At 69.0% G+C, this 55,619-nt stretch carries 57 protein-coding genes and 3 pseudogenes (1 of these 60 cut by a window edge); 28 read left to right on the forward strand and 32 right to left on the reverse strand.

Features of this window, described 5'->3' with window-relative positions:
- The 8 genes from OHS59_RS00725 to OHS59_RS00760 all read left to right on the forward strand — a co-directional run.
- A protein-coding gene (locus OHS59_RS00725; protein ID WP_328491420.1) for a class II 3-deoxy-7-phosphoheptulonate synthase crosses the window boundary here: on the forward strand, positions 1-583 show its 3' end. The gene continues 809 nt to the left of window position 1, outside the view; the window shows 583 of its 1,392 coding nt (coding positions 810-1,392); the start codon falls outside the window, past its left edge; its stop codon occupies positions 581-583.
- Positions 584-624: 41 nt separating this feature from the next.
- Positions 625-1,809 carry a chorismate synthase gene (gene aroC, locus OHS59_RS00730; protein WP_328491421.1) on the forward strand — a complete coding sequence of 395 codons (1,185 nt, stop codon included), beginning with the start codon at positions 625-627 and terminating at the stop codon, positions 1,807-1,809.
- Positions 1,810-1,850: 41 nt separating this feature from the next.
- Positions 1,851-2,342: a shikimate kinase gene (locus OHS59_RS00735; RefSeq protein WP_328498992.1), complete on the forward strand. Its 492-nt coding sequence runs from the start codon at positions 1,851-1,853 to the stop codon at positions 2,340-2,342.
- A gap of 95 nt (positions 2,343-2,437) precedes the next feature.
- On the forward strand, positions 2,438-3,475 hold the full coding sequence (locus OHS59_RS00740; RefSeq protein WP_328491422.1) for a ketoacyl-ACP synthase III family protein: 1,038 nt from the start codon (positions 2,438-2,440) through the stop codon (positions 3,473-3,475).
- 102 nt (positions 3,476-3,577) lie between these two features.
- Positions 3,578-5,278 (forward strand): (2,3-dihydroxybenzoyl)adenylate synthase, encoded by a 1,701-nt coding sequence (locus OHS59_RS00745; protein WP_328491423.1) that lies wholly within the window; start codon positions 3,578-3,580, stop codon positions 5,276-5,278.
- Between the two features lie 34 nt (positions 5,279-5,312).
- Positions 5,313-5,564: a phosphopantetheine-binding protein gene (locus tag OHS59_RS00750; RefSeq protein WP_328491424.1), complete on the forward strand. Its 252-nt coding sequence runs from the start codon at positions 5,313-5,315 to the stop codon at positions 5,562-5,564.
- Between the two features lie 25 nt (positions 5,565-5,589).
- The gene (locus OHS59_RS00755) at positions 5,590-6,258 is read left to right on the forward strand and encodes an isochorismatase family protein (RefSeq protein ID WP_328491425.1); all 669 of its coding nucleotides are present in this window, start codon (positions 5,590-5,592) and stop codon (positions 6,256-6,258) included.
- Complete coding sequence (locus OHS59_RS00760) at positions 6,255-8,183, forward strand: anthranilate synthase family protein (protein WP_328491426.1); 1,929 nt, start codon at positions 6,255-6,257, stop codon at positions 8,181-8,183. Before OHS59_RS00755 ends, OHS59_RS00760 begins: the two co-directional genes overlap by 4 nt.
- Before the next feature lie 114 nt (positions 8,184-8,297).
- On the opposite strand, the gene OHS59_RS00765 is transcribed toward OHS59_RS00760, so the two are convergent.
- Complete coding sequence (locus OHS59_RS00765; RefSeq protein WP_328491427.1) at positions 8,298-11,108, reverse strand: helix-turn-helix transcriptional regulator; 2,811 nt, start codon at positions 11,106-11,108, stop codon at positions 8,298-8,300.
- Positions 11,109-11,167: 59 nt separating this feature from the next.
- Positions 11,168-12,004 (reverse strand): PhzF family phenazine biosynthesis protein, encoded by an 837-nt coding sequence (locus OHS59_RS00770; protein ID WP_328491428.1) that lies wholly within the window; start codon positions 12,002-12,004, stop codon positions 11,168-11,170.
- Between the two features lie 281 nt (positions 12,005-12,285).
- Between OHS59_RS00770 and OHS59_RS00775 the strand changes: the two genes are divergently transcribed.
- The 3 genes from OHS59_RS00775 to OHS59_RS00785 are packed head-to-tail and all read left to right on the forward strand — an operon-like array spanning position 12,286 to position 15,770.
- Positions 12,286-13,278: a ParB N-terminal domain-containing protein gene (locus OHS59_RS00775; RefSeq protein WP_328491429.1), complete on the forward strand. Its 993-nt coding sequence runs from the start codon at positions 12,286-12,288 to the stop codon at positions 13,276-13,278.
- A 12-nt stretch (positions 13,279-13,290) separates the two neighbouring features.
- Positions 13,291-14,391, forward strand: a complete 1,101-nt coding sequence (locus tag OHS59_RS00780) for a phenazine antibiotic biosynthesis protein (protein WP_328491430.1) — start codon at positions 13,291-13,293, stop codon at positions 14,389-14,391.
- Entirely contained in the window at positions 14,391-15,770 is a 1,380-nt protein-coding gene (locus OHS59_RS00785) for an aldehyde dehydrogenase family protein (RefSeq protein WP_328491431.1), read from the forward strand. The genes OHS59_RS00780 and OHS59_RS00785 overlap by 1 nt, the downstream gene beginning before the upstream one ends.
- 80 nt (positions 15,771-15,850) lie before the next feature.
- Here the strand turns inward: OHS59_RS00785 and phzG are convergent, their stop codons facing one another.
- The 5 genes from phzG to OHS59_RS00810 all read right to left on the reverse strand — a co-directional run bounded on the left by phzG (position 15,851) and on the right by OHS59_RS00810 (position 19,274).
- Positions 15,851-16,486 (reverse strand): phenazine biosynthesis FMN-dependent oxidase PhzG, encoded by a 636-nt coding sequence (phzG, locus tag OHS59_RS00790; RefSeq protein WP_328491432.1) that lies wholly within the window; start codon positions 16,484-16,486, stop codon positions 15,851-15,853.
- 24 nt (positions 16,487-16,510) lie between these two features.
- The gene (locus tag OHS59_RS00795; protein ID WP_328491433.1) at positions 16,511-16,834 is read right to left on the reverse strand and encodes a hypothetical protein; all 324 of its coding nucleotides are present in this window, start codon (positions 16,832-16,834) and stop codon (positions 16,511-16,513) included.
- A 57-nt stretch (positions 16,835-16,891) separates the two neighbouring features.
- Complete coding sequence (locus OHS59_RS00800; protein WP_328491434.1) at positions 16,892-17,377, reverse strand: PhzA/PhzB family protein; 486 nt, start codon at positions 17,375-17,377, stop codon at positions 16,892-16,894.
- 270 nt (positions 17,378-17,647) lie between these two features.
- Positions 17,648-17,854, reverse strand: coding sequence for a hypothetical protein (locus OHS59_RS00805; RefSeq protein WP_328491435.1), 207 nt, complete (start codon positions 17,852-17,854; stop codon positions 17,648-17,650).
- Positions 17,855-17,984: 130 nt separating this feature from the next.
- Positions 17,985-19,274 (reverse strand): FAD-dependent monooxygenase, encoded by a 1,290-nt coding sequence (locus OHS59_RS00810; protein WP_328491436.1) that lies wholly within the window; start codon positions 19,272-19,274, stop codon positions 17,985-17,987.
- A 314-nt stretch (positions 19,275-19,588) separates the two neighbouring features.
- Here OHS59_RS00810 and OHS59_RS00815 point away from each other — a divergent pair, with 314 nt between their 5' ends.
- The 3 genes from OHS59_RS00815 to OHS59_RS00825 all read left to right on the forward strand — a co-directional run bounded on the left by OHS59_RS00815 (position 19,589) and on the right by OHS59_RS00825 (position 21,359).
- Positions 19,589-19,918, forward strand: coding sequence for a DUF6207 family protein (locus OHS59_RS00815; RefSeq protein ID WP_443061359.1), 330 nt, complete (start codon positions 19,589-19,591; stop codon positions 19,916-19,918).
- A 65-nt stretch (positions 19,919-19,983) separates the two neighbouring features.
- Positions 19,984-20,586: a PadR family transcriptional regulator gene (locus tag OHS59_RS00820; RefSeq protein WP_328491437.1), complete on the forward strand. Its 603-nt coding sequence runs from the start codon at positions 19,984-19,986 to the stop codon at positions 20,584-20,586.
- A 47-nt stretch (positions 20,587-20,633) separates the two neighbouring features.
- Positions 20,634-21,359 (forward strand): VOC family protein, encoded by a 726-nt coding sequence (locus OHS59_RS00825; protein WP_328491438.1) that lies wholly within the window; start codon positions 20,634-20,636, stop codon positions 21,357-21,359.
- Here the strand turns inward: OHS59_RS00825 and OHS59_RS00830 are convergent.
- On the reverse strand, positions 21,349-21,741 hold the full coding sequence (locus OHS59_RS00830) for a hypothetical protein (RefSeq protein WP_328491439.1): 393 nt from the start codon (positions 21,739-21,741) through the stop codon (positions 21,349-21,351). The two genes, OHS59_RS00825 and OHS59_RS00830, sit on opposite strands and share 11 nt — an antisense overlap.
- A 261-nt stretch (positions 21,742-22,002) precedes the next feature.
- Here OHS59_RS00830 and OHS59_RS00835 point away from each other — a divergent pair, with 261 nt between their 5' ends.
- The 5 genes and pseudogenes from OHS59_RS00835 to OHS59_RS00855 all read left to right on the forward strand — a co-directional run.
- A complete protein-coding gene (locus OHS59_RS00835; protein WP_328491440.1) occupies positions 22,003-22,395 on the forward strand; it encodes a hypothetical protein in 393 nt (130 codons plus the stop codon).
- A gap of 750 nt (positions 22,396-23,145) precedes the next feature.
- Complete coding sequence (locus tag OHS59_RS00840; protein WP_328491441.1) at positions 23,146-23,721, forward strand: PadR family transcriptional regulator; 576 nt, start codon at positions 23,146-23,148, stop codon at positions 23,719-23,721.
- A gap of 78 nt (positions 23,722-23,799) precedes the next feature.
- Positions 23,800-24,957: an epoxide hydrolase family protein gene (locus OHS59_RS00845; RefSeq protein ID WP_328491442.1), complete on the forward strand. Its 1,158-nt coding sequence runs from the start codon at positions 23,800-23,802 to the stop codon at positions 24,955-24,957.
- A 56-nt stretch (positions 24,958-25,013) separates the two neighbouring features.
- Positions 25,014-25,415, forward strand: a complete 402-nt coding sequence (locus OHS59_RS00850) for a PPOX class F420-dependent oxidoreductase (RefSeq protein ID WP_328491443.1) — start codon at positions 25,014-25,016, stop codon at positions 25,413-25,415.
- A gap of 34 nt (positions 25,416-25,449) precedes the next feature.
- A pseudogene (locus tag OHS59_RS00855) lies at positions 25,450-25,659 on the forward strand (transposase); the annotation flags it as partial.
- A 77-nt stretch (positions 25,660-25,736) separates the two neighbouring features.
- Here the strand turns inward: OHS59_RS00855 and OHS59_RS00860 are convergent.
- On the reverse strand, positions 25,737-25,937 hold the full coding sequence (locus OHS59_RS00860; protein ID WP_328491444.1) for a hypothetical protein: 201 nt from the start codon (positions 25,935-25,937) through the stop codon (positions 25,737-25,739).
- Between the two features lie 641 nt (positions 25,938-26,578).
- On the opposite strand from OHS59_RS00860, the gene OHS59_RS00865 reads away from it, so the two are divergent.
- A complete protein-coding gene (locus OHS59_RS00865) occupies positions 26,579-27,010 on the forward strand; it encodes a cupin domain-containing protein (protein ID WP_328491445.1) in 432 nt (143 codons plus the stop codon).
- Positions 27,011-27,250: 240 nt separating this feature from the next.
- Here the strand turns inward: OHS59_RS00865 and OHS59_RS00870 are convergent.
- From OHS59_RS00870 to OHS59_RS00880, 3 genes and pseudogenes are all read right to left on the reverse strand, one after another.
- Positions 27,251-27,610, reverse strand: a pseudogene (locus OHS59_RS00870) (DinB/UmuC family translesion DNA polymerase); the annotation flags it as partial.
- Positions 27,611-27,846: 236 nt separating this feature from the next.
- Positions 27,847-29,847 (reverse strand): alpha/beta fold hydrolase, encoded by a 2,001-nt coding sequence (locus OHS59_RS00875; protein ID WP_328491446.1) that lies wholly within the window; start codon positions 29,845-29,847, stop codon positions 27,847-27,849.
- Positions 29,848-29,954: 107 nt separating this feature from the next.
- Positions 29,955-30,410, reverse strand: a complete 456-nt coding sequence (locus tag OHS59_RS00880; protein WP_328498994.1) for a YybH family protein — start codon at positions 30,408-30,410, stop codon at positions 29,955-29,957.
- A gap of 113 nt (positions 30,411-30,523) precedes the next feature.
- Here OHS59_RS00880 and OHS59_RS00885 point away from each other — a divergent pair, with 113 nt between their 5' ends.
- The gene (locus OHS59_RS00885) at positions 30,524-31,189 is read left to right on the forward strand and encodes a TetR/AcrR family transcriptional regulator (protein WP_328491447.1); all 666 of its coding nucleotides are present in this window, start codon (positions 30,524-30,526) and stop codon (positions 31,187-31,189) included.
- A gap of 570 nt (positions 31,190-31,759) precedes the next feature.
- Here the strand turns inward: OHS59_RS00885 and OHS59_RS00890 are convergent.
- The 14 genes from OHS59_RS00890 to OHS59_RS00955 all read right to left on the reverse strand — a co-directional run bounded on the left by OHS59_RS00890 (position 31,760) and on the right by OHS59_RS00955 (position 46,883).
- A complete protein-coding gene (locus tag OHS59_RS00890; protein WP_328491448.1) occupies positions 31,760-32,440 on the reverse strand; it encodes a response regulator transcription factor in 681 nt (226 codons plus the stop codon).
- On the reverse strand, positions 32,437-33,492 hold the full coding sequence (locus tag OHS59_RS00895; RefSeq protein ID WP_328491449.1) for a sensor histidine kinase: 1,056 nt from the start codon (positions 33,490-33,492) through the stop codon (positions 32,437-32,439). Before OHS59_RS00895 ends, OHS59_RS00890 begins: the two co-directional genes overlap by 4 nt.
- Before the next feature lie 35 nt (positions 33,493-33,527).
- Positions 33,528-34,124, reverse strand: a complete 597-nt coding sequence (locus tag OHS59_RS00900) for a hypothetical protein (RefSeq protein WP_328491450.1) — start codon at positions 34,122-34,124, stop codon at positions 33,528-33,530.
- Positions 34,121-35,101: a hypothetical protein gene (locus OHS59_RS00905; protein ID WP_328491451.1), complete on the reverse strand. Its 981-nt coding sequence runs from the start codon at positions 35,099-35,101 to the stop codon at positions 34,121-34,123. Before OHS59_RS00905 ends, OHS59_RS00900 begins: the two co-directional genes overlap by 4 nt.
- A 46-nt stretch (positions 35,102-35,147) precedes the next feature.
- Complete coding sequence (locus tag OHS59_RS00910; protein ID WP_328491452.1) at positions 35,148-35,537, reverse strand: hypothetical protein; 390 nt, start codon at positions 35,535-35,537, stop codon at positions 35,148-35,150.
- 20 nt (positions 35,538-35,557) lie between these two features.
- Positions 35,558-36,862 (reverse strand): hypothetical protein, encoded by a 1,305-nt coding sequence (locus OHS59_RS00915; RefSeq protein ID WP_328491453.1) that lies wholly within the window; start codon positions 36,860-36,862, stop codon positions 35,558-35,560.
- A gap of 344 nt (positions 36,863-37,206) precedes the next feature.
- Entirely contained in the window at positions 37,207-38,139 is a 933-nt protein-coding gene (locus OHS59_RS00920) for an SGNH/GDSL hydrolase family protein (protein WP_328491454.1), read from the reverse strand.
- A 188-nt stretch (positions 38,140-38,327) separates the two neighbouring features.
- On the reverse strand, positions 38,328-38,999 hold the full coding sequence (locus OHS59_RS00925) for a response regulator transcription factor (RefSeq protein ID WP_328491455.1): 672 nt from the start codon (positions 38,997-38,999) through the stop codon (positions 38,328-38,330).
- 16 nt (positions 39,000-39,015) lie between these two features.
- The gene (locus tag OHS59_RS00930; protein WP_328491456.1) at positions 39,016-40,179 is read right to left on the reverse strand and encodes a sensor histidine kinase; all 1,164 of its coding nucleotides are present in this window, start codon (positions 40,177-40,179) and stop codon (positions 39,016-39,018) included.
- Between the two features lie 106 nt (positions 40,180-40,285).
- Positions 40,286-42,538, reverse strand: a complete 2,253-nt coding sequence (locus tag OHS59_RS00935) for an MMPL family transporter (protein ID WP_328491457.1) — start codon at positions 42,536-42,538, stop codon at positions 40,286-40,288.
- 285 nt (positions 42,539-42,823) lie between these two features.
- Positions 42,824-44,341, reverse strand: coding sequence for an ATP-binding protein (locus tag OHS59_RS00940; protein WP_443061360.1), 1,518 nt, complete (start codon positions 44,339-44,341; stop codon positions 42,824-42,826).
- Complete coding sequence (locus OHS59_RS00945; RefSeq protein WP_328491459.1) at positions 44,338-45,042, reverse strand: response regulator transcription factor; 705 nt, start codon at positions 45,040-45,042, stop codon at positions 44,338-44,340. Before OHS59_RS00945 ends, OHS59_RS00940 begins: the two co-directional genes overlap by 4 nt.
- Positions 45,043-45,090: 48 nt before the next feature.
- Positions 45,091-45,867 (reverse strand): ABC transporter permease, encoded by a 777-nt coding sequence (locus OHS59_RS00950; RefSeq protein ID WP_328491460.1) that lies wholly within the window; start codon positions 45,865-45,867, stop codon positions 45,091-45,093.
- A 101-nt stretch (positions 45,868-45,968) separates the two neighbouring features.
- Positions 45,969-46,883 (reverse strand): ABC transporter ATP-binding protein, encoded by a 915-nt coding sequence (locus OHS59_RS00955; protein WP_328491461.1) that lies wholly within the window; start codon positions 46,881-46,883, stop codon positions 45,969-45,971.
- A gap of 269 nt (positions 46,884-47,152) precedes the next feature.
- Here OHS59_RS00955 and OHS59_RS00960 point away from each other — a divergent pair, with 269 nt between their 5' ends.
- Positions 47,153-47,470 carry a hypothetical protein gene (locus OHS59_RS00960; protein WP_443061361.1) on the forward strand — a complete coding sequence of 106 codons (318 nt, stop codon included), beginning with the start codon at positions 47,153-47,155 and terminating at the stop codon, positions 47,468-47,470.
- Between the two features lie 41 nt (positions 47,471-47,511).
- Here OHS59_RS00960 and OHS59_RS00965 read toward each other — a convergent pair whose 3' ends face one another.
- On the reverse strand, positions 47,512-48,411 hold the full coding sequence (locus tag OHS59_RS00965; RefSeq protein ID WP_328491462.1) for an alpha/beta fold hydrolase: 900 nt from the start codon (positions 48,409-48,411) through the stop codon (positions 47,512-47,514).
- A 57-nt stretch (positions 48,412-48,468) separates the two neighbouring features.
- Between OHS59_RS00965 and OHS59_RS00970 the strand changes: the two genes are divergently transcribed.
- Together OHS59_RS00970 and OHS59_RS00975 are read left to right on the forward strand one after the other, a co-directional pair.
- Complete coding sequence (locus tag OHS59_RS00970) at positions 48,469-49,074, forward strand: TetR/AcrR family transcriptional regulator (protein WP_328491463.1); 606 nt, start codon at positions 48,469-48,471, stop codon at positions 49,072-49,074.
- Between the two features lie 915 nt (positions 49,075-49,989).
- A complete protein-coding gene (locus OHS59_RS00975) occupies positions 49,990-50,535 on the forward strand; it encodes a GrpB family protein (protein WP_328491464.1) in 546 nt (181 codons plus the stop codon).
- A 63-nt stretch (positions 50,536-50,598) separates the two neighbouring features.
- Here the strand turns inward: OHS59_RS00975 and OHS59_RS00980 are convergent.
- The 3 genes and pseudogenes from OHS59_RS00980 to OHS59_RS00990 form a co-directional block, all read right to left on the reverse strand.
- A pseudogene (locus OHS59_RS00980) lies at positions 50,599-50,888 on the reverse strand (transposase); the annotation flags it as partial.
- 184 nt (positions 50,889-51,072) lie between these two features.
- Positions 51,073-51,975, reverse strand: a complete 903-nt coding sequence (locus tag OHS59_RS00985; RefSeq protein WP_328491465.1) for an SDR family oxidoreductase — start codon at positions 51,973-51,975, stop codon at positions 51,073-51,075.
- A gap of 28 nt (positions 51,976-52,003) precedes the next feature.
- Positions 52,004-52,408, reverse strand: a complete 405-nt coding sequence (locus OHS59_RS00990) for a Dabb family protein (RefSeq protein ID WP_328491466.1) — start codon at positions 52,406-52,408, stop codon at positions 52,004-52,006.
- Between the two features lie 122 nt (positions 52,409-52,530).
- On the opposite strand from OHS59_RS00990, the gene OHS59_RS00995 reads away from it, so the two are divergent.
- Both OHS59_RS00995 and OHS59_RS01000 read left to right on the forward strand, forming a co-directional pair.
- Entirely contained in the window at positions 52,531-53,157 is a 627-nt protein-coding gene (locus tag OHS59_RS00995; RefSeq protein ID WP_328491467.1) for a TetR/AcrR family transcriptional regulator, read from the forward strand.
- A gap of 35 nt (positions 53,158-53,192) precedes the next feature.
- Positions 53,193-53,417, forward strand: coding sequence for a hypothetical protein (locus OHS59_RS01000; protein WP_328491468.1), 225 nt, complete (start codon positions 53,193-53,195; stop codon positions 53,415-53,417).
- Between the two features lie 41 nt (positions 53,418-53,458).
- Here OHS59_RS01000 and OHS59_RS01005 read toward each other — a convergent pair whose 3' ends face one another.
- Positions 53,459-54,130 (reverse strand): hypothetical protein, encoded by a 672-nt coding sequence (locus OHS59_RS01005; RefSeq protein WP_328491469.1) that lies wholly within the window; start codon positions 54,128-54,130, stop codon positions 53,459-53,461.
- A gap of 249 nt (positions 54,131-54,379) precedes the next feature.
- On the opposite strand from OHS59_RS01005, the gene OHS59_RS01010 reads away from it, so the two are divergent.
- Together OHS59_RS01010 and OHS59_RS01015 are read left to right on the forward strand one after the other, a co-directional pair.
- Positions 54,380-54,751, forward strand: a complete 372-nt coding sequence (locus OHS59_RS01010; protein WP_328491470.1) for a DUF6233 domain-containing protein — start codon at positions 54,380-54,382, stop codon at positions 54,749-54,751.
- Between the two features lie 83 nt (positions 54,752-54,834).
- On the forward strand, positions 54,835-55,038 hold the full coding sequence (locus OHS59_RS01015; protein ID WP_328491471.1) for a hypothetical protein: 204 nt from the start codon (positions 54,835-54,837) through the stop codon (positions 55,036-55,038).
- 77 nt (positions 55,039-55,115) lie between these two features.
- Here the strand turns inward: OHS59_RS01015 and OHS59_RS01020 are convergent, their stop codons facing one another.
- A complete protein-coding gene (locus OHS59_RS01020) occupies positions 55,116-55,472 on the reverse strand; it encodes a VOC family protein (protein WP_328491472.1) in 357 nt (118 codons plus the stop codon).
- Between the last annotated feature and the right edge of the window lie 147 nt (positions 55,473-55,619).

Below are 55,619 nucleotides of genomic sequence, written 5' to 3' on the forward strand. Positions count from 1 at the left end.
GGATCCCTCGGGTGCGCATGTCGAGTACTTCTCGCGGATCAACAATCCGGTGGCGGTGAAGCTGGGCCCGACGGCCACCTCCGACTCCGTGTTGCGGCTCATCGACCGGCTGGATCCGAAGCGTGAACCGGGCCGGCTGACGCTCATCGTCCGGATGGGCGCCGGCAAGGTGCAGGAGATGCTGCCGCCGCTGGTGGAGAAGGTCACCGCCTCGGGAGCGCAGGTCGCCTGGGTGTGCGACCCCATGCACGGGAACACGGTGGAGGCCCCCTCCGGGCACAAGACCAGGCGTTTCGACGACGTGCTCGACGAGATCCGGGGCTTCTTCGACGTCCACCACGCCCTGGGCACGCATCCCGGGGGCATTCATGTGGAGTTCACCGGCAACCACGTCACCGAGTGCGTGGGCGGCGGGCACGAGGTCCTGTTCAAGGACCTCGCCTCACGCTACGAGTCGGTGTGCGACCCGCGGCTGAACCGCAGCCAGTCCCTCGACCTCGCGTTCCTGGTCTCCGAGTTCCTGGGCCCGCGTGATCGCCGTCCGGCACGGCCGCTGTCCGCAACGAGCGGCCCGGTGCTCTGATCCGCGCCCGAACCGCTGTCGAACCCGTGAGGAGAGCGTCGTTGAGCAGCTTGCGTTGGCTGACGGCCGGGGAGTCGCACGGCCCCGCACTCGTCGCGACCCTGGAGGGGCTGCCCTCCGGTGTCCCGGTGACGAAGGAGATGGTGAGTGACGCGCTGGCGCGGCGCCGGCTGGGGTACGGCCGCGGCGCCCGGATGAGTTTCGAGCGCGACGAGCTCACCTTCCTCGGCGGTGTACGCCACGGACTGACCCTGGGCTCCCCCGTCGCCGTCATGATCGCGAACACCGAGTGGCCCAAGTGGCAGCAGGTCATGGCGGCCGATCCGGTGGCCCCGGACGTTCTGGTCGGCCTGGCGCGCAACGCCCCGCTCACCCGGCCCCGCCCGGGCCACGCCGATCTGGCGGGGATGCAGAAGTACGGCTTCCCCGAGGCACGGCCCGTGCTGGAACGGGCCAGCGCCCGGGAGACCGCGGCCAGGGTCGCGCTGGGCGCGGTGGCGCGGTCGTACCTCAGGGAGGCCGTCGGCATCGAGATCGTCTCGCACGTGGTGGAACTGGCGGGGGTCGGTGTCCCGTACGGTCTGCTGCCCGTGCCCGAGGACACCGGGCGGCTGGACGCGGACCCGGTGCGCTGTCTGGATCCGGACACGAGCGCGCGCATGGTCGCCGAGATCGACAAGGCCCGTGCCGACGGCGACACCCTCGGCGGTGTGGTGGAGGTACTGGCCCACGGAATGCCCGTCGGTCTCGGCAGCCATGTGCACTGGGACCGGCGGCTCGACGCGCGGCTGGCGGCGGCGTTGATGGGCATCCAGGCCATCAAGGCCGTCGAGGTCGGCGACGGGATCGAACTGGCCCGGGTGCCGGGCTCCCGGGCGCACGACGAGATCGTCCCCTCCGCCGACGGTCTCCGCCGTGCCTCCGGGCGTGCGGGAGGCACCGAGGGCGGCCTGAGTACCGGCGCACCGCTCAGAGTGCGGGCGGCGATGAAGCCGATCGCCACCGTGCCCCGCGCGCTGGCCACCGTCGACGTCACCACCGGCGAGGTCGCCCGCGCGCACCACCAGCGCTCCGACGTGTGCGCCGTCCCGGCCGCCGGGATCGTCGCCGAGGCGATGGTCGCCCTGGTCCTCGCCGACGCCGTCGCTGAGAAGTTCGGCGGTGACTCGGTGGCGGAGACCCGTCGCAACGTCACCGGGTTCCTCGACCACCTGGTCGTCCGGTGACGGGCCGCCCGCCGGGCCCGGCGGTGGTCCTGGTCGGCCCGATGGGGGTGGGCAAGACAACGGTCGGCGGGCTGATCGCGGACCGGCTCGGCCTGGCCCGCAGGGACACGGACGCCGACATCGTCGCCGCGCAGGCCAGGTCGATCGCCGACATCTTCGCCGCCGAGGGCGAGGCCCGCTTCCGGGACCTGGAACGGGCCGCGGTCCGTGCCGCCCTGGCCGAGCACAGGGGTGTCCTGGCGCTGGGCGGTGGGGCGGTGCTGGACGCCCGGACCCGCGGGCTGCTGGCCGGGGGCCCGGTGGCCTTCCTCGACATGGAGTGGCACGACGCCGCCCAGCGCGTCGGCGCGGACTCCGTGCGCCCGCTGCTGGCGGTCGATGCCGAGGCGGCCTGGCGTCGGACGAGACAGGTCCGCCGGCCTCTGTACCTGGAGGTCGCCCGCGTCGTGGTCGACACCGGCGGACGCACTCCGCGGGACGTCGCCGTCGCCGTGCTGGAGGCACTGGCCCTCGCCCCGGCGCCGGGGCGCTGAGTAGCGGCTACTCAGGAATCCGCCGTGGTCACCGTGCTCTGCTGAGCCCGGCTCGCCCACAGAAGACGACATACGCAGGGAGAGGCAGTACCGCGATGAAGCTTGAGAACATCTACCTGGCCGGGGTGGGCACCTACATACCCGAGCTGGTACCGGTCGAGCAGGCAGTGAAGGACGGCCTCTACAGCGAGGCGGAGCACGAGGCCTCCGGCATGGAGTCGGTGGCCGTCGAGGACACCCTCGGCGCACCGGACATGGCGATCCGGGCCGCCGAGGTCGCGATACGGCGATCGGGGCACCACCCCGACGACTTCGCCGCACTGCTGCACAGCACCACGTTCCTGCAGGGCCCGCACGACGGCTGGTCGCCCTCGCACTACATCCTGCTGAACGCGCTGGACCGGCCGATCAGCGCCGCCGTGATCCAGCAGGGCTGCAACGGGCTGATGACCGGGATCGAGATGGCCGCTCACCGGCTCATCGCGGCCGACGACAAGGACGCCGTCCTGGTGACGGGCGCGGACAACTTCAACACCCCGATGGTGGACCGCTGGCGTGGCTCCGGGCTGTTCTTCATGGCGGACAGCGGCTCGGCCATCGTGGTGTCCCGGCGGGGCGGATTCGCCAAGGTGCTCGCGGTCGCTTCGGTCTCCGACCCGAAGCTGGAGTGGCGGCACCGCGCCGAGGGATCCCTGATGCCGCCGCGCGAACCGTCGCACAAGCTCCTGGACTTCGAGACCCGGGTCAAGTTCTGGCAGCGCAAGTGGGCCGACGGCACCCCTCCCCCCGGCGGCAACTTCATCGACCTGCTCTCGGGTGTCGCGGAAGCCACGCTGGCCGAGGTCGGCCTGACGATGGACGACGTCGCCAGGGTCACGCACGTCGGGTTCCACCGGGACACGCTCCACGCCCTGTACCTGGAGCCGCTCGGCATCGACGCCGACCGCGGCACCTGGGAGCGCAGCCGGCAGATCGGCCACGCCAGCATGTCCGACGTCGTCATCGGGCTCGAACACCTGTGGCTCACCCGCCAGGTGAACCCGGGCGACCGGGTGCTGATGATCGGCACCACCCCCGGCATGGAGGTCGGCTGCGCGGTCGTCGAGATCACCGAGGGGCCGGACGGTACGTGACCGCGCCCCCGGCGTTGGGCGCGCCGTGTCCGGTCCGGCGCCCCTTCCTCCCGTACCGCCCCGCTTCACCGCACACCCACGATCTGACGAAGGAGACATCCCGTGCTCGACGGATGCACGCCATGGCCGGATGAGTATGCCGAGCGGTACCGCGCAGAGGGTTACTGGGCCGGCGAGACCCTGATCGACGTGCTGGAGTCCTCGGCCGCGCGCCACGGCTCCGCGACCGCGCTGGTCCAGGGGGATCTACGGGTCTCCTACGAGGAACTCGTGCTGCGCTCCCGCCGGGCGGCGGTCGGGTTCCGGGAGCTGGGCATCGCCCCGGACGACCGGGTGGTGGTGCAACTGCCCAACGTCGTCGAGTTCGTGGTGGTCTGCTTCGCCCTGTTCCGGCTCGGCGCCAAACCCGTGTTCGCGCTCCCCTCCCACCGGGCCAGCGAGATCCGGCACCTCCTGGAGATCTCCGGTGCGGCCGGCTACGTCCTGCCCGGTGTGCACCGCGGCTTCGACCACCCGGCGCTCGGCCGCCGGATGCGCGAAGAAGTCGGCACGCTGCGGCATCTGTTCACCCTCGACGAAGCGGCGGAGGGCGACGACCTGGTCACCCTCGCGGCCGTGGAGGCCGCGGGTGCCGCCGCCGATCCGTCCGGCACCGTCCCGCTCCCCGCCCCTGACCCCACCGATGTGGCGTTCTTCCTGCTGTCCGGCGGGACCACCGCACTGCCCAAGCTGATCTCCCGTACCCACGACGACTACGTGTACATGATGCGCGCGGCGGTCGAGGCGATCCGTCTCACCGGGGACGACGTGTATCTCGCGGTGCTGCCGGTCGAGTTCAACTTCACCTTCGGCTGTCCCGGTGTGATCGGCACCCTGTTGTCCGGCGGTACGGCGGTGCTCGCGGCGGACGCCACGCCGGAGCGCTGCTTCCCGGTCATCGAACAGGAGAGGGTCACCGTCACCTCGGTGGGCCCGAGCGTCGTCCAGCTCTGGCTGGACGCCGCGGAGTGGATGAAGCCGGACCTGTCCTCCGTACGCGCCCTGCAGATCGGTGGTTCCAAACTCCACCGGGACCTCGCGGCACGAGTCCGGCCCGAACTCGGCTGTGGGATACAGCAGGTCTTCGGCATGGCCGAGGGGCTGATCTGCTTCACCCGGGACGACGACCCCGAGGAGGCCCTGCTCACCACCCAGGGACGCCCGATCTCCCCGGCCGACGAGATGCGGATCGTCGACGACAAGGACCAGGACGTTCCGCCCGACACGATCGGCGAGCTGCTGACCCGGGGGCCCTACACGCCACGCGGCTACTACCGGTCCCCCGAGCACAACGCGCGGGCCTTCACCGAGGACGGCTTCTACCGCAGCGGGGACCTGGCACGGCTGACACCCGACGGGCGGCTGGTGATCGAGGGCCGCATCAAGGACCTCATCAACCGCGGCGGCGAGAAGGTGTCCGCCGGCGAGGTCGAGGGTCATCTGGAGACTCTGCCCGCGATCGCCCGTGCGGCGGTCGTCCCGGTGCCGGACGACTATCTCGGCGAGCGCATGTACGCCTTCATCGTCACCGTCGGCGCTGCGCCGACGCTGCCGGAGATCAAGGCCGCGCTGACCGAACGCGGGCTGGCCGCCTACAAGCTGCCGGACCGGGTGGAGGTGGTGGACGAACTGCCTCACACCGGTCTCGGCAAGATCGACAAGAAGATCCTGGCGGCCCGGGCCCGGGGCGAGACCACGCCCACCGCGGCGGTCTTCTTCAGCCCCCTCTCCGGAGGCACGGGCACGGACCGCCCCGCGCGCTGACACAGAGCCACGACAGACACAGAAGGGCACCACCATGGCCGACGAGCCGGTCTCCACCCCTGATCAGGTACGCAGCGCCGTCGCGGCGCTGATCGGCACCGCCCCGCAGGACATCCCGGGAGACGCCAACCTCGTGTTCCTAGGGCTCGGTTCCCTGGACGTCATGCGGCTGAGCAGCCGCTGGCGCCGCGAGGGCCTGCCGGTGGAGTTCGAGGTCCTGACCGCCGACCCGACGATCGACAACTGGGTGCGCCACCTCGACTCCCTGCGTCCGCACTCCGACTGACCACCTGCTGAAAAGGAGAGCAGTCATGGCAGCTCCGGCCATTCCCGAGATCTCGTCGTACCCCATGCCGACCGCCGCCGAACTGCCGGAGAACACGGCGAACTGGACGGTCGACCCGCAGCGCGCCGTGCTCCTCGTGCACGACATGCAGCACTTCTTCCTCCGGCCCTTCCCTGCCGGACGGCCGCCGGTGACCGACCTGGTCGGCAACGTCACCCGGCTCCGGGAAGCCGCCGCGGCGGCCGGCGTCCCGGTGGCGTACACCGCTCAGCCGGGCGACATGACCGACGAACAACGCGGTCTGCTCAAGGACTTCTGGGGTCCGGGAATGAGCGGCGATCCCGCGCAGCGGGGCGTACCCGATCAGTTGGCGCCCGGCCCGGACGACACCGTCCTGGTCAAGTGGCGGCCGAGCGCGTTCTTCCGGACACCGCTGCTGGACCTGCTGCGTGAGCGAGGGCGGGACCAGCTGGTGCTGTGCGGCGTCTACGCCCATGTGGGCATCCTCCAGACCGCCTGCGAGGCGTTCGCGCACGACATCCAGACGTTCCTGGTCGCCGACGCCGTCGCCGACTTCTCCGCCGCGGACCACCGGATGGCCGTCGGCTACGCGGCCGGCCGCTGCTCCATGGTGGTGCCGACCGCGACCGTGTCGAACGCCCTGGGGGCCATAGTCACGGGAGGGGCGCGGTGACCGGCGGCGACACCGGCGGCAGTCTGCTGGGCAGGCTGACGGGCGGGGCGCCGCCACCCTCGTTCGCCCTGCTGCACCGGCCGGAGGCGTCGGGCGCGGGCCTGATCGACCTGCTCGTCGGTGATGTGTCCGAGGTCGGTTCGACGGCGGACCTCCCGCTGTCGCCGGAGAGCGGCAACAGCCGGCACGACCTTCTGGCCCTGCTGCCGTTCCGGCAGATCTCGGAGCGCGGCTACGAGCACAACGACGACGGCGAACCACTGCTCGTCATGCAGCTCACCGAGCAGGCCGCCGTGCCGGCCGACGAGGTGCTGACGGGGCTCCCGGACCTGCCCATCGAGGTGGGCGACGGCGGTTTCGACACCGACGACGACGAGTACGCCGACGTGGTACGGCAGATCATCACCGACGAGATCGGCGCCGGTACCGGCGCCAACTTCGTCATCAAGCGCACGTTCGTCGCGCAGATCGCGAACTGGTCGGCGCAGACCGCGCTGACGTTGTTCGGCCGGCTGCTGCGCCACACCTCCGGCGCCTACTGGACGTTCCTGATCCGGGTGGGCGGTCGCACCTTCATCGGCGCGAGTCCGGAGCGCCACCTCACGCTGGACCGGGGCACGGCGGTCATGAACCCCATCAGCGGCACGTACCGCTACCCGGGTTCCGGTCCCTCCCTCGAAGGGGCGCTGGAGTTCCTGGCCGACCGCAAGGAGGCCAACGAGCTCTACATGGTCGTGGACGAGGAACTCAAGATGATGTGCCGGGTGTGCGACGGCGGCGCCCGAGTGATCGGACCCCGGCTGCGCGAGATGCCCCACCTCGCGCACACCGAGTACTTCATCGAGGGGCAGGTCACCCGGGACGTCCGCGAGGTCGTCCGAGAGACGCTGTTCGCGCCGACCGTCACGGGCAGCCCGCTGGAGAGCGCCTGCCGCGTCATCGCGAAGTACGAGAACGGCGGGCGGGGCTACTACGCGGGCGTGGTCGCCCTGCTGGGCCGGGACTCCGAGGGAGGACAGCGGCTGGACTCGGCCATTCTCATCCGGACCGCCGACATCGACCAGGCCGGGCGGCTGCGTCTGGGCGTGGGCTCGACCCTGGTGCGCGACTCCGATCCCCGGGCCGAGGCGGACGAGACCCGCGCCAAGGCGTCGGGCCTGCTCGCCGCCCTGTACGCGGATCCCGCCGCGACCGCGGACACGGCGCGGTCACCGGCCGAGATGCCCGGGCTGAGTGCCCTGCCGGAGGTGGTCAGCGCGCTGGCCGCACGGAACGCCCCGATGGCCGGCTTCTGGCGGCGGCCCCCGGGGTTCCGGGGCGCCCGGTCGTCACTGTTGTCCGGACGCAGGGCCCTGCTCATCGACGCGGAGGACACCTTCACCGCGATGGGCGCGGCGATGATGTCCGACCTCGGCCTGGACGTGACCGTGCGCCGTTTCGACGAGGAGTACCGCTTCGAGGGCCACGACCTGGTCGTCGTGGGGCCCGGTCCCGGGGATCCGCGCGACACCAACCACCCGAAGAACGCGCATCTGCGGGAGGTGACGCGACGCCTGCTGGACACGGACACGCCGTTCCTCTCGGTCTGCCTGGGGCACCAGGCACTGAGCGGTGTCCTCGGGCTGGAACTGGTCCGCAGATCCGTGCCCAACCAGGGGGCGCAGCGGGAGATCGACTTCTTCGGGCGCAAGGAGGCCGTGTACTTCTACAACACCTTCGCCGCCGTCAGCCCGTGGGAGTCCTTCCCAGGCCCGCCGGCCCGGCCGGGCCCCGTCGAGGTGTCCCGGGACCCCGAGGACAACGAGGTGCACGGCCTGCGCGGCCAGGGGTTCTCCTCGGTCCAGTTCCATCCGGCGTCAGTGATGACGCGCGACGGCTCGGCCATCCTCGACCGGATGCTCTCGGACCTGCTGCGTACGGTATGACCCCCCGGCCCCGGCCGTCGGACGGCCGGGGCCGCTCCTGGGTCCGGGCAGCCGCATGGCGTGCCCTTTCGGGCACGCCATGTGCCTGCTCGGCCGCACCGCGCGGGACCCGTCTCAGGCCTCGTCCGCCCCGACCCGCCCGGAGCGCCTCCCCACCGCGGCGAGTCCCGGGAGGTCGGCACGAGGCTGCGCCGGGCCGGCGTCCGGGACTCGCCGCATCGGTCCACGGGCCGGTGCCGGGCCGTTCCCGAAGCCGTCCGCCGACAGCCTGGTGTCGAGACGCTGTGCGAGATCGGCCCGCATGGTGACCCCGAGCTTGCCGTAGGCGCGATGCAGATGGTTCTCCACCGTGCGCACCGATACGCCCAGCCGGTCGGCGACGTCCTGGTTGGAGAGCCCGGAAGCGGCGAGCGCCGCCACCTCCCGCTCCCGGCCGGTGAGTTCGGCCGACGGTTCCGATCCCTGTTTGTCCAGCGCGGCCCACACCGGCAGCGTGCCCCCGAAGCGCTGCAGCAGTTCCTGGCACTCGGTCCGGGTGGCCCGGCTCCTGCGGTGCCGCCCCGCCGCACGGTGGGCCCGGCACGCCTGCGCCGACGCCTCGGCGGCCAGCGGCAGCAGGCCCATGGCCTCGAACCGCTCGGCAAGCGCGGAGAGCGCGTCCCCGTCAGCGTCGGCCAGCGCCCGTACGTGCTCGGCCTGCAGTTCGGCGAGGCCGGAGTCGAGGTGCTCGGCCAGGGCGGAGGCCCGCTCGACGACCGCGCGGGCCTCTCCGATGCGGGCCACCAGGTGCAGCGCCGTCAGTGCCTGGAAGGCGCGGCCGGCGGCGGCCGCGCGCTCGCCGAGTTCCAGTGCGCCGTGCAGCGCGCCGGTGAGGTCTCCGACGTGGGCGAGGACCAGCGCCCGCTCCATGGCAACCCCGTCCGCGGCGAGCGGGTACCGCACGGTGCCGCTCTCCTCGGAACGGACCTCGACGAGGACACGCATCGCCTCTGCGTGCTCGCCCGCCTCGGCCAGCGCGCCGGCCATCTGAGCCAACCGCCACGCCTTGGTGGTGAGCCAGTCACGCGTGTCCGGCGGCGCGCTGACCTGGCGCAGCAGACCGATGCCCTCGGCGTACCGGCCGGAGCTGCGGTACAGCCGTGCCCGTACCGACGCGGTCCACAGGGCGCCGGGCCGGTCGTCGTCCGGGGCCGCGGGCAGGCCGTCCAGGATCGCGCCCGCCACCGCCACCGCACCGGTCTGGAGCGCGGCGCAGGCCGCGACCAGTTGGTGGGACAGCCGGGCCTCGTCGCTCCAGATACCCGGTTCGGGACGGCACCGCTGGAGGAGGGCGAGCGCACCGACCGCGTCGCCCAGTTCGTTGCGGGCGAAGGCGGCGGGTGGCAGTACCCGCTGGACCACGGCCGGATCGCGGGGTTCGGCGAGCACCGTCTCCCCCATGGCGGCGGCCTCCTCCAGCCGGTCGCCCAACAGCATCATGACGGTCTGGGCGCCCTGCAGCAGCCCTCGGCCGGTCTCGGGAGCGGCCGTGACCGCCTCGTCGAGGACGGCCTCGGCATCCTGGACGAGGCGCAGTCCCCAGGCCAGGTTCTCCGAGCGTGCCTGCACGGCCTCCGCCCATACCGCGGTGGTGGTCGGGCCCTCCTCGGCGGACATGCCGGCGAACAGCGTCTCGGCCTCGACATGACGCCCCTGGCCCTCCAGCGCCCGGCCGCGCAGCAGCATGAGCGTGGGGATGTCGGCGTCGGGCAGCGGAAGGGCGAGCAGGCACAGCCGCTCGGTGAGCGCGAAGTCCAGATGGCGCAGCGCGGTCCTCGCGGCGGACTGGAGCTGGTCGGCGCACGGCAGTTGTCCGGCATCGATCCGCAGGACGACCATGCGCAGTACGTCGTCGTCCCGACGCAGGCCGGTGTCCTCCAGCGCGTCGGCGAGTCTGCGCCGCAGCCGCAGGCCGGTCAGTTCGGGCAGGCTGGAGACGAGGACGGGCCGGTAGAGAGGGTAGGCCAGCCGCAGGCGCAGTCGCAGGCCGCTGAGTTCGGCGGTGATGAGGCCCCGTCTGTCGAGCGTCTCCACGGCGTGGGTCAGTTCCGCGACGGCGGACAGCTCCGCTTCGAGCGGTTCGGCGAGGGCGATCATCTGTACGAGCCGGCGCTCGTCCGGCGAGAGGTGGCCGAGCCGCAGGTGCACCAGGTCCGCCAGGCGCGCCGCGGGTCTGCCGTTCAGGCCGCCCCACAGCCAGGTGCCGTCCTCGCTGTGGAGGCTGCCGTCGGCGAGCGCGGAGTCGGCGAGTTCCGTCAGGAGGAGGGCGTTCCCCTGGGTGAAGGACCACAACCGTTCCAGCGCCGCCGCGGCGACATGTCCGCCGAGCTTCGCGTGGACGACGTCGGCCGCCGCCGACCGGTCGAGTTCCGCGATCTCCATCCGCTCCACCAGCCGCTCCACCCAGAGCCTGTTGACGCCGTCGGGCGCGGGGACGCCGGCCCGGACGGTGGCCACCAGGGTCAGCCGCCCCTCGGCGACACCTGCCCGCAGTCGTGCCGCGAACGCCGGAGCCAGGCAGTGCGCGTCGTCGAGTCCGAGGACGAACCGCCCCTGGAGACCGTCCGCGGCAGGTGTCCGGCGGCCGGGGAAGGCGTCGTCGAGGAGGTGCCGGGCGACGGCGTTCTGCTCGCCGCCCTGTCCGCTCGCCCATCCGGTGAACAGCAAGGACACGTCCGCCCCGCAGATTCCCGCCCCGCTGACCAGCCTGACCTCGGCGCCCTTCTCCGCGGCGCGCCGCAACGAGGCGCGCAGCAGCCGGCTCTTGCCGACGCCGGGCTCCCCGGTCAGCAGGGCGCCGTGCCCGCGGGCGACCGCCGCCTCGATCCTGTCCAGTTCGGTGTTGCGGCCGGCCATGGGCCACTCGGTCACCGTGTCTTCCGACATCACTCAGTGCCGCCCGTCCCGTTCAGGTCTCTGTCCGTCACACCGGCTCCCCGTGGGCGTCATACGTGGATGACTCCCTGGGCGACGACGACGGCGGCCCCGCCCACCTCGATGGAGGTGATCCGGTCCGCGGTGCCCTCGGCCCTGGCGATCATCGTCGACGGGCGGCCCATCTCGACGCCCTGGAGGATCTCGATCTCGCGGCCGAACTTGCTGAGGCCGTGCCGTGCGACGTGGACCGCCAGCGGTCCGGCGGCCGATCCGGTCGCCGCGTCCTCGGCCACACCGTACGCGGGCGAGAACATCCGGCTCCGCCAGTGCCCGTCCCCCGGGGCGAAGCAGTTCGCCGCCATGTCGGGAAAGCGGGCGAGCACACGGAGGTCGGGCCGGACGGCGGACAGGGCGGCCACGTTCTCCAGCCCCACGAAAACGTGCCGCGGCCCGTTCCGGTAGGCCTCCACCGGCAGGGTGGACGACGTCAGACCGAGCCCCTCCAGCAGTTCGTCGGCGTGCTCGTACGGTTCCCAGGTGGGAATCGGCTGCTGCATGCGGACGGAGGTGACCCTGTCGCCCTCACGGTCGAGGTCGAAGGGGATCGTGCCCATGGCGGTCTCCAGCAGCAGCCGATCGCCCTTGAACGTCCGGCCGAGGACGACGGCGGTGCCCAGCATCGGGTGGCCCGCGAACGGCAGTTCGTTCACCGGAGTAAAGATTCGGATGCGCGCGTCACCGCCCTTCTCGGCGGGGAGCACAAAGGTGACCTCGGAGAGGTTCATCTCTCTGGCAATTCTTTGCATACGCACGTCAGGAATGTCGTGCGCGTCGAAGAAAACGGCGACCGGATTTCCTTCCAGTGGCGTGTCCGTGAAGGCGTCCGCGACTACGTAACTATGCATATCGGTGAAGCTACCAGCGCCGTCGCCCTACCGACAGCTTTCACCCCCACAGCACCGGCCGAACACCTCCGGCTGTGAGCGACATATAGAAAAAATATAGCCTCCGCTCTCTCAAATATAGCCTTGAATTACATGCTGACAGCTCGATACCGTCAGTGGGTACGAAATGCCAAGGAGGGATTTCGGTGACCCGTAGCAGTAGAATCGGCACCTCAGAATCCTTACCCGAAAATCCAGAGAATGCCGTCGAAGCGTCTTTCGAGGAGATCGAGACGGCGCCGGTGAGTGCACTGATCCCGGGGTACTCCCCACGCATCGGCGGCGAGATCACCAGCCATGTGCAGGCGCTCGCCGAGACGGAGGGGACGCTCCCTCCCATCACCGTCCACCGGCCCAGCATGCGGGTCATCGACGGGATGCACCGGGTGCGCTCCGCGATCCTCCGGGGCCAGCAGACGATCCGGGTCCGGTACTTCGACGGCACCGAACAGGATGCCTTCGTCCTCGCCGTCCGGCTGAACGTCACACACGGCCTGCCGCTCACCCTCACGGAGCGCCGAAGAGCCGCCGCGCGCATCGTGGTGTCGCACGCGCAACTGTCGGACCGGGCCATCGCCTCCCTCACCGGGCTGTCCGGCAAGACGGTGGGCGAGATCCGCAAACGCACCGCCGAGGGAGCACCCCAGCCACTCGCCAGAGTCGGCCGGGACGGACGCACCCGGCCGCTGAACACCGAGCTCGGCCGACGGCTGGCCGCCGAGTACCTCAGCGCCAACCCGGGCGGCTCACTGCGGGAGGTCGCCAGAGTGGCCGGCATCTCGCCGGAGACCGTGCGTGACGTCCGGGACAAGCTCAGCCGCGGCGAGGACCCCATACCCGTGCGGCAGCGCTTCTCCCCGGCGGCGGAGGCCGCGAAGGACCGGACCCCACCGGCGAAGGACGGGACTCAGGGCCCCCGGCGCTTCGGCTCCCCCGCGACCGTCCACCGGATGCCGACCGACGGCCGGTCCGCCCTGGCCGCCCTGCGCAAGGACCCCTCACTGCGGTTCACGGAGGCCGGCCGGATCCTGCTGCGTCTCCTGGACCCCCACATCATGTTCGCCGACCGCCGTGAGCAACTGATCAAGGACCTTCCCGAGCACACCCTGGGCATGCTCTCGAAAGCCGCGCAGCAGTATGCCGCCTCATGGAGCGAGATCGCGGTCGTACTTGAGGAGCGGGCCCGGCAGGCGGCCCTCAACCCGCAGTCGTCCACAGAGATACGCATCAGCTGACAAGGAGTCACCATGCCGCGAGAGGCCAATCCGGTCCTGGAACTGCCGTTCGACGTCCGGCCCGACCCGGACGAGTTCATCCAGGCCGCGATGGACTGGCACTTCAGTCCGGAGACCGGATCCCCCTACTGGCTGGAGCGCGCCAAGAAGCTCGACTTCGACCCGCGGGCCGACGTCAAGGGCTTCGACGACCTCAAGCTCTTCCCGAACATCGTCAACGAACTGCGGGACACCCCCGCCCAGGATCTCGTACCGCGGGGCTACGGCGACGCCCCCGACATCGTGGGCGTCTACGAGAGCGGCGGCACCACCGGCGCCCCGAAACGGGTTGTGTGCCTGGCCGACTGGATGGACCGTCTGGTGGCCTGGAGCCTGGTCAATCTGGACGCGCACGGCTTTCCGCGCGGTGCGAACTGGCTCGGGGTCACCCCCACCGGTCCGCACATCGTCGGCGAACTGTTCTCCCGCTCGGCAGCCGCCCACGGTTCCCTGAGCTTCCCGGTCGACCTCGATCCGCGCTGGGTGAAGCGACTCATCGCCGCGGGCCGGACCGACCAGGCGGACGCCTACGCCGAACACGTCATCGACCAGGCCGCGTTCGTGCTGCGCACCCAGGACATCGGCGTCATGGCCATCACTCCACCGCTCCTGGAACGACTGGCCCGCCGGGACGAACTCGTCGACCTGGTCAACCAGAAGGTACGGGCGATCAGGTGGGGCGGCACGCAGATGGACGCGGACTCCCGCTACCTCTACCGCACCGAGGTCTTCCCCGACACGCTGCTCTACGGCCACTACGGCAGCACCATGATCCTGGGGATCGCCGGACAGCGTCCCGGCCTCGGCGACGACGGTCCCTGCGTCTTCGACACGTTCTCGCCCTACGTCACCTTCTCGGTCGTCAACCCCGAGACCAGAAGGACCGTTCCCTACGGGGAGCGCGGCCAGGTGGTGATGAACCACATCAGCAAGTCGCTGTTCCTGCCCAACAATCTCGAACGCGACCTGGCGACCCGGATCGAGCCGCTGCCCGGGCAGATCGGTGACGCGGTGGCCGACATCGCCCCCGTCACGCACTTCGAGGACGAGGCCGTCATCGAGGGGGTCTACTGATGACACGGTCGCCCGCCGACATCGTCACACTGGACGCACTGGGCCCCGCCGGCGCTTATGCCTCGCGCGGTCACCAGGAGATCAAGGACGTGGCCGGCAACCCGGTCGCCCGACTGGGTCTCGTACCGACGCTCTTCGTGACCCGTGCCATGACCGCCCTCCACAAGTCGGCCCGGCTGCCGGTGGACGACCGGATCGCCGCCATCACCCGCGCCGGCGAGCTGTTCGCCACCGCCACGCTCGGCGGCCTGTCGGTGGCCGAGTACGAGTACCGGGTCAGCCGGGTCTCCGGGCTGCCCCTCTCGGTGGTCCGGGCGGCCACCCGCACCGCCGCGCACCGTGCCGCACACGTGCACGAAAGCGTGCAGTACGCCCGGCCCGCCGGATCGGTCGGTGACTGGCGCGACCCCCTCACCCGCTCCGGCCGCGCCGTGTGGAGCCGGCGCGGGGAGGTGCTCGCCGTCCATGTGTCCGGCGTGCACCCGGGGGCGCACAGCCTCTGGCTGGAGGCGCTGGCGCTGGGCTTCAAGGTGGCGGTACGGCCCACCCGACGGGAACCGTTCACCGCGCACCGGCTCGTCACGGCGTTGTGGGAGGCGGGGTTCGACACCGACCACGTCATTCTCCTGCCGACCGAGCAGGAGGCAGGCGAGGCCGTCCTGCGCGGTGCCGACCTGGCGTACGGCGGCGACGACGTGATCCGCAGGTTCGCCGGGGAGAGCACCGTGCTGCCTCAGACGCCGGGCCGCTCGAAGGTCCTGCTGACCGCCGGCACCGACTGGCGTACCCATCTGGACATGATCGTCGACTCGGTCGCCCATCACGGCGGAACCGGCTGCGTGAACGCCACCGCCGTACTGGTCGAGGGCGACCCCGCCCCGGTGGCCGAGGCCATCGCCGCGCGGTTGGGGGCCCTTCCCAGTCTGCCCCCCGAGGACGAGAAGGCGGTCCTTCCGGTCCAGGCCCGGATGCCCGCCAGGGCCCTCGAACGGTACGTTCTGAACAACGCGGCCGGAACCCGCGCCTGGCTGGGCGGTGACGGTTTCATCGACGAACTGGAGGACGGCAGCGCGGTCGTGCGGCCCACCGTCCACCAGCTCGACAGCCCCACCGCGCCGCAGGCCGACCTCGAACTGCCCTTCCCCTGCGTCTGGGTGGCGCCCTGGACACCCGAGGCGGGGCTGGAACCGCTGCGGGACACGCTGGTCCTCACCGCTGTCACCGACGACGCGCGGCTCATCGACGACCTGGTGAACGAGCCGACGATCGGCAATCTCTACATCGGTGAGCACCCCACCCACTGGACCGACATCGGCATGCCCCACGACGGGTACCTCTCCGATTTCCTCATGCGCACGAAAACCGTGATCCGAGGCTGAACGCGTCTGCGAAGGACCTGAGGACGCCGGTGGGCGCCGCCCCGGGAAGGGGTGGCGCCCACCGGCGTCCGTGTGCCGCCTCAGGGCTGGAGGCGGGAAACGCTCCAGCCGTCGGCGGTCCGGGTGTAGAGCAGCCGTTTGTGCAGACGGTCCTTGCTGGCGTGCCAGAACTCCACGGCTTCCGGCGCCAGGTGGTAGCCGGCGAAGGTCGCCGGCCGGGGCAGCGGACCTTCGAGACCGGTGAGCCGCTCGATCTCCGCGCGCAGCGCCGGCATGTCGTCGAGCGGGTCGCTCTGCCGCGAGGCGGACGTCACCACCTTCGCGTCGGCCGGCCGTACCGCCCACAGCGCGTCGGACTCCGCGTCGGTGAGCCGCGTGATGGGGCCGCTGAGGACGATCTGCTGGTCGGTCTCCCGCCAGTACAGGACGGCCGAGCCCCAGGCGGTGACTTCTATGTCACGACCCTTGGGGCTTCCGACGTGCGTGGTGAACACGAAACCGTCGGAGGTCAGCCGGCCGAGTTGGATGATCCGGTTCGACGCGCGTCCCCGGGCGTCGGCGGTGGCCAGAGCCAGCGCGCCCGGCTCCCGTACGTCGTTCTCCGCCGCGTCGGCCAGCCAGGTACGGAACAGGTCCAGCGGGTCATCGGGCGGTGTTCCGGAGTCCGACAGCGCGTCGGCGGACAGCGGAACGGTCTTCTGGTGCGTCACAGCCATGCAGGTCTCCGTATGTCCGGCCGTTCACTTCTCCAGGGCCAGTCCCAGCCCGGCGAGGGCGGGCAGGGAATGGCCGCCCTCCGCCACGGCCTCGATGTCGAACCAGGCCCGGAACGTGGGCGGGTATCCGATGAGTTCGGCGGCACTCCTCGGATGGGGCGGGGCTGCGGCCTCCGCCGACTCCCACACCAGTACCGCTCCCCAGCGGTTGTTCTCCCGGTCGGCGATCCAGAGCTTCAGTGGCAGGCCCCGCACCGAGGTCCACGCCTCCACGGCCTCGTCCCGCAGGAAGTCCCGCATCGAGTCGATGGTCTGGTCGGAATCGTCGAGATCCCACCAGGCGATCATGGTTCTCACAATGCCCGCACCTCTCCCCTTCGTCACGTCACGCGGCATTTCACCACGTCAGGTGGGAATTCCCTCGCGCTTGATCTCCGGTACCGGAATGCTCAGGGCCCGCAGCTGCTCGAAGGGGTTCATGAACTCCCGGTTCTGCACGACCTTCCCCTCCGACAGCAGGAACGAGTGCAGGAAATGATTCTGGTAATATCCCTCGGGATATCCGGGAAAGAGAATCTTCCCCTTGCCGTCGCATTCGACCCAGAATCGGTTCGGGTCCTGCGTCTCGAAGACCTCGATGTTGTACCAGACCCAGTCGGGGAAGCATTGCAGGGACCATACGGCGTGCTCGCCCAGCCGGTCCCGGCCCCGGATGACGATCGGCTCGCCGGTGTCGGTGGTCCACAGCCCGCCGCTGCCGTCCTCGGTGAAGAGCAGATGCCGTGCGAGCCGGTCCTGCCCCGTGGTGTGCATGTACTTCTCAACCGTTTCCCGGTTGATTCGCCGGAGTTCGGCGTCGTCGTCGAATCCCTGCCGCTTGGCATCAGACATGGATGATGCTCCCAAAGGTAGCCATCACGGAACGTCGTCCTCGCCATCCTGGCGTCGGCGGCTATATCCGAGGCCATGCGGGCCATTATTTTTCTATACACCACGACGTGCCGACCGAAGTCGCGCGTTCGCACCGCCGGCCTGCGCACTTCACGACGTGCGTCCCGTCAATGCCTCCGACGAAGCCTCTGGTGCTTGACCAGGAGGCCGGGGCCGTACCGCGGGCGCCGCTGGGGCCGGGTCCGACGCGGCGACGGCCAACGAGGGGCATTACTCGGCGCTGGGTGAGGTCAGTGCGTGCGCCTGGGATGTTCCGGGGGTCGGATACTCGTGCGTGTGCTTGACGTCTTTGGCGGTGTCGCCCCCGGCGTGGTGCTGTATGTCGGTCAGCCGGTTGCCTGCCTTGTCATAGGTGTACGACTGCCAGTACGGGGCGGGGCGGGCGAGCTTGGTGGCGGAGGGGGCGGTTTCCGCCAAGCCGCGCTGGGACCTGGCCGTCGACGAAGGGGAGCGCGAGCACTGTCTGCCGCGTCACCGGGTACTGCACATTCCGACCCGGGCTCCAGCACAACGAATACCGCGCATGCCGAAGGACGCTCCCCGCCAACTACGGCTTGGCCGACGAGGTGATCGGCGATCCGGCCGGGGACGCAGAGTCCGGCACCCCCGTGTAGTCGGGCAGCTCGACACCGTTGATCGCGCGCCCGACCAGCTCGGTGAACCATTCGCCGGCGAAATCGGGGAGCGGTTCGGCGTCCGGCCCGGGGACGGCACGGCTGCGGGCGTTCAGCCGGCCGATCTCCTGGTTGGCCTCGACGAACGGGCGCATCCGTGCCTCGTAACGGGCGAACCCGGTGTCGGGGTCCCATCCGGCAGCGGCCAGCTCACCTGCCAGCAGGTAGGCACCGACCAGGGCCAGCCCGGTGCCCTGCCCGGACATCGGCGACGAGCTGAACGCCGCGTCCCCGAGCAGCCCCACCCGGCCCTTCGACCAGCGGTCCATCACCACTTGGGCGACCTGGTCGAGGTAGAAGTCCGGAGTGTCGTCCAGGTGCGCGAGGATGTCCGGGGTCAGCCAGCCCAGGCCCGCCATCCGCTTGACCAGCAGGGCCTTCTGGGCTGCGACGTCACGGTGGTCGACGTCGAAGTCGGCCGAGGCGAAGGAGAAGATGGCCATCGCCCGGGTGGCATCCTGGATGGGCCGCAGGAGGGCGGCGCGCCCGGACTCCTGATCCTGGTACTCCAGCAGCCAGCGGTCCAGCCCGAACGCGTTGGGCACACTGCAGAAGGCCAGCACGTGGCCCAGGTGGCGGAGGAACCGCTCATGCGGTCCGAAGACCCTCGCCCGCAGCTCCGAGTGCACCCCGTCCGCCCCGACCACCAAGTCGAAGCGCCGCCGGCTACCGCCCGCGAAGACCACGTCGACCCCGTCCGCGTCCTGGGCGAGCCCGGCGATTCGGTCACCGAAGACGTACTCGACGCCGTCGCGGGTGTCGTCGTAGAGCACCTGGGACAGGTCCCCGCGCAGGATCTCGATGTCCGCGATGAACCCGTCGCCCCCGTCGTCGTCGGCACGGAAGGTCTCCAGCACCTGCCCGTCCGCGTCCACGGTGTGCGCGCCGGCGGTGTCGGTGCACGCCGCGCGCACCGCCGCGTCCAGCCCCATACGCCCGATGACCTCCCTGGCGACCCCGCGCGCATCCACCGCCTGTCCGCCGGGACGCAGCCCGGGAGCCCACTCCACCACGGTCACCTCAGCTCCCCGCCGGCGCAGCCAGTGGGCCAGCGCGGGTCCCGCGACACTCGCCCCCGCCACCAGCACCCTGGGACCGCTCACTCGCGCCTCCTGCCTGCCCGTGCGGATCGCGTGCCCCGGGTGGGAGTCCTCGACGCTCATCACAGCCTCCATCTGCTTCCTTCCACACCGGAACGTCCCCAGCGCAGACCCACCGCTGTCGGTGCATCCAGCCGTACCGACCACGGATCCGCACAGAACTCATCGGTCACAGCAGACATTGATGAGAAACGCCAACTCCCATGACGGTCACGTCAACCCAGACTGCCGCAAACCAGCCTGTCAGGATCATGCACGTGGTCCGACGACCGTGAACGTGCGGCCCCACCGACCTGGCGGCGGGCTGCGGGCGTACCCGGACGGGTGAGTTGGTGCCCGGTGAGAGCCTCGCCGGGTGCGAACACGTGCTGACAGATGTGGGTCCCATTCAGGCAACTCATCCGTCCGAACCCGGCCTGCTCGTCCTCGTCGTGGCCGGCCAGGACGACGCCACCGTGAACGCGTTCCAGAGAGCGCTCGCCCGCACCTGGGCCGCGACCGTCGACCATCCCACCCGCGACGGCGGGCCGGACCGGCGTACGCCTGCGCACGCACGTCGATGTCCGACAGCCCCGCACTTCGAACCCGCCCGAACAGACGCTGGAGGCCCGGTCCGTCACTACGGGGGGAACGCCGGGCTCGGGGCCAGGTCGAGCAGAATCCTTCGCTGCCGCGGCACACGACTCGGGGTAGCCAAATTTGGCTAACACACCCGAGGCGGAGTACGTTTCCCGCAGTAGACAAATTTGGCTACCCAGGCGGAAGGGGTTGGATGAAGCCGCTAAGACTTCTGGTCCTGGGAGCGCTGCGCAGGCGCGGTCGCGCACACGGCTATCAGATCCGCGCGGATCTGGAGTCCTGGGGCGCACATGAGTGGTCCACCGCCACATCGGGTTCGGTGTATCACGCGCTCAGGAGCATGGCCGGACAGGGCCTGCTGGCGGCGACGTTCGATGGGGATCCCTCGGTCGCCGCGGGCCCACCGAGAATCGAGTACGAACTGACGGAAAAGGGTGAGCAGGAGTACCTCGGCCTCCTGCGCCGGGCCTTGGCCGACCGCGAGCCGAGGCTGGACGTCCTGTGTGCCGCGGTGGGCCTGATCGAGGACCTGCCCCGGGGGCAGGCTCTGCAGGTCCTGCGCACCCGGGCCGACGCGATGCGCGACTGGCGCACCGGCATCACCGCACACCTGCCCGCGGACACGGAGCTGGACACCTGGGGCCCGGTGGGCGAGGTCATCTCGCTGTGGCTGGCGACCGCCGATACCGGCGCCCAGTGGACCCGGCGGCTGATCCGCCGCCTGGAAGAGGGCGATTTCAGCATGGCCGGTGAGCCCGGTTCCCCCACCCGCCACCCCGCGCAGCCGGCCGAGTAGCGAACGCGAGCATCGACGAAACCTTCCCTTCGAGACGGAGCAATGTCATGGCCCACGAGATAACCGTCCCGCTGCTTCCGTGCGGATCCATCGACGAGATCGTCGAGTTCTACACCATGCTCGGCTTCACCCGGACCTACTACCAGGTCCGCCCGAACCCGTGTGTGGGCCTGCAACGAGAAGACCTCCAGCTGCAGTTCTTCGGCATGCCAGGCTTCAGGCCCGAGGACTCCTACGGCAGTTGTGTGGTCGTCGTGCCCGACACCCAGCAGCTCTTCGAAGCATTCGCCGCGGGCATGCGCACGGTCCACGGCAAGCTCCTGGTCTCCGGGATCCCGCGGATGACCCGCCCGCGGAAACGCAAGAACGCCGACCACCAGTCCGGGTTCACGGTCATCGACCCCGGCGGGAACTGGATCCGGATCTTCCCCTCCCCGGGTACCGGCGCCACCGGTGCGCCCGCGGTAGGCAAGCTGGCCAAGGCGCTGGAGAACGCCGTCGTGCTCGGCGACTCCAAGGGCGACAATCAGCAGGCGGCGAAGATCCTGGACGTCACGCTGGCTCGGGAGCAGGACGGCGCACCCGCCGCCGAACTGATCGAGGCGTTGGTCTACCGCGCCGAACTCGCCATCCGCGCCGACGACACCACCGCCGCAGTCGATGCCCTCACCCGCGCCCGCGCCATCCCCCTCACCACAGCCGAACGCAGCGAACTCACCGCGCACCTGGCCGGCCTCGAAGACCTGGAGGCCGTCGTCGGACTCACGCCCTAGTGTCCTGCGTCAGGAATTCTTGGTTCAGATATCCGGCGGGACATTCAAGGATCTCGTTTGCGCTCTTCGTCCTGGGCGCCTCGGCAACGGCACCAGCCTCACCGGAGCCACCCGTGCACAGAAGACTGCTCGACGCCGCGGGCGACCAGCTCAGCAGCGTCCCCGGCGGTTTCATCAACCGCCCGGATTGCCTATGACGGTGACGTGCGCTCTCCTCGGTCGACCATGCCGAGCGCACGCGGCCGAGCCGCCGGCGCGGCCTCCAGTTCAGGCTGCTGCTCAAGCAGAGCCGTCCACTCGTCATCCGTGAGCGCGGCCCCGCCGCCGGCAGCGAGGTCGCCACGACCAGAGCCGGGGCCACGATCGTGTCGGTGGTGGTCATGAAACAGGATGGAATGCATGCCACCGTCTGCTCGCGGCTCCGACCGCGCGCCGGGCCCTCGTGGCCGTGCCGCCGTCTGCAGCGGGGAAGTGCCGTCGCGCACCCCGCAGAAGACCGGCGCACTCTGTGGACATGAGCGCAAACAGACCTCTGGGCCCACCACCGGGACCGACGTCGGATCACACGCAGCCCCCTGCCGTGAGTGCCTCATCCCGCCGCGGACGGCTCACGCACACCGTGGCCGCTCTCGGCGGACTACTGGTGGGAGTCCTGATCGGCATCGTCGGGTCGACAGGCGGCAAGGACTCTCCTTCCGCGACAGCAACCGTGACCGCCACGGCAACGGCGACGGGCGCACAGGCGAGTGCCGCTTCCCCCAAAACCACCACCGGGTCGCGGCAGGAGGCCGCGTCCAAGGAAGGGATTCCCGGCGATGGAACCTTCCTGGTGGGCAAAGACATCGAGGCCGGCACCTACCGCAGCGAGGGTAAGAAGGCGTACGGCTGCTACTGGGCGCGCCTGAGCGACACAACCGGCGAAACGGGCGCCATCATCGCCAACGGCAACGCCCAGGGCCCGGCTATCGTCAAAGTCGCCGCAGGCGACCAGGCGTTCCAGACCACCGACTGCAAGCCCTGGAAGAAGGTCGGCTAGCCACCGGCCGACGGAGCTCCGCTCCCGGGCCCTCACTCGAACTGGGCACGCGCGGGCGCCTGTACCGCCACGCTGTTCAGTCGAGCGCGTCGGGCGAGGCAGTATCCGCGTGACCTGCCCCCAGACTGCGCCGGGCTCTCGGTGGCGTGGGGCGAAGGCTCCCCACGACCCCACGGGCCCGCAACGCATCGAGGTCTGCGATGCGGGCACCGGGCAGCGCGTCAAGAAGGTCGGCCTGGGTGGCGCGGACGCCCGGGGCAGGAGCCTCGGGGCCGGCGCCCAGCGTGCGGCGGGTGATCACAACGATCATCGTACGGGCGCGTCGGGTCCGGATTCAGCGGGTTGCCTCGGTCTTGGGATCAACGGCGGTGCAGCATTCGGAGCGTCGGCATCTGCGGGGCGTGCAGCGACCGTTCCCGCACAGGACGAGGTCCCGCGAGGGTGCGGGACATCGTCGCTGAACGCCAGCCTGGAGGCTGAGACGAGGCCGGTCGTCAGACACTACCGACGGCTCTGGGCACCGACGGCAATGCCATCCTGCCGAGCGCCTGACTCACTTCGGCCCAGGCCGAGGACCTGCCCCACCTGTACGCCTTGACCAAGCCTGAGGTGGTCACCCGCAGCGCCTCCACGCCCGCCGCGAGCATCACCCTCTCCCGGTCGGCGGGCCTCGACGCTGTCTCTCCCGGAGCCGATGTTCAGCACATCGACCGGTTGCTCACAAAGGAGTACTCATGCAAGAGTAGTCGTATGTCATCGATCAGGTTGTTCATCCTCGACACGTTCGCGAGGAACGGCGAGATGCACGGGCACAAGGTGCGCCTCCAAGCCGAGCGGGAACATCTACACCTGTGGACGGACGTGTCCGTGGGCAGCCTGTACCAGGCGATCAAGCGCCTGCTGACCGAGGGCTTGCTCGAAGAGGTCAGGACCGAGAAGGAGGGCAACCTGCCCGAACGCCAGGTGTACGGCATCACCGGTGAAGGACGGCTGCGTCTCAAGGAACTCCAGTCCGAGAGTCTGCGCCACATCTGGATGAAGCCGGACCCGTTCGACCTGGCCCTCACCCGCCTGGACCCGGAGAAGCTGGACGGACTCCACACGGTGATCGCATCCCGGCTGGATGAACTCGCCTCCATGCTCTCGGACACCGAGGCGCTGAATGCCAACGCCATTGACGGCGGCTACCTGACGGTGAGCGAGGCACTGGCGGTCAGTCACAGTGCGCACAGGCTGCGCGCCGAGATCGCCTGGCTCCAGGAGGTCCTGGACGCGGTGCCCGAGATTGTCACCGATGAACGGACCCGTCAGCCCGACACCCTCTGAACCACCGGATTCCGCCCCTCTTGAACCGACCCGCGGCACAGTCAGCGCGGCATCGCCCGGTAAGGAGCACCCCCCCCCATGTCCGAACACATCGAACCCTTCACCCTGTCCGTGCCGGAGGAACAGCTGACCGACCTGCGTGAGCGGCTATCCCGCACCCGGTGGCCCGATCCAGAGACCGTCCTGGACACCAGCCAGGGACCGCAGCTGGCGAAACTCCGCACGCTGCACGACTACTGGCTCAACACCTACGACTGGCGGCGGTGCGAGAAGACCCTCAACGGCTTCGGCCAGTCCCGCACCGTCATCGACGGTCTGGGCATTCACTTTCTCCATGTGCGCTCGCCCGAGCCGGACGCCCTGCCGCTGGTCATGACCCACGGATGGCCCAGCTCCGTCCTGGATTTCCACAAGGTCATCGGCCCCCTGACCGATCCCGCGGCCCACGGCGGTGACCCACGGGACGCCTTCCATCTTGTGGTGCCGTCGCTGCCGGGATTCGGGTTCTCCGACCGACCTACGGAACCCGGCTGGGGATTCCCCCGGGTCGCCGATGCCTGGATCACGCTGATGGACCGGCTCGGCTACCGGCGGTGGGGCGCCCAGGGCGGCGATCTCGGATGCGCGGTCACCGACGAGATCGGTCGCAAGGCCCCCGAGGGATGCGTCGGGCTGCACCTCAACTTCGCCATGTTCCCGCCAACGCCCGACGAGATCCGGGACGCCACCGAGCATGAGCAGGCAATGCTCGACAGCGCCGCCTACTTCTGGGAGAACCTCTCGGGCTACGCCAAGGAGCAGGCAACCCGCCCTCAGACCATCGGCTACTCCCTCGCGGAGTCCCCCATCGGCCTGGCTGCCTGGATCTACGCGATGTTCCAGGACACCTGCGGCACACCGGGGGACGCGGAAGCGTCATTCACCCTGGACGAGCTGCTCGACGACATCATGCTCTATTGGCTCCCCAACACCGGGACGTCCTCTGCGCGGACCTACTGGGAAATGGCACGGTCGGCACGGCCCTCCGCGCCGAACACCGCCGCACCGATCGCGCTGCCTACCGGATTCAGCATGTTCCCGAAGGAGCACGTCCGGAAGTCCCAGCGCTGGGTGGAACGCCGCTACAGCAACGTCGTCCACTTCAACGAGCTCGAGGCGGGCGGGCACTTCGCAGCCCTGGAACAACCGGCACTCTTCGTTGACGAGGTCCGTACCACCTTCCGTTCCTTGCGCTGAGCGCACCGGCGGCACGGCACCTCCCACGACACCTCCCCCAAGAAGGGCGACACCTCATGACACCCCTGCCCGACGAACTCCTCAAATTGCTGAACCGTCCCAGCCCCTGCTTCATCGCCACCACCATGCCGGACGGCTCGCCCCAGCTCACCCAGACCTGGGTCGGCACCGATGGTGAACACATCCTCATCAACACCGTCGTGGGATACCGCAAAGCCAAGAACGTTCAACGCGACCCCCGTGTGGCTGTCAGCATCGCCGACCCCGATGACACCTCCCGCTACTTCTCCGTACGGGGACGCGTCACCAGCGCCACGACCGACGGCGCCGCCGAGAGCATCGAACACCTCGCCCAGAAGTACACAGGCCACTCCTACGCCGCGTACGGCGGCCCAGGACAGACCCGGCTCCTGCTGACCATCACCGTCGACTCCGTCATCCATTCCCCCAGGCCCTGATAGAACATCTCATTTGCCCAGCTTGACTTGTGGTGTGTCGAAGATCGTTGAGCGGCTGGTGCCCGACGAGTTGTGGGAGCTGTTCCAGCGGGTGGTTCCGGAGGCGCCGTTGCGGCCTCAAGGCGGCGGCCGGAGTCGGCATGGCGACCGTGAAGTCCTGGCGGCGATCGCCTTCGTGGCGACCTCGTGCTGCACTTGGCATCAGGTGCCGACCGCGTCGTTCGGCCCGTCGGGTGCGACTGCCGGGGCTCAGCGAGACAGGATACGGGGAGCTGTTGCCCCCCGGCCCCAAGGAGACTTCCGGGTCTCTGCGACAACTGTCTACTGGTAGCAGGGGGGTCCGCACAGCACGGTGAGCGTGCCACTGCCGCTGGTTGCCGTGGCGGGAACCTGGTGGAGTGTGGTCGTGGGGGTCTTGCTGGTTTCCCAGGGCATGGGAACAGCCACGGCCTGGGGGGCGAGGGCAGTGAAGGCTGCGGTGGTCACGAAGACGGCGGCTACCGCCCGCTTGCGCAGACGCATGGGGACTCCTCGATCAGTGATCGGCCAATGGGATCCGGCGGCCGGCACGTTCTTGGTCAGGCCGCCACGACTGGCTGCCAGTCTTTCTGCGATTCCGACGGCCCGACAACAGATTTCAGTGACGCCCAAATCCTTGGACATCGATCTCGGAACTGTGCCCTGAACACTTCGCGTCGCCGGGCGCTGCCGGTTTCTCTTCGCGATGCGATCGGCGAGCACGACGTCGTACACTCCCCCGAGCTGCCGCCCTCCTGGCTTTCCCGCTTGCCGCCACACCCGTCTCCGTCACGAGGCGCGCGCGGAGTTGCTGCCGCTGACCGACGCCGGCCAACTCCCGCCCACCGCAGCCGAGTCCCATGACGGACATCAGCTCACCGGTCTCCCGCCGACGTGCCTCAGCACGCCGAGCTGCCACGGCCGAACCCGTGGTCCCCTGGCCGAGAGATACGGACCGCCGCGGTCGGGGCAGAGGGACATGCCTCAGCCGGGCCGTTGCCCGCAGGCGGTGCGTCGGGTACCCGTCGAGGCTGCCCGGAACGGGGATGAGGTGGCCGATCCGGCACCGTGGCGCGGCCGGCGATGGCCGTGCTCGGGTGGCGTGAACTGCTCGAACGCTTGGGAGCCGCTGTTGTACTGCGGAGGTGACAGACCAAAAGCAGTGCACAGTAGTACGAACCGGCAGCTACCAGGGTGTTCAGGGCGGCACTTTCGCCACCGGCATCAGCGCCCAGTCCGCCGGCGCCCAGGCTCTGTGCCTCCACCAGCTGGTGATGCCCGCCGGCAGCAGGGGCCGCCCTCACCTGCACGAGGGACACGAGTCGGCCATCTTCATCCAGTCCGGACACGTCGAGGTCTGGCACGGCCCGGACCTCACCGAACACGTCACCCTGCACGCCGGCGACTACATCCACATCCCTGCCGACACCCCGCACCTGCCGGTCAACACCGGCGACCAGGACATGACCTGCCTGGTCGCCCGAACCGACCCACAGGAACAGGAAGGCGTCCGCCTCCTGGACCTTCCCGCCTGGCTGGCCACCCACATCGGCCCCCTGACCATCGGAAACGGCTAAGGTTCCTCGCTTCCAGCGCAGATCAGGCCGGTGTGGTCGGTGGGGGGGGCAGGAGGCGCGACGGAAGGCGGCAGCCGGGCCGATCGCACCGGGCCCGAACTTCGTACGGATGCGGTCGCTGACGGCCCCCGCGGTCAGCCGGTCCTCGCGCGCCTGGTCCAGGCTGGCCTGCTCCGCGACCTGGTCGGCGCCGGCCAGGTCCTCCCCCTTGAGGGCGAGCCCTGACAGGCGGTCGCGCCGCAGGCCCGCGGCATCGATCAGCCGGTAGGCAAGCGTGCACAGGTCATCGTCGTGCGCGGACGCCTCCGGCAGCCGGCGGGTCTTCTCCCACGACGTGCCACCGGCGAACCGCAGGGACAACGTCAGGCCGCGCGTCACCTGGCCTCGTCGGCGCAGCTGGAGTCCGAACTGCACAACCAGGTCGAGCAGGGCGCCGCGGACCGCGGCGCAGCGGCCTGCTTCGGGCTGGTGCCGTACAGAGCTTCCACCGGCAGCGGAGCCAGCCAGCCACCTGGTCGAGGTCGACAGCCAGCCAGGACACCGCCAGGAGCATCGATCCGGCTGGGAGCACACCTGGCCTGACGCCCGTACAGGAGACACCCCGCACGTGCCATGTCACCGCGGTGACATGGCACGTGCGGGGTGTCTCCGGCCATCTCACGGCACGCGCAATGTCTGGACGATCACGCGCGGGGCGCGGCTCGTTTGCTGCACGGCATCCCGATGCCGACGACGGCGCGGTGAGAACAAAAAGCCGGTCCGCAGACCACAGCTTGGTGGGCGGGCGCCACAGGTCTCTGCGGCGTCCGCCCACTTCACAGTCACCTCCTACGGACTCAAGAGCTCTCGCGAATCGCCGGTGTGCGCCAAATGCGGTCCAGCCACCCGCGGTAGTGCTCGACGCACAGCAACCCAAGATTCGCTGCGGCACCTGCACCGACTATGGCCGTGGCAGGCGCCAGGAGACCGGAGAGCGCGTAACAACCGATCCATGCCCCCAGGAACGCCCCGCAGACCGCGGCCACCAACCCAGCGCGCCGCGTCTGGGACGAGCGCTCATCACGGGTCCAGGCCAGATAGGCGCCGAGGCCTACCATCAGGCCCGTCCCGGGCACGATCACAGTCGCGCTGGCCACGAAGTCGTCGGGACCTACCGTCCAGATCAGCAAAACCCCCAGCAGCCACCCGCCAAGACCGAGCGGGATCACGGTCACGGTCCGTACCCAGACACTCGCGCGGGGGCCGATGCCACCGCGCTTGCGTGACCAACGTGCGATCACTGCGAGCAGACCGAGGCCGAGGGTTGCGCCGGCCAGGGTGACTGCGATCAGTAGCTTGGCCACCGTGGACATGCTCAACGGAACTGCTTCGAAGTCGACGGGCCGCTTGTCGAATTGGGACCTGTCGGCCTTGCCGGTCTCGAAGAAGGTGGTCAGTAGACGTTTTCCGGCTTCGGGACGGTGCTCCCAGAAGTCGGCGGTGTGGCCCAGCCCGGGAAGGATCACCTGCTGTCCCCGGGACAGGGCGGGCAGCAGTTCGTCGGTGGCTAGTTGCGCCGGGGTGGAGAAGTCGACCTCGCCGCTGACGAGGAGGGTTTCGACGTCGCTGGGCCGCATCTCACGGTACTTGGCGTTGTCGGGGCTGTCCGGCCACACCGTGGACAGACCCGACTCGCCGGCCCACAGGAAGTCGGTTGAGGCGTTGCCCAGGGTCGAGCCCGGATCGCCACCGCTGTCGTAGTAGCGCTGGGCTGCTGGTCCATCGATCATGGCGAAGGAAGCGAACTCGCCCCAGACGATGGAATCGGGCAGGGTGAGGTCGCTGAGGACAGACATGGCCCACATGGCGCCGGTGTCCCCGCTGAGGTAGGCGTCGATGACGGTCGGGGCGTTGTTCGGTGCCGAGGCCGGACCGTTGTGATGCATGGCGTACTGGCTCAGAACTCGTACGTTGGTGTCCTTGATGCGAAAGGGCCCCCAGCGTTCAGGTATCTCGTCGGCGGTCTTCCGGATCGATTCGGCGAGGTCGGAGGTACGTACGGCGCAGGCGTCGTCCTCGTCGCACAGCCGTGTGTACTGGGCGAACTGCGCATCGGTGATGCGCGGGTCCCAGAAGAAGTGGCCGGGCGGATTGACCGAGACCATCGCGGAGCGGTGCAGCACCTGCGGGTGCCGCCAGGAGTAGATCATGGCGGTGCGTGTTCCAGCGCTGGAACTGAGGAGGTTGATCTGTGAGTAGCCCAGGGCGGTACGGGCCGCTTCCAGGTCCTCCACCCGCTGGAGGGCGGAGTAGCCGGTGAGGTCGATCCCGTCGTCGGTGAGGCGGTCCGCACACAGTTCGAACGCCTTGGTCGTGGCAGGCAGTGTCTTTGATCCGGCGATTCCATCGGCGGACTGCATGACCGCGGTGACCTCGGGGCAGTCCAGACGGCGTGATCCGTCGATCCCCCGGTAACCGACCAGGACCACATCGTGTCGGTCGGTGAGTCGGCTTGCCTGCGGGAAGTCCATGTTCGTTCTTCCGGGGCCGCCACCCAGTCGGAAGATCGGTTCCGCCGGGTCCGCTGAAGTGGCCCGTACGCGAGTGACCGGAAGTGCTGTCAGCTCGGACTTGGGGTCACGCCGGTTCTCCGGGACGGCGAGGGTGCCGCAGTCGGCGGCGACGGTTCCGGCTTCGGTGTCGTAGTCGCAGGGGCGCATGGTGAGCGACCCGGAGGCGGCCCCCTCGGGTACGGACAGGAGAGGTTCCGGCCGCAGCGCCGAGTAGCAGAGCGACACCAGGAGTCCGCCGGTGACCACGAAGGCGAGCAGGGGCCGCCATGACCTGAGAAGTGTCATTTCGTTTCCGTATGAGTGCGCGCGGGCCCGAGCTTTCCCCAGGAGAGGTACGACGGGCATGGGCGTGTGAGGTCGTGTCAGGTGGTTCGGACCGTCGGGGAGACCTGTCAGCCTCGTTCCCACAGCGGCAACCGGAACATGGCGTAGGTGAACTTGCCGCTGATACGCCCTGAGGTGTCGAAGTGGAACACGTCCACGCCGTGCCACTGCATGCGGCCGCCGTAGCGCGCACGGGCGAACAGGCGCAGCGGCAACGGCACATGACGGCCGGACTCTCCGCCCATGTCGAGCCGGCAGGCCCAGCGGATCGTGGCGCGCCGGTTCGGCTCGTCGACGATCTTGTCGTACACGGCGAAGTGCATGGCGCCGTAGCGTCCGGCGAAGTGCGGCTCGAACTCTTTGCGGATCGCCGCGATGCCACGTCGCTCCGGGAGGTGGCCGGGCAGGTACACGGCGTCGTCGGCGAAGAAGGACATGACCTTGTCGAGATCGGGGCTCGGCTCGTTGAAGGCGGCAACGAAGTCGTCGATGGTCTGACTGAGGTCGGTCGAGGTGGCGGAGATGGTCGTTCACTCCCGGAGCGCGAGGGGGTTGTCGGATGCCGGGACATTAACAGAACACCCGTCCCTTAACAAGAGACGGGTGTTCTGTTAGATCTGGACTAGGATGAACGGTCATGTCAGCGCCATTCCAGCGGGCTCGACGCCCTGATCAGAAGGACCAGCGCCGTGAGGCGATCCTCACCGCCGCTCGGGAGCTCGCCGAGCGCTCCGGCGTGGCCAGGGTCAGCCTGCAGGACATCGCCACCGCGGTCGGACTCGCCAAGTCCAACGTGTTGCGCTACTTCGGCACGCGTGAGGAGATCTACCTGCACCTGCTGATGAGCGCGGGCTCCGAGTGGGCGAGCGCGGTAAGTGCCCGGTTGCAGGAAGTGAGTGGGACCGAGGCCACAGCGGGCGTTCTCGCGGATGCCTTCGTGGACCGGCCGCTCTACTGCGATCTGACCACGCACGCGGAGACGATGCTTGAGCACAACGTGTCCGTGGAGGTACTGAAGATCTTCAAAAGGTGGGCCATCGACACCTACTGGGCGATCGGCCAGCGCATCTCAGCCGCCTGCCCGGAACTGACCCCCGCCGATGGCGCCGCACTCGTGATGACAGCCAGCGCTTTCGTGGCGAAGCTGTTTCCCATCACCCGCCCGCCCGAGGCACTGCGTGAACTGTACGCGCGCGAGCCTGAGATCGCGGGGGCGTTCCCGCCGTTCCGCCCGACACTCACGCGCATGGTGGCGGCCACCGCAGCCGGGCTGCCCCTGGTGGCGCGTAAGGCACTGCCCTGACGGTCACGACCAGAGCCAAGCCGTCAGCGCCGCAGCGGCGACCGTGCCGAGGAAGACGCGGACGCGCTTGATGCCTCTATGAATGTCAACTCGCGGACTGTCGTGTTGCGGATCGCCTTCTGGATGTGAGGAGGGCTGGTAGATCTCCCGAGCGACGTTGCGTTTGCGGCAGCGGATGGCTTCGCGTCGTGTCTTGCCCTCGGTGACTCGTCGTTCCACGTAGGAACGGGTGCGCGTGTCCCATCGCAGGTTGGCGATGACGATGGTGCAGAGCGCCGAACGTCCGCCGCTTCCAGCCCGTGGTCACACCGCCGAGCACCGGCGATCCGGGCGGTCGGCCGCTCCCGAATCTGTGGGCGAGACACACACAGCAGTGGACGGACCGGACCCGGCAACCCTGACCACGCGACGCTTCGGCAACAGGGCTACTTGCTTCCCGCTGGGCTCGACTACCGCGAGCCACCAAGAGGCCCCTCTTCCATACCTGCCGACCGGCCGACTCACCGAAATCAGCACGCTGTTCGAACCCGCCGACCACGCGAGCGGATGGCGGACGCCCAGTTCATGGCGCTATCTCGACAGGCGTCCGGGATGGGCGCCGCGGCCCAGTGCGAGCACGACGTGGACGCGGTCGGGAACCTCCAGTTTGGCCAGGATGCTGGAGACGTGCGCCTTGACCGTGTAGCGGCTGATGCGCAGCCGGCCGGCGATGTCGTCGTTGGAGAGGCCTTGTCCGACCAGCTCACAGACTTCGCGTTCGCGGGGGGAAAGGTGGCGCAGGGCGGCCTGTAGACGGCGGTCCTCCGCCGTCGGCAGAGCCGGATGGAAGGTCTCAAGCATCCGAGCGGTCGCTTCCGGTGCCAGGACGGCATGGCCGGAGGCAACGACTCGGATGCCGTCGCGCAGTCGTTCACCGGGGGCGTCCTTGAGCAGGAAACCGCTGGCTCCGGCGGAGATCGCGGCATAGACGTAGCTGTCCAGGTCGTACGTGGTCAAGATGAGCACGCGAGGTGGGCGGCGGGCGCCAACGATGCGGCGGGTCGCCTCGATGCCGTCCATCCTCGGCATCCGGATGTCCATCAGCACCACATCAGGGGCGAGCCGTCCGGCCGCTGACACAGCGTCGGCGCCGTCCACCGCTGTGCCTGCTGTCTCCAGGTCCGGGGCAGCCCCGACCAGCCGGGTGAGTGCCTCGCGCAGCAGTTGCTCGTCGTCAGCCACCAGGACGCGGATCGGCCGGTCGGTGGTCATTTGTCACTCCTCATCGGGAAGGTCGCCCTGACCTCGAAACCGCCGCCGGCGCAGGGCCCGGCGGAGAGCGTCCCGCCGACGAGTTCGACACGTTCACGCATGCCGATCAGCCCGAGGCCACCGCCACAGGTCTTCACGTCGGCGAAGAGCGGTGGGGCATTGACCACTCGTACGGTGAGAGCCTCGATCGCGTACGCCAACGAGACCATGGTGTCGACCGGTCCGGCGTGCTTGCCCACGTTGGTGAGCGACTCCTGGACCACCCGGTAGGCCGCCTGCCCGACGCTGGCGTCGACATGGCGGACAGCTCCATGCCGTTCCAGCCGTACCCGTGGCCCGCCCTCGCCGAAGGAGCTCAGCAGCGCGCCGACTTCGTTCAGCCCGGGCAGGACGGCGAGCGGATCGTGCAGGATCGAGTCGGGGGCCATCCGCAGTACTCCGAGAAGGCGGCGCAGCTCGGCCAGGGACTGGCGGCCGGTACCGGCCAGACGGCGCAGTGCCTCTCGCAGCTCAGCTTCGTCACCGGTCTCGGAGGTGGCGTCGGCGTCCAGCACCATCGCGGTGAGCGTGTGGTTGAGGATGTCATGTAATTCCCGGGCCAGCAGGACACGTTCCCGTTCGGCCGCGCGCTGCTCGGCGCATGCCCGTTCCTCCTCCAGCCGCCGGGAATACCGCAGGTGGTGAGCGCTCAGTCGGCCCACTCCCCAGAACCCGGCGAACAGCACGATGAGCGCGATGCTCCCGGCTGCTGCTGACGCGGGATCAGCGTCGCCGGTGCCGACTGAAACCGCCACCAGCACCACGATGACGCCCACGGTGAGGGCCAGGCCAACCCACTGCCGTCGGCGACCGGCCCACGCGCCCAGACCGCACGCGGCGGCGAGGAAGCCGACCAGTAGCTCCATGTTCGCGGCCACCAGCACCGTTTCGAGTGTGGTGACGACGATCAGCACGGTCAACGGGAACCGGCGGCACCACAGCAGCGCCAGCGACTGCGCGAAGACCACGCTGATCAGCAGCCAGACCGGTCCGCCCGTCCGCGTGTCCAGCACGGTGACCAGAGCAGCGAGCAGGGGCAGGCCGACGATCAGGACGCTGCTCGTCCACTCCAGTCGGAGGCGATTCGCCGCCGCACGAGCCTGCTCCTGCGCCAGAGGTACGCCAGCAGCGGCACCGCGAGTACCCAGGGCAGCAGGCCGACCGTCCAGCTCACTGTCGGTGATGGGCCGGGTCGAGGTCCCACCGGCAACGCCAGGGTCCCGGTCGACGTACCCTCCGGACCCTGCACGGTGAACTCGAACCGCCACGTTCCCTCCTCTGGCAGGGCAACAGCGTCCAGGCCCCACACGTTGTAGTCGCGGGGATGCCGGGGCAGCGTCATCTCGTTCCCGCCGGCCAGTCGGGCCGCGATGCCCAGCAAGGCCGACTCGCCGTTCGGCGCGAGCACCTTGAGCTTGCCGACATGACTCTCGATGCCGCCGGCCGGTTCGAAAGTGAAGTCCAGTGATCGGTCCGCGCGCAGCGGCCAGTCGGTGAACGAGGCGGTCAGCGTCGTTGCGCCCATGTCGACCGGCTCACTGTGGACCAGCTCCGGCGGCGGCACCGCCGAGACCGGCGAGGCTGTGACCAGCAAGGTGAACGCGGCGGCAGCAACAGCTGCAGCGCGTGGGAATCGACGGTTCATCGGGCCGCCTCCGGCTGTGGCGCGCGAAGCAGGGCCGCGTTCTGCCAGCCGAACCAGCACAGACCGGCGCCGGCCGCCACCGTCAGGAGGAGAGGGAGGAGGGGCGTGCCTTCGGCGGAACGGCCGAAGAGGGCCGACTGCACCGCGACCGCGGGCGCGGCCACCGCGCCGACCAGGAGCATCGCCTGGCGGGGCGTGAGGTCACGCCGGCGGGCCATCCACACCGCACCGGCGGCGCACACGAAGATCACCGGAAGGTAGTACGGCAGCGCTGTGCCCACGATGGATTCGTTGACAGCGTTGTCGCGCAGGCGCAGGTCGATCGCGTCGGCGTAGACCCGCGTCGCGAACGGCGGGAAGACCAAGGTCGCGCCGAGCAAGAGCAGGAACGCCGCGCCGGTGGCGGTCAGCCACCGCCGGCTGAGACCGGCGCCCACAACGATGCCGATCACCCACGCTGTGGCCCCGCCCACGCCGAGGAGGCTCACCGGGATGCCCAGTACCTCGCCGTCGAAGCTGATCTCGGCGCTCGCCATGAACAGGGCACCCGCACCGGCCAGCCCCCACCGCCCGGCCGGCTGCTCCCGCAGCGAGAGAAGGGCCAGCACCACGCCGGCCGACTCGGTTTGCATCGCAAGCTGGAGTCCGATGTGCGAGGGGGTCAACTCCAAGATGTCGAAGCCGTAGACGGTGTGCCACCACAGGTCGGTCGCGCCGTATATCAGGTGCCCGGCCGCGCCGAGGCCACTGACCAGGAACGCGACCGGTGCCCGGAACGGGGCGATGTGGACGATCCGGTCGCCCGGTGTCTCGCCGCGACGGGTGGTGGTGAGCACCACGGCCAGCGAGGTGAGCCCGATCAGACCGGATCCGGCGTAGAACATCAGGTGCGGCGCCGTGAAAAACGTGTCCGGGCCGACGTCAACGTGCCACTGTCCGTCCCAGGCGACCCCGAGCCACAGAAGCGTCATACCCATCAGAAGTAGCCAAGCGCCTCTTGTCACGGTCACAATCAACTCCCTTCTATTCGACCGGGACCTCGATGCCGATGACATCGGTCCCGGATGCGGTATCCACACGGATGTCCAACTGCCACGTACCGGGCATGGAGAAGAGCTCCCCGCGTACGCGATAGCGGTCCACACCGGCCGATCGGGCCGGAATCTCGGGTGCCACGTGTCCCATGGCCGGCATGACGCCGCTGACCGCGACAGCCCGTACGTCACCGGCCGCCGAGCCGTCACGCCGCCGCAGGCCGATCTCCACCTCGATGACGCCAGTGGCCGCCCGGCTCAGCTCAGCGGTGGCCAGGAACTGCCGCCCGGAACCGGTGAGGTTGACCGGCTCCGGGCCGCCGGACCGCGCCACGGTCACCCCAGCCAGCCCTGACAACGCGGCCAGTACAACCACCACCCATCCGACGATGCGCGGCCTCATGCCGTTTCTGCCTGGACGTCCACCACATAAGGGGTCGTGGTGATCCGCAGATCGCGGGCGTACTGCACCCAGACGAAGTAGCGGCCCGGTTCTGGGAAGGTGAAGGCAAAACGCAACGTCGGGGCGTACGCGTGGACTGTGTCGTCCGGTGGCGGCGCGGTAGTCGTCATCGAACCCAGTTCGTGTGCGTGCCCCAGGAAGCCGCCCTGCCGGTCGCGAACGATCAGGTGACCGGCCATGCCCAGCCACGGCTGCACCCGGCCGGGCCCGGCTTTGATGGTGATGCTCACCGGCCGGGTCGCGACCGCCTGACGCGGCGTCGTCGGCAGCCTGGCCGGGGCGGCCATCCGTACGGGAGTGGACTGCCCGGCGACCTCGAACCGGCCGGAAGCCAGCTGACTACCGGCACCGTCCCGCTCGAACTCGACGGACACCAGGTACGCGCCGGGTTCGGGCACGGCCAGACGTGCCTCCAACCGGCCGGACGCCGTGCGCCGCGGATGCAGGTGTCGGAACGTGGCCCCGTCGGCCGAGGTCACCACGAGGTGCGCCAGCGCCTGATGATGAGGGACCAGGTCGTCCAGTGGCCGCCCGGTCGCCCCGTCGACCAGCAGGATCCGTAGCGTGAAGGTTTCACCTGCTACCGGATGCGGGGCGCTCAGGACGATCTTCGATTGGGCGTACGGACGACCGACCGGAACGGTGGCGGCCGTGAGCGGGGTAGTGCCCGGCATCATCCTCGGCGATACCGCCGCGAGGGTCACTCCGACGACCAGTGCCACCCCGGCGGCGCTGCCGAGGACCACGGCGATCGCGCGAGAGTTCAGGGCAGCCACACCGAACGCCGTGAACATCAGCACCGCCGCCGCCCCGAAGGCCCAGCTCACCCAGCGCTCCGAGGGTGCTGCCCGGGGCAGCTTCACCTGGAACGGCAGTTGGGAGAACTCGCCGTCGGCGTGCAACTCCAGCCAGTGCGGTCCCGTCTCGCGGACGGACAGGAGCAGGGGGTATGTCCGTGCCATGTCCCGGTCGAACCGGACGCTGTCCGCCGCTACGGTCGATGAGTTGTGCGACCGGACCGTCACCTTGATCGGCACGGCCCGCACCGGGGTGTGCGGAATGAGGTCCACCCGCAGGGGTCCGGGCACCTGCCCGGTGCGTCTGACTGCCAGCGTCACCTCCATACCGGCGATCGTCTGCGCCAGCACGGTGTCCGCATCCGGAGCGGGCGCATGCGCGATGGCCGACCCTCCACCCGCCACCACCGCGGCCGTCGTCAGCACTGTCAGGAAATCCCTCATGAATAATCGAATTGGCACGCCGAAAACCTTAGGAAATCAAGCAGCCATACGCGTAGAGCGCAGGAACTAACCGGTCTCGTTCCCAGGAACTATCCCGGCTGCAATATGCCGATCATCAAGATGTGCTGTTCGTCTGCATATGGATAAGTGACAGCTGTGCCAGTGTGAAACCCGTCTGTGGCACGGCGGACAGCAGGCAGCGAGTACCCTTCCGGACGCACTCGTCAATTGAGGCATTCCCCTCGCCCGGCAACATGCGACCGGGAATCGGCAGACGGACCCTGGCCCCGCCGGTCAGCGGCTGCTCAGCCTCGTGCAGAACCAAGTACGTGCTCCAGCCAAGCTCACTGTGTCGCCCTCATGGCGCGCAGGATGATCTGCGTCATTCCGCGCTGTCCGCGAGCGTTGGGGTGTACGGGTGCCGCCGGGCTACCGGGGATCAATGGCTCGATCCATCGTGTGTCCTGGGCTGAGCAGGCGCTGTGCTCCCGGGACTCGGTTTCGGTGTCCACATAGGTGGCGTCGGCTGTTCGGGCCTGTCGGCGCAGCACCTTGTTGAGCTGGTCCTCCCTCTCCCTCAGGTAGGCGATATCGCCGGGAGCGAGGGGAAGGGCGCGTCCGCATCCCGTGCCGCCGGGCGGCAGGATCGCGGGATAGCCGACGATGTAGAGGTGCGCCCTGGGCGCACGCCGCCTGATCTCTCGCATCAGGTCGGACAGTACTGTTCTCAGCGCTGTCATCCGCTGCTGCGTACTGTCGGTGCCGTCCTTGACGTAGTGCTCTCGACAGGGAGCGTCGACCGGGACGTCCTTGTTGCGCGTGATGAGCTTGTACGCCGCTCCTGTGGTGAGGCAGCGGGTCAGCATGCTGCTGAAGCCGATGTCGTTGCCTCCGATACCGACGGTCACGAGCCGGGTTCGACGGGAAAGCGCGGAGAGCTGTGCGGGATTGCGGCCGTTGTCGGTCGACTGAGGCGAGGTGAAGTCCGCTGTCGTCGCGCCGCTGCAGCTCATGTCGCGGAACATGCCCGGTTTGAGCTTGAGCCGGGCGGCGAGCAGCGCCGGGTAGTTGTGGTCGGAGCGGTCGCAGCCGGCGGGTTTGCCGCTCCGAGACGGTATGCGTGGACCGGAAGTGTAGGAGTCACCGAGGGCGACGTAAGGGCCTTGCAGGCCACTGTCTCCAGCAGAGTCGCTGTCCTGACGGGTCTCGGCGACGGCGACGGTCAGGACCATGACGGACAGGAGGATTCCGGTCAGGACGACGCGCAGGTGAGTCACGATGCTTTTTGTCCCGTCTTCTGGGTGGGCTTGATCGGTCAGAGACAGGGCGTGCCCGGGTCTGTGAGTGCGGCAGTCCGGACAAGGGAAGGCAGCCCTGTTGCGGCGTGCAGGGGCGGACACGGCGAGGTCTCGGGCGACTTGGCAGCATCCCTGGGGGCGGCGAAACGCACCGGTCGCCTCGTCTGTCACCGCGGCGGTCGCATCAGGCCGGCCTGGTAGGCGAAGGCGACGAGCTGTGCACGATCACGGGCGCCCGTCTTGGTTTTGGCCCGCTGGACGTGGGTGCGGACGGTCAGGGGGCTGAGGAAGAGTGCGTCGGCGATCTCGTCGTTGGATTTGCCCTCTGCGACCACGGCCAGCACCTCGCGCTCTCGCGGAGTAAGGCTGCTGAATCGCTCGGGGGCGGCGTCGACGGAGTTGGGCACGGGCAGGGCGAGGAAGCGGCTGATCAGTGAGCGGGTGGCGACGGGCGACAGCAGGGCGTCACCGGCGGCGACCGTGCGGATGCCGTCGAGGAAGGCGTCGGCAGTGGTGCTCTTGCCGAGGAATCCGCTCGCACCCAGGTGCAGCGCCTGGGCGACGTGCTCGTCGGTCTGGAACGTGGTGAGGATGAGGACGCGTGTGTCCTGCAGCTCGCTCCGGTCGCAGATGGCGGCGGTCGCGGCCAGTCCGTCGGTGCCGGGCATTCGGATGTCCATCAGAACGACGTCCGGGCGGTGGAGGCCGGCCAGCGTGATGGCCTGCTGCCCCTCGGCGGCCTCGGCGACGACCTCCATGTCGTCACAGGAGTCGATCAGCACCCGGAAGGTTGCTCGCAGCAGGGCCTGGTCGTCGGCAATCAGTACGCGGATCGTCATGGGACGTACTCCCTGGTCAGGGGCTGATGGGAAGTTCGGCTGTGACGGCGAAGCCGCCTTCCGGGCAACGCCCCGCACGAAGGCTGCCCCCGGCGGACTGAGCGCGTTCTCGCATGCTGATGAGACCGAAGCCTCCGCCGGGCGCCCGTGGGGGCGTGATCGGACTTCTGTCATTGCTCACGGTGATCGTCAACTGTCCCTGGCCGTAGACGAGGTGGACATGTGCCGTGTTCACCGCGGCGTGTTTGGCAACGTTGGTGAGCGCTTCCTGCACTATCCGGAAGGCGGTCAGGTCCACCCCGGCCGACAGGGCCTTCACGGGGCCTTCGACAGCGATCGTGATGTGCAGTGCAGCGGCGGCGAAGGCGGCGACCAGGTCGGGGAGCCGGTCGAGTCCAGGTGCGGGGTTCAGTGATTCCTCGGCAGTCTCAGGCCGGCGCAACAGGCCCACGGTTGCCTCAAGTTCGCGCAGCGCCGCCGTGGTCGTGCCGGTGAGTTCGGTGAGGATGCGGCCGGTCTGTGCGGGACGAGTGGAAAACAGGTGGGCGGCTGTGTTGGCCTGGGCGTTGGCGAGGGCCATGTGGTGGGCCACTACATCGTGCAGTTCCCGGGCGATACGGACGCGTTCTTCGATGACGCGGCGTTGTGCTTCCTCATGGCGGGTGCGTTCGGCGTCCTCGGCGCGGGTACGGACGGTGTCCATGTACGCGCGGCGCGCTCGCACGGCCAATCCATGCAGGATGGGCAGCAGGATCCAGAAGGCCAGACTCACTGCCTCGTTCGCCCAGGGTTCGTCCTCCGCACCCCAGTGCAGGGCGGTGGGCACGAGGACGACAGCAACCAGAAGACCGTGGATACGGATGGCTTGCTGGGAGACCTGGAGGGTCAGCTCGTACAGGGCGACGATGACCGGGAGCAGCAACAGGGGGCCGAAGCTACTGCCCTGGACACCTGCGACGGCGGTGCCGAGGGTGGTGAGGACGACAACGGCGCCGGGGCGCCGGCGGCGCGCCAGCAGGCTCGTACAGGTGACTGCCGCGAGGGCGAAGCCCGGCCACCACAGGGTGTCATCCCCGGCCCGGCGGTACTGGTTACTGGTGGCCGCATAGATCAACAGGAGGAAGGCCGCTTCGACCAGGCGGGGATGGCGATCGACACGGCGTCGCAGGCGGGTGACCATGGTTTCTCCGAGCAGTACCGTGACCGCGGGCTGAGGAAGTGGGCAGAGTGGAGGCCGGTCCGGGCCGCTCCGGGACTGAGGTGGAGCGGCCCGGTCGGCACGTGCGTCAGACCGTCACGGAGGCCCGTGGATCGTCGGCGGGCAGATCTTTCGGCGCGGAGACATGCTGGGTGAGTGCTTCGCCCTCGACGTCGACGCGGGGCATCAGCCGGTCCAGCCTGCGCGGCAGCCACCATGCCCGCTTGCCGAGGAGCGCCAGGACCGCGGGCACGAAGGCCATACGGACGACGAAGGCGTCGAAGAAGACGGCACTGGCCAGTCCGAAGCCGACCATCTTGACCAGGGATTCGCCGCCCGTCATGAACCCGCCGAACACCGCCATCATGATCAGCGCTGCTGCCCCCACGACCTGGGCGCTGTGCCGGAATCCGGTGACGATGGCCTGGCCGGGCCCTTCTCCGTGGATGTGCGCCTCCCGGATCCGGGATACGAGGAAGACCTGGTAGTCCATGGCGAGGCCGAAGACGATGCCCACCAGGAAGATGGGCATGGTGCTCATGATCGGGCCGGTTTCGTCGACGCCGAAGAGACCGGCTCCGTGGCCCTGTTGGAAGACGGTGACGATCGCGCCGAGGGCCGCGCCGACGGACAGCAGGAAGCCGAGCGCGGCCTTGAGCGGCACCAGGATCGAGCGGAAGACCAGGGCCAGGAGAAGGAAGGCGAGACCGACGACCACCGCGAGGTAGGGAATGAGGGCGTCCTGCATCTTCTGGCCCACGTCGATGTTCAGGGCGGTGGTACCGGTGACCTTGAAGTCGGCGCCGGTGGAGGACTCCACCGCACTGCGCTCGCTGCGGATGGTGTGCACCAGGTCCTGCGTCTGCCGGCTGGTGGGTGCGGTTGAGGGGACAGCGACGATCACCGCTGCGTCTTTGGCCTCGTTGAACCGCGCCGGGGAGACGGAGACGACTCCCTTGGTGCCGGTGAGCTCGTGGGAGACCGCTGTCACGGCCGCCTGCGGATCCTTGGCCTCCTTGACGTCGACCACCACGGTCAGCGGGCCGTTGAAGCCCGGGCCGAAGCCCTCGGCGAGCGCGTCGTAGGCGCGGCGCTCGGTGGTCGCGGTCGACTTGGCCTCATCGCCAGGCATGCCCATCCGCAGGTCCAGCGACGGCACCGCGAGCGCCCCGAGGCCGATCACCGACAGGAGCAGGACGGGCAGCGGGCGGCGCACCACGAACTGCGCCCAGCGAACACCCCGGGGGGCCTTCGTGGTGGTGCCGGCCGTTCTGATCCTGCCGCCGAGACCGAGGATCTTGGTACGGGAGCGGCGTCCGCCCTTGCCGTCACGGCGCGAGAGCACCGCATTCGGCCAGAAGCCCAGGAGTGCCGGCACTGCGGTCAGGGCGATCAGGACTCCGACCATGACAGCGCCTGCCGAGCCGATACCCATCTTGCTGAGCATCGGGACACCGATGACGGACAGCCCCAGCAAAGCGATGACGACGGTGAGTCCGGCGAAAACGACCGCGCTTCCGGCCGTGCCCACGGCCAGGGCCGCCGCCTCCTGCGGCTGGTGTCCCTTGGCCCGCTCCTCCCGGTAGCGCGAGACCACGAACAGGGAATAGTCGATGCCGACGGCGAGGCCGAGCATCATGGCCAGTTCACCGACCGTCGAGGAGAATCCGAAGGCACTGCTCAACGCGGTGATTCCGGCCAGGCTGATGCTGACGCCGAGGACGGCGGTGAGCAGGGGGAGGCCGGCGGCCGCGAGTGAGCCGAAGGTGATCAGCAGAACCACTGCGGCGACGAGCACGCCGAGTACTTCACCCAAGCCCTGCGCGGCTTCGGTCTCCAGCGCGGAGCCGCCGACCTCGACGGTCAGGCCCGCGTCCCGGGCCTGCTCGACCGCCTTGGTGAGGTCCGTCTTGCTGGCGTCGGTGAGATCGTCGCCGGCGACCTTGTAGGTGACGGTGGCGTACGCGGTCGACTGGTCCTTGCTGACCGCGTTCGTGTCGAAGGGGCTGGCCGCGTCGGCGACCTGCGGCCCGTCGGCCACCGCTGTGACGAGTTCACCGATGGCCGACCGGCCGGCGGCGGAGGTGACCTGCCGGCCGTGTGTCGCGACGAACACGATGCGGGCCTCCGCACCGTCCGCTTCGGCGCCCGGGAACCGCTCGTTGATCAGGTCGAATGCCTGCTGGGACTCGATGCCGGGCAGGGAGGACGAGTCCTGAGTTGCCTCGGATGCGCTGGAAGCCCCGAGGAATGCAGCAGCCAGAACGGCCACCCAGGCCAGCACCACGGTGCGGCGCCTTCGGAAGGCCCAGCGGCCCACCCGATGCAAGAAAGTCGCCATGAAAGACATCTCCATATCTGGATATCGGGAACGTCATTCACCCTGCCGGGCCGGCCGTATTTGTGTCGTCGGCCGTATCGACGATCCCCTGTACTCAAAAACAAGTAGGGCTCGGCGGGGGTGTGATATCCCGCCGGTAGTCCTCCCGCGATGAACAGCAGGAGGCCGCGCAGAACAGGACGGCGGCACACTTGGCGGAGCACGCCATCGGTTCTTTTGAAAGTGCTCGGTGTGTCGGTTACCGCCCGCCGCCCGCGACAGCGGACCGACGGGCTCGGGCGATCCTCAGGAATTGCCGACGGAGCTGTCGGAATACAACGGCAGCAGGACGCGGAACGTGGTGCCCTCCCCAGGCCGAGAGCACACCTCGACACGGCCTTGGTGAGCACTCACCAGGGAGCGGACGATGGACAGACCGAGTCCGGCACCGCCGGTCTGTGTGCGGCCACGTGCGGTGTCGGCACGGTAGAAGCGGTCGAAGACGTGAGTGACCTGTTCGGCTGTCATCCCTGGCCCCTCATCACGGAGTTCGAGGATGGCCCGGTCCTGCACAGTGCCGACTCCGATGCGTACCGGCGTGCCGGGCGGGGTGTGGGCGATGGCGTTGCCGACGAGGTTGGAGGTGACCTGTCGCAAGCGCGACTCGTCGCCCAGAACCGGGGCGCCACCGGGCGGGCCGCCGCCCGGGCCGGTCAGGGTGACCGGGCGGTCGGGTGCCATGGCCCGCAGGTCGTGCAGGGCGTCGGCGGCCAGGGTGCGCAGATCCATGGGAGTCCGACGAAGGGTCAGATGCGCATCAGCGGTGGCGTCTTCGTCGAGCCGGGCGAGCAGCAGCAGTTCCTCGACGATGCGGACCAGGCGGGCTGCTTCACGTTCGATGCGGCTCATGGCAGCGTCGACGTCCGCACGCTGCGGCATGCCGCCCATCCGGTACAGCTCGGTGAAGCCCTTGATCCCGAACAGTGGGGTACGCAGTTCGTGGCTGGCGTCCGCGATGAAGGTACGCATGCGCGCGTTGGTGGCCCCGCGGGCGGCGTCGCCGGCTTCGATGCGGTCCAGCATGCCGTTGAGGGCGGCGGACAACCGGCCCAGTTCTGTGCGCAGGGTGGCCGGCTGCGGAACTCGGCTGGACAGGTCCCCGCCCGCGATGGCAGCTGCCGTCTTCTCCATGCGCCGCAACGGCCGCAAGCCGGTCCGCACCGCGAACCAGGCGACGACGCCCAATCCGATGAGCACCACCGCGTCGATCACCAGCATCCACACGCCCAGGTGCCGGATCGTCGTATGGACCGGGGCCAGGGAACCGGCCACGACGACGCTGCCGCCCTTGGCCGCCTCGACGTCCTGACCCGTGGCCAAAGGAGTAGCGATGACCCGCCACTCTTCGCCGTCGCCCTTGGCCGCCACCTGGAAAGGCTGCTGTTCGCGGGCGGCGACCGCCGCTGGGTCAAGGACGGGAAGACGTGGGGCGCTGTGCGTAGCCGGCCGCAGCGTACGCAGCAGTTGCCCCTCGGAATCGAGGTAGACCACGTAGACGTCGCCCGTCAGGTCGCGCTCCACTGCCTCACGCAGCTCCGGTGCCGTCTCACCAGGCACGTCTTCCAGGTTCGACAGCCGCGCCGCCGTCGCGGCAGCGGCGCGCAGCCGGTCTTCCAGCTGGTGCACCAGTTGCCGCTCCAGCAGGGTGACGAGTACGGCGTTGCTGGCCAGCAGGGCGGTGACGACGAGCAACAGCGTGATGGCCACGACCCGCCCGCGCAGCGACATCCGGCTGATCGGCCCGCGCATGGAGGCGGTACTCATGCGCGGGACCTGCGCAGAACGTAGCCGGTCCCCCGCACCGTGTGGATCAGCTTCGGTTCTGCGATGTCGATCTTGCGGCGCAGGTAGCTGATGTAGGACGCAACGATGGAGTCGTCACCGTCGAAGTCGTAGTGCCAGACCTGGTCCAGAAGCTGATGCCTGGACAGGACCTGGCCGGCGTTCTCCATCAGCACGCGCAGCAGACTGAACTCGGTCGGAGACAATTGCACCGGCCGTCCGCCGCGGGTCACCTGGTGGCTGTCGGGATCGAGCTCCAGGTCGTCCACCACCAGGAGCCCATCGGGCCGACGGCCGCTGGTTCGGCGCAGCACGGCCTGGATGCGCAGGACGAGTTCCTCAAGGTTGAAGGGCTTGGTGACGTAGTCGTCCCCGCCTGCCCGCAGACCGCTGATGCGGTCCTCCGCCGCGTCCCGGGCGGTCAGAAAGAGAATCGGCGGCTGCCCGATTCCTCGATCGGAGGGGTCTTCACGCAGACGACGTGCCACCTCGAAGCCGTCGAGGTCGGGCAACATCACATCCAGGACGATCAGGTCGGGTCGGTCGTCGCGGACCGCTTCCAGGGCCTGGCCGCCCGTCTGGACCGGAGTCACCTCGAAGCCGGCCAGCCGCAAGCTGGCGGACAGCAGCTCACACAGCGTGGGCTCGTCCTCGACCAGCAGCAGTCGTTGTGTCGTCGCCATGGCACCTGTCCTCGACCGATGATCTTCCGTCTTCACTGTCCCGCCCCGCTACGCGTCACGCTTGCGGAAGACCATGAATGCCGCCACCATCAGAACCGCCACGGACCCCACCATGACACCCACTCCGGCCCAGGGACTCAGCAAGTCGGGGTCCTGATAGCTGGTGACGATCTGCCCGCCTGCGATCGGCGGCCAGTACTTGGACACCCAGGCCCCCAGCTCTCCGGGCAGGGCCGGGGCGAACGCCTGAACAATCAGCATCACCCCGAACAGTGTGGTCACCGTTGCCGTCGTGGAGCGGATCACCGTGCCCAGAGCCAGTCCGAAGAGCCCGGCCAGCGCCAGGTACAAGCCACCACCAAAGATGCCGCGCGACGCCACGCCGTCGGAGAGCGCCAGGTGCGGAGCGCCCGCCCCGGACAGCGACGCCTGCCCGACCAGAAACCCGGCCAGCGACACCGCGATCCCGACCGGGAGCGCCACGCCCACCAGCACCACAGCCTTGGATGCCAGCACCCGCGCCCGGTGCGGAACCCCGATCAGAGTGGGGACGATCGTTCGCGCGCCGTACTCAGAAGTGATGACCAGACCGCCCAGCAGACCGAGCGCGATCTGCGCGAGCAGGTAACCGCGCAGACTGGTGGCCAGCGGGTCGAACGACGCCTGGTCCGCGGGGCTCAGGTCCGCGAACTCGCTGCCCGCGGACGAACCGTTCAGCGCGGCGAGTCCGAGGCAGAACGCCAGGGTGCCCAGGATCAGGTACAACGTCGACCGCATCGTACGAATCTTGATCCACTCGGCGTGCAGGCAGTGCCAGAAGGTCACCCTCCCGTCCCTGGCACGACGCGGTCGCGGCTGAAGACGGAGCACGAGCGGGCGCCGGCGGGCTTTCGTCGCCCTGATAAGGGTCTGCGTGGTCGAACGTGTCATCGGCTCGTCTCCTTCTCCGACTGGTATTCCACCGCATCCCGGGTCAGATCCATGAACGCTCTTTCCAGCGACACCTGGCGCGGAGCAAGCTCATGCAGCTCCACTCCGCCGGCCGACGCCAGCGCGCCGATCTCGGCGGCGTCCATTCCCGTCACCACCAGAGCGTCGCTGCTCTCGGGCCGTACCCCAACGGCTGAACCGAGCATGCCGCGCAGTTCCTCGGCCTGGGGGCTGCGGACAAAGACCTCACGTTCGGAGTGAGCCTCGATGAAGTCCTTCATCGAGGTGTCGGCGATCAGCCGTCCTCTGCCGATGACGATGAGGTGGTCGGCAGTCAGCTCCATCTCGCTCATCAGATGGCTCGACATCAGAACCGCGCGTCCTTCCGCCGCCATCCTCCGCATCAGCGAGCGGATCCACACGATGCCCTCCGGGTCCAGCCCGTTGAGCGGCTCGTCGAAGACCAGCACCGGAGGGTCACCCAGCAGGGCCGCCGCGATTCCCAGCCGCTGACGCATGCCGAGGGAGAACGTTCCCGCACGTCGGCGGCTCACGTGCTCCAAGCCGACTTCCGCCAGCACCGCCTCGACCCGACTGCTCGGGATCCCGTTGCCGGCCGCCAGCGCCAGCAGATGGTGATAGGCGGTGCGGCTCGGCAGCAACGCGCCCGGATCCAGGAGCGCCCCGACTTCCTTCAGTGGCGTGGATTGCGCGACGTACGGCCGCCCACCCACGGTCGCAGTCCCGGAACTGGCGGCGTCCAGGCCCACGAGCATCCGCAGGGTCGTCGACTTGCCGGCACCATTGGGCCCCAGGAACCCCGTCACTTCCTCGGGCCGGACAGCAAACGTCAGATCGTCCACGGCCAGGACCTCGCCATAACGTTTTGACAGGCCACGTACTTCGATCATCGAGACTCCAGATGCGGTGGTGCACGCGACCCTCGCGTGCACCACTCACTGTCCGCCGCCGCCGTGAACCGGATCTGGACGAACATGAACGTCACATGGGAATGCCAAGCCCGTGACCTGGGAAGACTCGGCAGGCTGCACCGGGGAGCCCTCTGACTCACATAAAACTCACATGCTGGCCTCCGGCCGGCAGCCATTCATGGCCATCTCCGCGCAACGGGCAGAGGCCCTGCTGGAAGAGTCCGGCGCTGCCCGGCCACGGAACGCGGGTGGCCCTGCTGACCGGCGACACGACGGGACCACCCCTGGTCGTCGTCCCGCTGATCACCGAGTGGACCGGTCTGCCCGTCTCCGTCAGGATATCCGGCGCCGATGTTCACGACGGCCAGGCCCTGATTCCGCTGGTGAAGGGCATACCTCCGATCCGGTCCCGCCGAGGACCTCGCCGCCGCAAGCCCGGCATACTCGACGCCTACAAGGGTTACGACCACCGCCACCTGCGGCAAAGGCCCTCCGGCCGAGGCATCCGACACCGTATCGCCCGCAAGGCATCGAGACCTCACAGCGCCTCGGCCGCAGCACCGTGAGTGTCTCCACCCACACCCGCTCAGCCCTCAACACCCCAGCCTCACCGGTTGGCCGCGAGGAAGTCCTCCAGGACTTCGACAAGCCGCGTCGGCTGCTCCTCGGCCGGGTAGTGGCCGCAGTCGTCGAGAACGACCCCCGTGACGTCGTCGGCTGCCAGCCGCATCGTCTGAGCGGCATTCGAGCCGCTCCACAGCGCGCCACCGACGGCGAGCACCGGGAGCGTCAGCCGGATCTTGCTGCGCTGCTCGTTCTGCGCGATCGTCTCGTCCAGCGCCCGGTAGTACGCGAAGCTCGCCCGCAGCGCGCGAGGATCCGCGGTGATCGCGTCGACGTAGGCGTCGACGGCGTACGCGGGGATCGCGGTCGGCGTGGCGGCCTTGGTGGCGAACTGCCAGCCGAAGAAGAGCTGTTCCCGTCCCCGGACCAGTTCCTCGTTGAGGTCGGTGAGTCGGTTGAAGCCGAACTGCCAGAGCCTCAGGTTGGCCGCGGCCGGGCCGAAGAACGGCGGGGACGGCGTGAGACCGGGGATCACCGCTTCGAGGATGGCGAGTCGGCCCACCCGCTCGGGGTCATCGGCGGCGAGGGCGTATCCGGTCCACGTGCCGATGTCGTGGCCGACCACGTCGAACCGGTCATGCCCCAGCGCGGCCATCAACGCGACCAGATCGGCGGCCAGCGTACCGGCGTCGTACCCGTCGTCGGGCTTGTCCGAGAGCCCGGCCCCGCGCGAGTCGACGGCGACGACGGTGTGCCGACGGGCGAGCGCGGGCATCACCTCCCGCCAGGCGTACCAGGTCTGGGGCCACCCGCCGATCAGCAGCAGCGCCGGGCCCTCCCCACCAGTGACCGCGTGCAGCCGCAGTCCGTTCACCTCCACGAGCCGGCTGGTGAAGACGTCGAGGAATCCGTCAGGCAGTCGCAGCGAACTCAAGTTGGTCATGCCGACGACCCTACCCATCTTTGAACGATCGGTACAAGATGTGTAGAGTGACGGACCATGGCAGGCCGCAAGCAATTCGACGTGGACGAGGCGCTACGACGTGCGATGCACGTCTTCTGGCGCTGGGGTTATTCGGAGGCTTCGATCGATCGCCTGACCGAGGGCACGGGCCTGGGCCGGGGCTCGCTCTACGGCACCTTCGGCGACAAGAGCGCCCTCTTCCGCAAAAGCCTCCAGCGGTACGCGCAGACCTACCACCCGCTGTACGAGCAGGCACTGTCTGGCCCTCACCCGAACCCGAGCGGCGTTGTGGCCGCCTACCTGCAGGTCGCCCTGAACCGCATCGCCGACCCGACGGTCCCGGACGGCTGCCTGCTCACGGTGTCGGCAACGCAGATCCCGGCCCTTGACGCGGAGGGACAGGCGATGGTCCGCGCCATGATCGACGGTTTGCGGGCGTTGCTGGAGCAGGCGTTGCTGGCGGCGGGGGCCGGTGAGCAGGAGGCGGCGGAGCTGGCGTTGTGCACGCTGGCAACGAACAAATCTCTGGCCGTGCTGAGCCGCGCCGGCTTCTCGGGCGAAGACCTGGCAACCGTCGCGGCAGCGGCCGCGAAGAGTGCCAAGGTTCCGCCGAACCGGCCGGCCGAACCGTCGGGGCCCTGACAGGCGGGAACGACCCCGTCGCCGATGGATCTGCAGAGACCTTGCTTGGGGCAGTCGGCGGCTCGGCAAGAAGTGACTCGGCCCAGCCCTGATAGGGGCTGAGCCGACCCTGGCAACGAAATCGTCCCACCCGGGGGGAAAGAAGCTGACCTGAGCCGCCTCTGCATTCGGGCACTTGAACCTCGCAACAGGATCACGGGTGGGCCCTCTTGAGGCGTCGCCAGCCGATGAGGCTGCATGCCAGGGAGACGAAGGCGTCGTGGAGTTCGAGGCGTCGTTCCCATCGGATGGCTGAGGGCTGTCCCGTTACTCGCTGAGGGGGCATCATGACGGTCATGACCACATATCGAAAGGCTGATGCCGCGTAGACGGCCTGGCGCCGTGCGCGCCGAGCAGCATGGTTCTCGCGTCCGGGTGCATCTCCCGCCGACCCGGATCCGCGGGCTCTCGGGCCGCACCAGCTTGGCGATACATCGCGTGGAGAGACTGTCGGGCGACTACTGGGTCTACCCCGGTGCCACCGACCGCGCGCTGCGGCGGTATCGAGCGTTTCTCGAACCACCGGGGCGTCGGCCCCTCTATCCGCAGGACGCGGAGTGCTCGTGCCGCGGCTGCTCCTTCGACGACGTGAGGTACGCCCGAGACGTACTGGAGGAAGTCCTGCAACTTTTGCCTTCCCCGGCCCGCGCCGAGCTGAAGCGCCAAGTGAGCTCCCTGGACGCGGTGTACCTCAAGCGCACTCTGCCTGATCCATTTGCCGATCGCCGGCAGTGGCGCCCCGACCGCTGGTGGCGTCGTCGCCTCGCGGGTGGCAGAGAGGACGGATGATGCCGGCGGTGCGGTGCGACGGCAGTGAATCATCACAACGCGGCTGGTCCGATCACGACTGCGGCAAGCCGTGGAAAACTCCTCAATATGGGAGACCCAGTCGAGATCATGCCTTACGACCCTGCTTGGCCGGCAATGTTCGCCAAGTGGGGCGCGGGCCTGCGTGCAGCCCTTGGTGATGCTGCGGCTCGTATCGACCACATCGGGTCAACCTCGGTGCCGGGGCTGGCGGCCAAGCCGGTGATCGACATCCAGATCTCCGTAACATCGCTGGAAGCGACGGATTCGTTCCTGGGCCCGCTGACAGGTACAGGGCTCGTGTACCGGGCGGACAATCCCGAACGGACGAAGCGCTACTTCCGGGAACCTCCAGGTCAGCGCCGGACACACGTGCACGTGCGGCAACTGGGCAGCTTCTCTCAGCAGTTCCCCCTGCTGTTTCGCGACTACCTCCGGTGCCACTTGGCTGCCGCGAACGAGTACGCAGCAGCCAAACAGCACTGCGCGGCCAAGTTCCGCAACGACCGTCCCGGCTACGTCCAATCAAAGGATGCCTTCGTATGGGACATCGTCCGACGTGCTGACGCCTGGGCCCAGCACACCGGCTGGGCCCCCGGTCCCAGTGACGCCTGACCACGCCTCCCGATCACAGATGAAGCCAAGATCATTGGAGTTACGGGACAGCCTTTGGGCATCTGGACTGGTGTCGACGAGGGCAAGAGTCTGCGTGATGTCGTTGACGCTCGCCACAGTCGTGATGACATGAAGCGGGAGTGCCCTCCTCGTCGCAGATCAGATGGTGTCTGCTGCCGGTCCGTCGCCGGTCGACCGGCGACGGACCTGTCACGTCTCCCCTTTTTGGCGCGGACGTGGGAGCCGTCCACGCACGGGCGGGGTTCGCCGGCCGCGTTCAGCTCCGCGAGCAGGATGCGGTGCAACCTGTCGAAGACGCCTGCCTGCTGCCGGCGGTCCAGGCGCCGCCAGCAGACACCTCACGATGCCAACGGGCCAAGCGGCGGCGGCCAGTTCGGTGGACAATGCGGTGTGTTCGTCGAACAGTTGGCGGCGCTGGAGCCAGTGGTAGAACTGACCAATCATGCGGCTGAAAAGGACCTGCCGTCGACGTGCCGGTGTGGCGGTGTGGCGGTGTGGCGGTGTGGCAGTGCAAGTTCAGCCGACCTCGTTGCGGACGGCGGTGTCGAGGTCGGTGGCGGTCAGGCCGAAGGTCTCGGCGGTCTCCGTCGCGTCCATGTGGAACGGCGCGTACCACTGGTAGTCCATCTCGGCCATCTCGCGGGCGATCGGCACGATCAGCCCGGCCGTACGCGTCACGGAGCGCGGTATCCGGATCAGTTTGACCGGTGGTCGGCCTGCCGCGACGGCATAGCGCCGCGCCAGTTCGCGAATGGTGACGGCCGGCGGGGACGGCACGTGCCAGGGTCTGCCCCACGCGCGCTCTTCCGAGGCCAGCGTGATGAGGGCCTGTGCCATGTCGCCGTTGAAGGTGAAGGTGTGCGGCATGTCCAGATGGCCGGTGATCCAGGCCGCTTTTCCCTTCTGCAGGGCCGACTTGATGAGCAGGGAGTAGATGCCGTTGGCGTCCTTGCCGATGTAGTCGGAGCCGCGGACCTCGACGGTGCGGATTCCCGCGGCGAGTGCCTGTTCCCACATGCGTCTGCGCAGGCGGCCCTTGTGCCCGGTGGCGGCCATGGGGGTGTGTTCGTTCATCCGGCCACCGGGCTGCGGACCGTAGGCGTAGAGGCTGCCGGTCAGCGCGAGGACGGCGTCGTTCGCCTTGGCGGCGGTGATGGCCGCCGTCTGCAGAGGCGGCAACAGGCGCTCCCACACCGTGTATGAGGGTGGATTGGCGCAGTGGTAGATCACTTCCGCGCCGCGGGACAGCTCGGTCAGGCGGGACGGGTCGGACGCGTCCGCGGCGACCCGGTCGACCAGCGGGTGCTCGGGGCCGGAGCCGCTGCGGGTGACGATCCGGACGCTCTCGCCGCGCTCGGCGAGCAGACGAGCGACGTTGGTACCGATGGAACCGGCACCGATGATGACGTGCTTGGCCATGACGGTTTCTCCTTCTCCGGGGTATCGGTCAGTCGTCCACGCCGGAGCCGGTATAGGTGGGCACGTCTGTGAGCAGGCCGGCGATCTGCGGGTTGAGCTCGTTGCGGCGCCGGTGCAGTTCCTGGATCTTGGCGTTCAGGTCAGGGTCGTCATCGTCACTGACGTCGAAGATCTCCAGCCGTTCGACCAGGTGCAGCCCGAGGTGGTCGGTCCGGTAGGTGGTCGGGTGCGTCAGGTAGGCGAAGAGCCCATCGAGATGTTCGACGACGAACACCGCGCCGTACGTGTGGTCGCCGCCGTGGTCACGGCCCACGACGAAGGACTTGATGGCGGGGTTCGAGCGGCCCTGATTGCGCCAGCTCTCCAGCACCGCCTCGATCTGCTCAGGCGTTGCAGTGGCCTTCATCGTGACCCTGTTGATGTGGTAAATCATGACTTACGATCCGTTCCTAACGTTGTTAGATTTCCTAACGCCGTTAACTATGACGTGCGTCGTCGGCACGGTCAAGGCGGTGACTAGTGTTCGGGGACACCATCGAAGCGAAGTGACGGACCATGTCGACCAGCACGAGACGGGCCCGTGAACGGGCGAACACCCGGGAGCGGATCATCGAGGCCGCGCTGCACGTTCTGGAGACCGAGGGCGTCGCGGCTCTGACGATCCGGCGCATCGCCACCGACGTCGAATATTCCGCGCCCGTCGTCTACCAGCACTTCGCCAACAAGGACGCGCTCGTACTGGAGCTGGTCGCGTACGGTCACCGCCTGATGCTGAGCGAGTTCCACCGAGCCGCACAGGAGCCCGATGCGGACCGGCGCATGACGCGCGTCGCGTCGCAGTACGTCCGGTTCGCCGGCGAGCACCCCCACCTCTTCCAGGTCATGAACGACCCGGTGGTCGACGCGGACGAACGCCGGCGCGTCGCGGAACCGGCCATCGACATCCTCAAGGAGCTGCTCACCTCCTGGTCTGCCGCACACGGCGTGGTCCTGGCCGATCTCGACCAGGCCTGCGAGATCCTCTGGGGCACGCTGTACGGCATCGCGTCACTCAGTCACCTCGGCAACGTAGGCAGCGATCGCGCCCACCACCTCGCCGAACAGGCGCTCCACGCGATCCTTCTCGGCTGGCGAACCGAGGCGGCGGCGGACGGTCGACCCGCGAGCAGCCAGGTGCTCTGACACTGCGGTTCGCCGGGTTCAGAGGGAGGACCGGAGTGTTCGTCGAGATCGTCTTCGCGGGGTTGCCGATCGATCGTGACGACGCCGAGGAGGCACTCAAGACGGCGTTCGAGCTTGACGGCGAAGTCAGCGGCGCGGGCATCGGCATGGGCCGTTGTGATCTTGACCTTGAAAGCGCGGAGGGCCGGTCACGGCCGCGGCCCTGGAGCGGATCCCGGCCGGCGCTGTCCGAACTGGAGTCGCGGACTGCGCGACGTTGAACATCAGCGGCTGGTCAAGCCGCCGCCCTCGCTCGTCCGCCCTATCGGATGCCCTTCTCACTGCGACCGCGGGCGTGCCCTCGACGTTGGACGGCAAGGACGTCGGGGTGGCGCGTGTTGGCGTTGCGCCACAGCATTCCGGGTGGTTTCAGCGGAACCACACGCTCGCCTTTCCGGCAGGGCTGGAACGATGAGTCAGGAGACGCGTGGCAGTGCGGCGGCCGGGCCGATCGCGCTGGTGGACCACGGCGCCGTCCAGGGTGTGTTCGACGAATGCGTGCCGCGTGCTGGCTGACGCGGGCAGCGCGCGGACGACGGAGCGGGGGTCGACGCCGCGGGCCCGGTCCGCGAGCCCGGTCTGCGGCCAGCCGTCCGGCTTGGCCACCGAGCAGGCGCTGCATCGTGATCGGCGGGAGTGCGGCGAGCAGGCCGACGCTGTGCAGGCCGTTCTCGCGCAGCGTAGCGGCCTGCTTCGGCCCGATGCCGTGCAGTGCCTCCACCGGCAGCGGCCCAAGCCAGCCGACCACCTGGCCGGGACTGAGGGCCAGAACACTGCCAGGGGCGTCGATCCGACCGGAGGCGGTCTCGGCGACGGTGATGGTGGGGCCGATGCCGACGCGTACGTCGATGCCGAGCCGCGGCAGGGTCCGCACCCGCAGCACCTCACCCAGGCGCCGGGCGTCGGCGCCGCGATAACGCAGCGCACCCTTCAACTAGACCAGAGCTGCGGACGGTGGCAGGGCCTGGAGGGTCGGGGAGAGTTCCGCGCACCTGTTCCAACATCTGCCGGAACACGTCGTCCGGCAGCCGGTCCGGGCCGCGCACATGCATCACACTCGACATCCACACCTGCTCCCGTGCTGCCGCCATGGCACCCCACCTCCTCCGGACGTAGAGTTTCGAACTGATATTCGAATACGCGCGTGACGGGCCGATCGGTCCACACATCCAGGGACGAGATCATGTTCGATTACCTAGCCGCTGACCTGCCAAGACCGCATGCACTGCGTGTCTGGCATGCCATGAGGCTGACACGCATCGACGCCAAAAGCTTCGCCGTGCAGAAGCGGGAAACCGAGCAGGAACACGGCCTGCTCGCCCGGCTGCCGGAGCCGGAATGGGTCGTCGAACTGGGCACCGGCGACGACCGCCCACCCGTCGAGGTACACGTGGGCCACCGCTACGCCATCGGCCAACGACGGCGCCCCGTCAGCCGTGACAAAGCCCGCCGGCTCCTCGATGCCGGACTGCGCGCGTGCAGCCACTGCACCCCAGACACCCTGCTCGACATCCCCTTATCCAGCCGCCCGGCCCTTGCCGCCGCGGCGCACTGACGGCTTCCCGCACCTTCACGGCCTGCCACGCTGCACCGCGGTGTCCACCCACACCCCCACCCCCGGACAGGACACCCCCCGCGATGACCAGCACTCCCCCGCCACCGATCAGCGAACCCGACCCCTCCACCTTCAAAACTTCCAGCAGCTACATCGGCCCCTGCTCCGGTTGCCAACGCGCCACGCACAAGTACGGCAGCGGCGGACTGCCCCTGTGCCACTGGTGCCTCGCAGCCGCCCGCGACAACTGGGGACCAGCCGTCCAGTTCAACAACACCCGCCAGTAGTCCGGCTTCAGCTGTGATTCAGGCTGTCGCCTTACAGCTACGCAAGAGCGCAAGGTCACGAACGTCAGAAGGCTTCCTCAGTTCAGGCAGAGACAGAAAGGGTGACCTGCCGGGTCCAGGAAGACTCGGTAGGACGTACCCGGCTGCTCCTGGTGCTTGGTCGCACCGAGATCGATCACTGCCACCTCGGCAGCATCAAGGTCGTCAACGATCACATCGAGGTGCATCTGCTGGGGCCGGTCCTGGGTGGGCCACATCGGCGGGGCATAACCAGCCACCTTATGAAAGGAGATGCACCGGCCGTCTCCGGCACAGACCGCAGCCCGATCAGTGGAGACGTCGATCTTCCAATCCAACATCGCACCGTAGAACCTCGCGAGTGCGCCAGGATCCGGACAGTCGATGACGACGAGGGGCAAGCGAGCGATAGCCATGCCAGCCACGCTATCGACGATCACGGTCGGTACACGTCCGCTTTCCGCAGAGACGCAGCGGCGTTACCACGGGCACTACGGGGCTCTGCATAGTCGAATGCTGAAACTCCGAATCGCACGGTTGAGTGGCCCTTGGTGGCCCCACGG

The organism is Streptomyces sp. NBC_00414, from assembly GCF_036038375.1.
GTDB lineage: Bacteria > Actinomycetota > Actinomycetes > Streptomycetales > Streptomycetaceae > Streptomyces.

Excerpts from the sequence above, each read along its gene's own strand:
- OHS59_RS00890 (WP_328491448.1), bottom strand. The coding sequence starts at position 32,440 with ATGACCACCGACCGGCCGATCCGCGTCCTGGTGGCTGACGACGAGCAA.
- OHS59_RS00975 (WP_328491464.1), top strand. The coding sequence starts at position 49,990 with ATGGGAGACCCAGTCGAGATCATGCCTTACGACCCTGCTTGGCCGGCA.
- OHS59_RS00825 (WP_328491438.1), top strand. The coding sequence starts at position 20,634 with ATGGCCCACGAGATAACCGTCCCGCTGCTTCCGTGCGGATCCATCGAC.
- OHS59_RS00735 (WP_328498992.1), top strand. The coding sequence starts at position 1,851 with ATGGGGGTGGGCAAGACAACGGTCGGCGGGCTGATCGCGGACCGGCTC.
- phzG (WP_328491432.1), bottom strand. The coding sequence starts at position 16,486 with ATGGCTGTGACGCACCAGAAGACCGTTCCGCTGTCCGCCGACGCGCTG.
- OHS59_RS00860 (WP_328491444.1), bottom strand. The coding sequence starts at position 25,937 with ATGCGTCTGCGCAAGCGGGCGGTAGCCGCCGTCTTCGTGACCACCGCA.
- OHS59_RS00985 (WP_328491465.1), bottom strand. The coding sequence starts at position 51,975 with ATGGCCAAGCACGTCATCATCGGTGCCGGTTCCATCGGTACCAACGTC.
- OHS59_RS00935 (WP_328491457.1), bottom strand. The coding sequence starts at position 42,538 with ATGGCGACTTTCTTGCATCGGGTGGGCCGCTGGGCCTTCCGAAGGCGC.
- OHS59_RS00965 (WP_328491462.1), bottom strand. The coding sequence starts at position 48,411 with ATGACCAACTTGAGTTCGCTGCGACTGCCTGACGGATTCCTCGACGTC.
- OHS59_RS01010 (WP_328491470.1), top strand. The coding sequence starts at position 54,380 with ATGTTCGATTACCTAGCCGCTGACCTGCCAAGACCGCATGCACTGCGT.
- OHS59_RS00830 (WP_328491439.1), bottom strand. The coding sequence starts at position 21,741 with ATGACCACCACCGACACGATCGTGGCCCCGGCTCTGGTCGTGGCGACC.
- OHS59_RS00820 (WP_328491437.1), top strand. The coding sequence starts at position 19,984 with ATGAAGCCGCTAAGACTTCTGGTCCTGGGAGCGCTGCGCAGGCGCGGT.
- OHS59_RS01015 (WP_328491471.1), top strand. The coding sequence starts at position 54,835 with ATGACCAGCACTCCCCCGCCACCGATCAGCGAACCCGACCCCTCCACC.
- OHS59_RS00875 (WP_328491446.1), bottom strand. The coding sequence starts at position 29,847 with ATGACACTTCTCAGGTCATGGCGGCCCCTGCTCGCCTTCGTGGTCACC.
- OHS59_RS00915 (WP_328491453.1), bottom strand. The coding sequence starts at position 36,862 with ATGAGGGATTTCCTGACAGTGCTGACGACGGCCGCGGTGGTGGCGGGT.
- OHS59_RS00940 (WP_443061360.1), bottom strand. The coding sequence starts at position 44,341 with ATGAGTACCGCCTCCATGCGCGGGCCGATCAGCCGGATGTCGCTGCGC.
- OHS59_RS00900 (WP_328491450.1), bottom strand. The coding sequence starts at position 34,124 with ATGAACCGTCGATTCCCACGCGCTGCAGCTGTTGCTGCCGCCGCGTTC.
- OHS59_RS00885 (WP_328491447.1), top strand. The coding sequence starts at position 30,524 with ATGTCAGCGCCATTCCAGCGGGCTCGACGCCCTGATCAGAAGGACCAG.
- OHS59_RS00800 (WP_328491434.1), bottom strand. The coding sequence starts at position 17,377 with ATGTCTGATGCCAAGCGGCAGGGATTCGACGACGACGCCGAACTCCGG.
- OHS59_RS00955 (WP_328491461.1), bottom strand. The coding sequence starts at position 46,883 with ATGATCGAAGTACGTGGCCTGTCAAAACGTTATGGCGAGGTCCTGGCC.
- OHS59_RS00795 (WP_328491433.1), bottom strand. The coding sequence starts at position 16,834 with ATGATCGCCTGGTGGGATCTCGACGATTCCGACCAGACCATCGACTCG.
- OHS59_RS00810 (WP_328491436.1), bottom strand. The coding sequence starts at position 19,274 with ATGAGCGTCGAGGACTCCCACCCGGGGCACGCGATCCGCACGGGCAGG.
- OHS59_RS00995 (WP_328491467.1), top strand. The coding sequence starts at position 52,531 with ATGTCGACCAGCACGAGACGGGCCCGTGAACGGGCGAACACCCGGGAG.
- OHS59_RS00925 (WP_328491455.1), bottom strand. The coding sequence starts at position 38,999 with ATGACGATCCGCGTACTGATTGCCGACGACCAGGCCCTGCTGCGAGCA.
- OHS59_RS00840 (WP_328491441.1), top strand. The coding sequence starts at position 23,146 with ATGTCATCGATCAGGTTGTTCATCCTCGACACGTTCGCGAGGAACGGC.
- OHS59_RS00765 (WP_328491427.1), bottom strand. The coding sequence starts at position 11,108 with ATGTCGGAAGACACGGTGACCGAGTGGCCCATGGCCGGCCGCAACACC.
- OHS59_RS00930 (WP_328491456.1), bottom strand. The coding sequence starts at position 40,179 with ATGGTCACCCGCCTGCGACGCCGTGTCGATCGCCATCCCCGCCTGGTC.
- OHS59_RS00990 (WP_328491466.1), bottom strand. The coding sequence starts at position 52,408 with ATGATTTACCACATCAACAGGGTCACGATGAAGGCCACTGCAACGCCT.
- OHS59_RS00770 (WP_328491428.1), bottom strand. The coding sequence starts at position 12,004 with ATGCATAGTTACGTAGTCGCGGACGCCTTCACGGACACGCCACTGGAA.
- OHS59_RS00850 (WP_328491443.1), top strand. The coding sequence starts at position 25,014 with ATGACACCCCTGCCCGACGAACTCCTCAAATTGCTGAACCGTCCCAGC.
- OHS59_RS00750 (WP_328491424.1), top strand. The coding sequence starts at position 5,313 with ATGGCCGACGAGCCGGTCTCCACCCCTGATCAGGTACGCAGCGCCGTC.
- OHS59_RS00780 (WP_328491430.1), top strand. The coding sequence starts at position 13,291 with ATGCCGCGAGAGGCCAATCCGGTCCTGGAACTGCCGTTCGACGTCCGG.
- OHS59_RS00740 (WP_328491422.1), top strand. The coding sequence starts at position 2,438 with ATGAAGCTTGAGAACATCTACCTGGCCGGGGTGGGCACCTACATACCC.
- OHS59_RS00785 (WP_328491431.1), top strand. The coding sequence starts at position 14,391 with ATGACACGGTCGCCCGCCGACATCGTCACACTGGACGCACTGGGCCCC.
- OHS59_RS00845 (WP_328491442.1), top strand. The coding sequence starts at position 23,800 with ATGTCCGAACACATCGAACCCTTCACCCTGTCCGTGCCGGAGGAACAG.
- OHS59_RS00755 (WP_328491425.1), top strand. The coding sequence starts at position 5,590 with ATGGCAGCTCCGGCCATTCCCGAGATCTCGTCGTACCCCATGCCGACC.
- OHS59_RS00970 (WP_328491463.1), top strand. The coding sequence starts at position 48,469 with ATGGCAGGCCGCAAGCAATTCGACGTGGACGAGGCGCTACGACGTGCG.
- OHS59_RS00945 (WP_328491459.1), bottom strand. The coding sequence starts at position 45,042 with ATGGCGACGACACAACGACTGCTGCTGGTCGAGGACGAGCCCACGCTG.
- OHS59_RS01020 (WP_328491472.1), bottom strand. The coding sequence starts at position 55,472 with ATGGCTATCGCTCGCTTGCCCCTCGTCGTCATCGACTGTCCGGATCCT.
- OHS59_RS00905 (WP_328491451.1), bottom strand. The coding sequence starts at position 35,101 with ATGGGTATGACGCTTCTGTGGCTCGGGGTCGCCTGGGACGGACAGTGG.